Origin of the sequence: Celeribacter sp. PS-C1, from assembly GCF_019429625.1 — a bacterium.
In the GTDB taxonomy this organism is placed as follows: domain Bacteria; phylum Pseudomonadota; class Alphaproteobacteria; order Rhodobacterales; family Rhodobacteraceae; genus Celeribacter.
Map to the genome: position 1 here is coordinate 1 of NZ_JAHXRW010000015.1, position 54656 is coordinate 54656.

Annotated in this window: 61 protein-coding genes (1 of these 61 running past the window's edge); 35 read left to right on the forward strand and 26 right to left on the reverse strand. The window is 59.9% G+C overall.

What is annotated here, in order from left to right:
• The first annotated feature begins 361 nt into the window (after window positions 1-361).
• Window positions 362-1417, forward strand: a complete 1056-nt coding sequence (gene mnmH, locus J5Y17_RS16885; RefSeq protein WP_219786857.1) for a tRNA 2-selenouridine(34) synthase MnmH — start codon at window positions 362-364, stop codon at window positions 1415-1417.
• Here the strand turns inward: mnmH and selD are convergent.
• Window positions 1414-3594, reverse strand: coding sequence for a selenide, water dikinase SelD (gene selD, locus J5Y17_RS16890; RefSeq protein WP_219786858.1), 2181 nt, complete (start codon window positions 3592-3594; stop codon window positions 1414-1416). The two genes, mnmH and selD, sit on opposite strands and share 4 nt — an antisense overlap.
• 114 nt (window positions 3595-3708) lie before the next feature.
• Between selD and J5Y17_RS16895 the strand changes: the two genes are divergently transcribed.
• Window positions 3709-4944, forward strand: a complete 1236-nt coding sequence (locus J5Y17_RS16895; RefSeq protein ID WP_219786860.1) for a glycerate kinase — start codon at window positions 3709-3711, stop codon at window positions 4942-4944.
• Window positions 4945-4978: 34 nt separating this feature from the next.
• On the opposite strand, the gene J5Y17_RS16900 is transcribed toward J5Y17_RS16895, so the two are convergent.
• From J5Y17_RS16900 to J5Y17_RS16915, 4 genes are all read right to left on the reverse strand, one after another.
• A complete protein-coding gene (locus J5Y17_RS16900; RefSeq protein WP_219786862.1) occupies window positions 4979-6034 on the reverse strand; it encodes a YeeE/YedE family protein in 1056 nt (351 codons plus the stop codon).
• Between the two features lie 42 nt (window positions 6035-6076).
• Window positions 6077-6403, reverse strand: a complete 327-nt coding sequence (locus J5Y17_RS16905; RefSeq protein ID WP_219787021.1) for a helix-turn-helix transcriptional regulator — start codon at window positions 6401-6403, stop codon at window positions 6077-6079.
• 73 nt (window positions 6404-6476) lie between these two features.
• Window positions 6477-6989 carry a heme-binding protein gene (locus J5Y17_RS16910; RefSeq protein ID WP_219786864.1) on the reverse strand — a complete coding sequence of 171 codons (513 nt, stop codon included), beginning with the start codon at window positions 6987-6989 and terminating at the stop codon, window positions 6477-6479.
• Window positions 6990-7032: 43 nt separating this feature from the next.
• Complete coding sequence (locus J5Y17_RS16915) at window positions 7033-7446, reverse strand: hypothetical protein (protein ID WP_219786866.1); 414 nt, start codon at window positions 7444-7446, stop codon at window positions 7033-7035.
• 169 nt (window positions 7447-7615) lie between these two features.
• Between J5Y17_RS16915 and J5Y17_RS16920 the strand changes: the two genes are divergently transcribed.
• The 11 genes from J5Y17_RS16920 (at window position 7616) to J5Y17_RS16970 (ending at window position 16850) form a co-directional block, all read left to right on the forward strand.
• The gene (locus tag J5Y17_RS16920) at window positions 7616-8371 is read left to right on the forward strand and encodes a cytochrome c biogenesis CcdA family protein (RefSeq protein ID WP_219786868.1); all 756 of its coding nucleotides are present in this window, start codon (window positions 7616-7618) and stop codon (window positions 8369-8371) included.
• A 2-nt stretch (window positions 8372-8373) separates the two neighbouring features.
• On the forward strand, window positions 8374-8970 hold the full coding sequence (locus J5Y17_RS16925) for a thioredoxin family protein (protein WP_219786869.1): 597 nt from the start codon (window positions 8374-8376) through the stop codon (window positions 8968-8970).
• Window positions 8971-9119: 149 nt separating this feature from the next.
• Window positions 9120-9596, forward strand: a complete 477-nt coding sequence (gene soxX, locus J5Y17_RS16930; RefSeq protein WP_219786871.1) for a sulfur oxidation c-type cytochrome SoxX — start codon at window positions 9120-9122, stop codon at window positions 9594-9596.
• A gap of 41 nt (window positions 9597-9637) precedes the next feature.
• Complete coding sequence (gene soxY / locus J5Y17_RS16935) at window positions 9638-10054, forward strand: thiosulfate oxidation carrier protein SoxY (RefSeq protein WP_219786873.1); 417 nt, start codon at window positions 9638-9640, stop codon at window positions 10052-10054.
• 25 nt (window positions 10055-10079) lie between these two features.
• Window positions 10080-10409, forward strand: coding sequence for a thiosulfate oxidation carrier complex protein SoxZ (gene soxZ, locus J5Y17_RS16940; RefSeq protein WP_219786875.1), 330 nt, complete (start codon window positions 10080-10082; stop codon window positions 10407-10409).
• Between the two features lie 86 nt (window positions 10410-10495).
• Complete coding sequence (gene soxA / locus J5Y17_RS16945; RefSeq protein WP_219786876.1) at window positions 10496-11344, forward strand: sulfur oxidation c-type cytochrome SoxA; 849 nt, start codon at window positions 10496-10498, stop codon at window positions 11342-11344.
• A 118-nt stretch (window positions 11345-11462) separates the two neighbouring features.
• Entirely contained in the window at window positions 11463-13160 is a 1698-nt protein-coding gene (gene soxB, locus J5Y17_RS16950; RefSeq protein ID WP_219786878.1) for a thiosulfohydrolase SoxB, read from the forward strand.
• 124 nt (window positions 13161-13284) lie between these two features.
• Entirely contained in the window at window positions 13285-14583 is a 1299-nt protein-coding gene (gene soxC, locus J5Y17_RS16955) for a sulfite dehydrogenase (protein WP_219786880.1), read from the forward strand.
• Complete coding sequence (locus tag J5Y17_RS16960) at window positions 14564-15634, forward strand: c-type cytochrome (protein ID WP_219786882.1); 1071 nt, start codon at window positions 14564-14566, stop codon at window positions 15632-15634. Before soxC ends, J5Y17_RS16960 begins: the two co-directional genes overlap by 20 nt.
• 78 nt (window positions 15635-15712) lie before the next feature.
• Window positions 15713-16162, forward strand: a complete 450-nt coding sequence (locus J5Y17_RS16965) for a DUF302 domain-containing protein (RefSeq protein ID WP_219786884.1) — start codon at window positions 15713-15715, stop codon at window positions 16160-16162.
• A 31-nt stretch (window positions 16163-16193) separates the two neighbouring features.
• Window positions 16194-16850, forward strand: a complete 657-nt coding sequence (locus J5Y17_RS16970) for a Crp/Fnr family transcriptional regulator (RefSeq protein ID WP_219786886.1) — start codon at window positions 16194-16196, stop codon at window positions 16848-16850.
• Here J5Y17_RS16970 and J5Y17_RS16975 read toward each other — a convergent pair whose 3' ends face one another.
• On the reverse strand, window positions 16851-17051 hold the full coding sequence (locus J5Y17_RS16975) for a DUF2892 domain-containing protein (RefSeq protein WP_219786888.1): 201 nt from the start codon (window positions 17049-17051) through the stop codon (window positions 16851-16853).
• Between the two features lie 191 nt (window positions 17052-17242).
• On the reverse strand, window positions 17243-18742 hold the full coding sequence (locus J5Y17_RS16980; RefSeq protein WP_219786890.1) for a CoA-acylating methylmalonate-semialdehyde dehydrogenase: 1500 nt from the start codon (window positions 18740-18742) through the stop codon (window positions 17243-17245).
• Between the two features lie 166 nt (window positions 18743-18908).
• On the opposite strand from J5Y17_RS16980, the gene J5Y17_RS16985 reads away from it, so the two are divergent.
• From J5Y17_RS16985 to coaD, 3 genes are all read left to right on the forward strand, one after another.
• Entirely contained in the window at window positions 18909-19802 is an 894-nt protein-coding gene (locus J5Y17_RS16985) for a LysR family transcriptional regulator (protein ID WP_219786892.1), read from the forward strand.
• A gap of 86 nt (window positions 19803-19888) precedes the next feature.
• Window positions 19889-20323, forward strand: a complete 435-nt coding sequence (locus J5Y17_RS16990) for a CBS domain-containing protein (protein ID WP_219786894.1) — start codon at window positions 19889-19891, stop codon at window positions 20321-20323.
• A 165-nt stretch (window positions 20324-20488) separates the two neighbouring features.
• Entirely contained in the window at window positions 20489-20983 is a 495-nt protein-coding gene (coaD, locus tag J5Y17_RS16995) for a pantetheine-phosphate adenylyltransferase (RefSeq protein ID WP_219786896.1), read from the forward strand.
• A 76-nt stretch (window positions 20984-21059) separates the two neighbouring features.
• Here the strand turns inward: coaD and J5Y17_RS17000 are convergent, their stop codons facing one another.
• The 6 genes from J5Y17_RS17000 to tkt all read right to left on the reverse strand — a co-directional run bounded on the left by J5Y17_RS17000 (window position 21060) and on the right by tkt (window position 26883).
• Entirely contained in the window at window positions 21060-21218 is a 159-nt protein-coding gene (locus J5Y17_RS17000) for a hypothetical protein (protein WP_219786898.1), read from the reverse strand.
• A gap of 147 nt (window positions 21219-21365) precedes the next feature.
• Window positions 21366-22016 carry a MarC family protein gene (locus J5Y17_RS17005; RefSeq protein WP_219786900.1) on the reverse strand — a complete coding sequence of 217 codons (651 nt, stop codon included), beginning with the start codon at window positions 22014-22016 and terminating at the stop codon, window positions 21366-21368.
• 119 nt (window positions 22017-22135) lie between these two features.
• Window positions 22136-23137, reverse strand: a complete 1002-nt coding sequence (gene gap, locus J5Y17_RS17010) for a type I glyceraldehyde-3-phosphate dehydrogenase (protein WP_219786903.1) — start codon at window positions 23135-23137, stop codon at window positions 22136-22138.
• 151 nt (window positions 23138-23288) lie between these two features.
• The gene (locus J5Y17_RS17015) at window positions 23289-23432 is read right to left on the reverse strand and encodes a hypothetical protein (RefSeq protein WP_219786904.1); all 144 of its coding nucleotides are present in this window, start codon (window positions 23430-23432) and stop codon (window positions 23289-23291) included.
• A 177-nt stretch (window positions 23433-23609) separates the two neighbouring features.
• Window positions 23610-24608: a type I glyceraldehyde-3-phosphate dehydrogenase gene (gap, locus tag J5Y17_RS17020; protein WP_167602171.1), complete on the reverse strand. Its 999-nt coding sequence runs from the start codon at window positions 24606-24608 to the stop codon at window positions 23610-23612.
• 253 nt (window positions 24609-24861) lie between these two features.
• Window positions 24862-26883, reverse strand: a complete 2022-nt coding sequence (gene tkt, locus J5Y17_RS17025) for a transketolase (protein WP_219786906.1) — start codon at window positions 26881-26883, stop codon at window positions 24862-24864.
• 383 nt (window positions 26884-27266) lie between these two features.
• Between tkt and J5Y17_RS17030 the strand changes: the two genes are divergently transcribed.
• Both J5Y17_RS17030 and J5Y17_RS17035 read left to right on the forward strand, forming a co-directional pair.
• On the forward strand, window positions 27267-27842 hold the full coding sequence (locus J5Y17_RS17030) for a hypothetical protein (RefSeq protein ID WP_219786909.1): 576 nt from the start codon (window positions 27267-27269) through the stop codon (window positions 27840-27842).
• 3 nt (window positions 27843-27845) lie between these two features.
• Entirely contained in the window at window positions 27846-28259 is a 414-nt protein-coding gene (locus tag J5Y17_RS17035) for a cell division protein ZapA (RefSeq protein ID WP_219786918.1), read from the forward strand.
• 84 nt (window positions 28260-28343) lie between these two features.
• On the opposite strand, the gene grxD is transcribed toward J5Y17_RS17035, so the two are convergent.
• From grxD to J5Y17_RS17060, 5 genes are all read right to left on the reverse strand, one after another.
• Entirely contained in the window at window positions 28344-28703 is a 360-nt protein-coding gene (gene grxD, locus J5Y17_RS17040; RefSeq protein WP_219786919.1) for a Grx4 family monothiol glutaredoxin, read from the reverse strand.
• 83 nt (window positions 28704-28786) lie between these two features.
• Entirely contained in the window at window positions 28787-29017 is a 231-nt protein-coding gene (locus tag J5Y17_RS17045) for a BolA family protein (protein WP_219786921.1), read from the reverse strand.
• A gap of 65 nt (window positions 29018-29082) precedes the next feature.
• Window positions 29083-29568: a hypothetical protein gene (locus J5Y17_RS17050; RefSeq protein ID WP_219786923.1), complete on the reverse strand. Its 486-nt coding sequence runs from the start codon at window positions 29566-29568 to the stop codon at window positions 29083-29085.
• A 69-nt stretch (window positions 29569-29637) separates the two neighbouring features.
• Window positions 29638-31797, reverse strand: coding sequence for a phosphoribosylformylglycinamidine synthase subunit PurL (gene purL / locus J5Y17_RS17055; protein ID WP_219786925.1), 2160 nt, complete (start codon window positions 31795-31797; stop codon window positions 29638-29640).
• A 421-nt stretch (window positions 31798-32218) separates the two neighbouring features.
• The gene (locus J5Y17_RS17060) at window positions 32219-33127 is read right to left on the reverse strand and encodes a LysR family transcriptional regulator (RefSeq protein ID WP_219786926.1); all 909 of its coding nucleotides are present in this window, start codon (window positions 33125-33127) and stop codon (window positions 32219-32221) included.
• A 239-nt stretch (window positions 33128-33366) separates the two neighbouring features.
• Here J5Y17_RS17060 and J5Y17_RS17065 point away from each other — a divergent pair, with 239 nt between their 5' ends.
• The 13 genes from J5Y17_RS17065 (at window position 33367) to J5Y17_RS17125 (ending at window position 43082) form a co-directional block, all read left to right on the forward strand.
• Window positions 33367-34335, forward strand: coding sequence for a lysophospholipid acyltransferase family protein (locus tag J5Y17_RS17065; RefSeq protein ID WP_219786929.1), 969 nt, complete (start codon window positions 33367-33369; stop codon window positions 34333-34335).
• Between the two features lies 1 nt (window position 34336).
• Window positions 34337-35149 (forward strand): glutamate racemase, encoded by an 813-nt coding sequence (locus J5Y17_RS17070; RefSeq protein ID WP_219786931.1) that lies wholly within the window; start codon window positions 34337-34339, stop codon window positions 35147-35149.
• A gap of 113 nt (window positions 35150-35262) precedes the next feature.
• Window positions 35263-36291 (forward strand): N-acetyl-gamma-glutamyl-phosphate reductase, encoded by a 1029-nt coding sequence (gene argC, locus J5Y17_RS17075; protein ID WP_219786933.1) that lies wholly within the window; start codon window positions 35263-35265, stop codon window positions 36289-36291.
• Between the two features lie 36 nt (window positions 36292-36327).
• Window positions 36328-36780 (forward strand): cytochrome c maturation protein CcmE, encoded by a 453-nt coding sequence (gene ccmE / locus J5Y17_RS17080; protein WP_219786939.1) that lies wholly within the window; start codon window positions 36328-36330, stop codon window positions 36778-36780.
• Window positions 36781-36883: 103 nt separating this feature from the next.
• Window positions 36884-37495, forward strand: coding sequence for a holin-associated N-acetylmuramidase (locus J5Y17_RS17085; protein WP_219786941.1), 612 nt, complete (start codon window positions 36884-36886; stop codon window positions 37493-37495).
• On the forward strand, window positions 37486-38082 hold the full coding sequence (locus tag J5Y17_RS17090; RefSeq protein ID WP_219786943.1) for a holin family protein: 597 nt from the start codon (window positions 37486-37488) through the stop codon (window positions 38080-38082). Before J5Y17_RS17085 ends, J5Y17_RS17090 begins: the two co-directional genes overlap by 10 nt.
• On the forward strand, window positions 38075-38251 hold the full coding sequence (locus tag J5Y17_RS17095; RefSeq protein WP_255572186.1) for a hypothetical protein: 177 nt from the start codon (window positions 38075-38077) through the stop codon (window positions 38249-38251). Before J5Y17_RS17090 ends, J5Y17_RS17095 begins: the two co-directional genes overlap by 8 nt.
• Before the next feature lie 4 nt (window positions 38252-38255).
• Window positions 38256-38402 (forward strand): hypothetical protein, encoded by a 147-nt coding sequence (locus tag J5Y17_RS17100; protein WP_219786946.1) that lies wholly within the window; start codon window positions 38256-38258, stop codon window positions 38400-38402.
• A complete protein-coding gene (locus J5Y17_RS17105; protein WP_219786948.1) occupies window positions 38399-38821 on the forward strand; it encodes a hypothetical protein in 423 nt (140 codons plus the stop codon). Before J5Y17_RS17100 ends, J5Y17_RS17105 begins: the two co-directional genes overlap by 4 nt.
• A 176-nt stretch (window positions 38822-38997) precedes the next feature.
• Window positions 38998-40968 carry a heme lyase CcmF/NrfE family subunit gene (locus tag J5Y17_RS17110; protein WP_219786949.1) on the forward strand — a complete coding sequence of 657 codons (1971 nt, stop codon included), beginning with the start codon at window positions 38998-39000 and terminating at the stop codon, window positions 40966-40968.
• On the forward strand, window positions 40965-41414 hold the full coding sequence (locus J5Y17_RS17115; RefSeq protein WP_219786951.1) for a cytochrome c-type biogenesis protein: 450 nt from the start codon (window positions 40965-40967) through the stop codon (window positions 41412-41414). Before J5Y17_RS17110 ends, J5Y17_RS17115 begins: the two co-directional genes overlap by 4 nt.
• A 229-nt stretch (window positions 41415-41643) precedes the next feature.
• Window positions 41644-42213 (forward strand): DUF2087 domain-containing protein, encoded by a 570-nt coding sequence (locus J5Y17_RS17120; RefSeq protein WP_219786954.1) that lies wholly within the window; start codon window positions 41644-41646, stop codon window positions 42211-42213.
• A 92-nt stretch (window positions 42214-42305) separates the two neighbouring features.
• Window positions 42306-43082, forward strand: a complete 777-nt coding sequence (locus J5Y17_RS17125; protein WP_219786956.1) for an enoyl-CoA hydratase-related protein — start codon at window positions 42306-42308, stop codon at window positions 43080-43082.
• On the opposite strand, the gene J5Y17_RS17130 is transcribed toward J5Y17_RS17125, so the two are convergent.
• Window positions 43079-43465: a MarR family winged helix-turn-helix transcriptional regulator gene (locus J5Y17_RS17130; RefSeq protein WP_255572190.1), complete on the reverse strand. Its 387-nt coding sequence runs from the start codon at window positions 43463-43465 to the stop codon at window positions 43079-43081. The two genes, J5Y17_RS17125 and J5Y17_RS17130, sit on opposite strands and share 4 nt — an antisense overlap.
• A 136-nt stretch (window positions 43466-43601) precedes the next feature.
• Between J5Y17_RS17130 and J5Y17_RS17135 the strand changes: the two genes are divergently transcribed.
• Window positions 43602-44045: a hypothetical protein gene (locus tag J5Y17_RS17135; RefSeq protein WP_219786960.1), complete on the forward strand. Its 444-nt coding sequence runs from the start codon at window positions 43602-43604 to the stop codon at window positions 44043-44045.
• A gap of 86 nt (window positions 44046-44131) precedes the next feature.
• On the opposite strand, the gene gltA is transcribed toward J5Y17_RS17135, so the two are convergent.
• A complete protein-coding gene (gltA, locus tag J5Y17_RS17140) occupies window positions 44132-45427 on the reverse strand; it encodes a citrate synthase (protein WP_219786961.1) in 1296 nt (431 codons plus the stop codon).
• Between the two features lie 326 nt (window positions 45428-45753).
• Window positions 45754-47196 (reverse strand): glutamate--tRNA ligase, encoded by a 1443-nt coding sequence (gene gltX / locus J5Y17_RS17145; RefSeq protein WP_219786963.1) that lies wholly within the window; start codon window positions 47194-47196, stop codon window positions 45754-45756.
• A gap of 81 nt (window positions 47197-47277) precedes the next feature.
• On the opposite strand from gltX, the gene J5Y17_RS17150 reads away from it, so the two are divergent.
• Together J5Y17_RS17150 and J5Y17_RS19345 are read left to right on the forward strand one after the other, a co-directional pair.
• On the forward strand, window positions 47278-48753 hold the full coding sequence (locus tag J5Y17_RS17150; RefSeq protein ID WP_370628993.1) for a ComEC/Rec2 family competence protein: 1476 nt from the start codon (window positions 47278-47280) through the stop codon (window positions 48751-48753).
• Window positions 48750-49439 (forward strand): hypothetical protein, encoded by a 690-nt coding sequence (locus tag J5Y17_RS19345; RefSeq protein WP_370628994.1) that lies wholly within the window; start codon window positions 48750-48752, stop codon window positions 49437-49439. Before J5Y17_RS17150 ends, J5Y17_RS19345 begins: the two co-directional genes overlap by 4 nt.
• Window positions 49440-49496: 57 nt before the next feature.
• Here the strand turns inward: J5Y17_RS19345 and lexA are convergent, their stop codons facing one another.
• The 4 genes from lexA to trpC all read right to left on the reverse strand — a co-directional run bounded on the left by lexA (window position 49497) and on the right by trpC (window position 53125).
• Complete coding sequence (gene lexA / locus J5Y17_RS17155; protein WP_219786965.1) at window positions 49497-50210, reverse strand: transcriptional repressor LexA; 714 nt, start codon at window positions 50208-50210, stop codon at window positions 49497-49499.
• A 464-nt stretch (window positions 50211-50674) separates the two neighbouring features.
• Complete coding sequence (gene glp / locus J5Y17_RS17160) at window positions 50675-51847, reverse strand: gephyrin-like molybdotransferase Glp (RefSeq protein WP_219786967.1); 1173 nt, start codon at window positions 51845-51847, stop codon at window positions 50675-50677.
• Window position 51848: 1 nt separating this feature from the next.
• Complete coding sequence (gene moaC / locus J5Y17_RS17165; RefSeq protein WP_219786968.1) at window positions 51849-52325, reverse strand: cyclic pyranopterin monophosphate synthase MoaC; 477 nt, start codon at window positions 52323-52325, stop codon at window positions 51849-51851.
• Window positions 52325-53125: an indole-3-glycerol phosphate synthase TrpC gene (trpC, locus tag J5Y17_RS17170; RefSeq protein ID WP_219786970.1), complete on the reverse strand. Its 801-nt coding sequence runs from the start codon at window positions 53123-53125 to the stop codon at window positions 52325-52327. Before trpC ends, moaC begins: the two co-directional genes overlap by 1 nt.
• 216 nt (window positions 53126-53341) lie before the next feature.
• Between trpC and J5Y17_RS17175 the strand changes: the two genes are divergently transcribed.
• On the forward strand, window positions 53342-54379 hold the full coding sequence (locus J5Y17_RS17175) for an MBL fold metallo-hydrolase (protein WP_219786972.1): 1038 nt from the start codon (window positions 53342-53344) through the stop codon (window positions 54377-54379).
• Between the two features lie 119 nt (window positions 54380-54498).
• On the opposite strand, the gene J5Y17_RS17180 is transcribed toward J5Y17_RS17175, so the two are convergent.
• Window positions 54499-54656, reverse strand: the 3' portion of a protein-coding gene (locus J5Y17_RS17180) for a cytochrome P450 (protein WP_219786974.1). 1024 nt of this gene lie beyond the right edge of the window; the window shows 158 of its 1182 coding nt (coding positions 1025-1182); its start codon lies off the right edge, out of view; it ends in the stop codon at window positions 54499-54501.

The following is a 54656-nucleotide window of genomic DNA, read 5'->3' on the forward strand; positions in this document are numbered from 1 at the left end:
CACCTCGCTCACGCTTTCTGGCGGAGGTCGACATGAGCAAAGGCGCGAAGACCCTGCCAGACCCGACAAATTTTGAACGTTCCATGGCGGGCTGAACCGCCCCCAAGCCGCATCATCGCGCGGCTTTTTCGGCATATCACTCCACGGAAGCCCGTCCGCGCGGATGCCTGTTCAACCGTGTTTCCCACCCTATGCAACAGTGCAGCTTTGCTGGCTTCAATGAAAAGCAGATTGATTATCAAATCGTATCTGGCCGGTATCTCCGCAGCGACCGAGTGCTTCACTGATACATCAGCACGTCATTACCCGTGCGCGATGAAATGTCTCTGTTTTTAGAGAAAGGGCGGCGTTACAAAAGCCTATGAGCATTTTTTTCTCCTCTGTGTCTGATGTTTTGAATGCAGGTTTCGACACGATCATCGACGTGCGCGCGCCATCGGAATTTGCCGAGGATCACATCCCCGGCGCGATCAATCTTCCGGTGCTGGATGACGCGGAACGTGCCCGTGTCGGCACGATCTATACGCAGCAATCGCCTTTTCTGGCGCGCAAACTCGGCGCCGCTTTGGTGGCGCGCAATGCCGCGAGCCACATCGAAGGGCCTCTGGCGGAGAAAGAGGGCGGCTGGCGGCCCTTGGTCTATTGTTGGCGGGGTGGGCAGCGGTCGAATTCCTTCGCGATCATCTTGCGGCAGATCGGCTGGCGGGTGGAGGTTCTGGACGGCGGCTACAAGTCGTGGCGTAGATTGGTGATCGGCATGTTGCACGATCAGGCTTTGCCGCATCGTCTCGTGCTGATCGACGGGAACACCGGCACCGCCAAGACCGATCTTTTGCATCGGGTCCGCTTGTTGGGCGCGCAGGTGCTCGACCTTGAAGGGCTGGCTCAGCATCGTGGGTCGATTTTTGGCCCGATGGGAGAGCAGCCCGCGCAGAAAGGCTTTGAAAGCCGGTTGGCGGAGGTATTGAGCCGTCTCGATCCCGCGCGGCCCGTGTTGGTCGAGGCGGAAAGCTCACGCATCGGGGAGGTGACGATCCCGGCGCGACTTTGGCGGGCGATGTGTTCTGCGCCTCGGATCGACGTGACGGCCGGTTTGCCCTCGCGGGCACGTTATCTGGCAGAGGCCTATGCCGATCTGACCGAGGATGTCCCAACGATGCAGGCGCGTTTGGATCAACTGATCCCGCTTCAAGGCCATGCGCGGGTCAAAACCTGGCGTGAAATGGCGGAGCAGGGGGCCTTTGCTGCGCTGGCCGAGGCCCTGATGGGGCAGCATTACGATCCGCGCTATGAAAAGTCCCGCGCCCGCCATTCTCCGGATGTGATTGCAGATTTCGATCTTGGCGATCTGAGTGTCGGCGCCCGCGACGAGGTGGCGGGGCGGATCGTGAGCCTTTTGAACTCGTGCTCAAATTAAGGCTCGATAAACAAACGCGCCGGGCCTTCGGTGATCTCCCCGATGATTGCGGCCTCGTAGCCCGCCTCACGTAGTGCAGCCAGACATTTCTCCGCCCGCATCGGCGAGACACAGGCCAAAAGCCCGCCCGCTGTTTGCGGGTCGAACAGCAAATCCGTCTCTGGCGTCTCCGGTCCCTCGTAGTCCGCGGCATAGGCGCGGTTGGCCGGGAAAATCGTCGAGCGCAGGCCGGCTTCGGCCAAGATCAAAGCGCCGGGAAGGAGCGGCACGTCTTGCAGTCGGATCACGGCCCCAACCTCAGAGGCGCGGCAAATTCCCAAGAGATGTCCAGCCAGCCCGAAGCCTGTGACATCCGTCATCGCATGGGCATTGCACAAAATCCGCGACGCCTCGCCGGAGCTTTGCACCATGGAGGCATAGGCCCGTTCCAGATCGCGCCCATTGGCCTTCATCTCCATCTCCGCGGCCAGCATCACGCCGGTGCCGATGGGTTTGGTTAGCAGAATCTGATCTCCGGGGCGCGCGCCTTTGAGCGTGATCGGTTGTTCCAACAACCCGGTGACCGTGAAGCCGATCGCCAGCTCCGCCCCCATTGCGGTGTGTCCGCCGATGATCTCCGCACCCTCTGCGTCAAACACCTCGCGGGCCGTCTCCATGATTTCGGTGAGCCAGCTTTCTTGCATGGCTTCGCTCATTTTTGGCAAAGTCACGGTGGCGAGTGCAGCCTGAGGCGCGGCCCCCATGGCCCAGATGTCGCCGAGCGCATGGATGGCGGTGATCCGGGTCATCAAAACGGGGTCTTCGACAAAAGCGCGCAGGTGATCGACGGAGGCCACCTGCCACGTGTCGCCATGGGTCAGAAGCGCCGCGTCATCGCCCGCCAGATGCAGCACGTCGCGCCGTTCCGGCCCCGGATGCGTGCTCAGAACGCGGCTCAAGATGTCGCCGCCCACCTTGGCGCCACAGGCGCCGCACATGGGCTTTTTGCCCTCGACCTCCTCGCGCAGCCCCTCGGCGACGAGTTCGGGCAGGGGCGGCGGCATCATTGCGGGCAGATCCTTGAGTTTGCGCATGAAGGCCCGGTCGATGTGATCTTTCCACTGCCACATCAAGGGGCCTTTGAGGCGCAGGCCGGACTTGTCCGCGAGCGCCGCTTTGCCGCCCAGAGAGATCAGTTTGAGATAGTCCTTTTGCGGATGATAGGCTCGTAGCTTTGCTGCCGTGCCGACGCTCAAAATCCGGCGCAGGTTGTCGAACAAGACAGGCGCCTCGCGCACGGCATAAACCCCGGCTTTGGGACGTGGGTCATGGGACAGATGGGCGCAATCTCCGGCGGCGAAAATGCGCGGGTCTGAGCTTTGTAGGGTCTTGTTCACAGTGATGAAACCGTCGGTCAGGTCAAGTCCGGTGTCCTTGAGCCAACTATAGGGGCGTGCGCCCGCGGCCCCCAAAGTGAAGCGCGAGGACAGTGTGGTGCCATCCGCAAACAGGACCTCCTCCGAACGCACCTCTATGACCTGCGATTTCGGGCGCAGTTTGATGCCCGCATCCGTCAGGGCGCCCAGAACGGCGGTGCGCGTGGCGGGGTGCATCTCGGTGAGGATCTCGCCGTGATCCACCAGACAGACCTGCGTGTTCGGGATCGTTTTGAGGCTTTGCGCCATGGCCATCGCCAGCTCCGCGCCCGCGACACCGCCGCCGATCACGGTCACTTCGGGCGCGACCTCTCCGGCCAAGGCCTCTTTGCGAAACTGGTCCCATCGGCCAGCAAAGGCCTCAAGCGGTTTGGCGGGGATGCCATGCTCGGCAAAGCCGGTCAGGTCAGGCATTGCGGAGGTGATGCCGATGTCGATGGAGGCGATGTCATAGCGGATCGGTGGGCGGCCTTCGACATGGATGAGCCGCGCAGCGCGATCAATCCCTGTGGCGCGGCCCAACACTGCCCGCGCGCCCGCAAATCGCGCCAACTGCAAGAGGTCCAATTCTAAGTCTTCGCGCTCATAATGTCCCGCCACAAACCCCGGCAACATCCCGGAATAGGCCGCCACGGCGCCGGGATTGATCACGGTGACACGCACACCGGGCAGAGGGCGCATGCCCCAGCGTTTCAGGATGAGCGCATGGCTGTGCCCGCCACCGATCAGGACGAGGTCTCGGGTCAGAGGGAAATCGAGCATGGCGCATCCAGTTTTCGCAAGGGCAGGCAAGAGTGTTAGGCAAAAATCTGACCCGAAGTCCGCCGCTTGGCAAGGGTGCTGGACGCCGCATGCTGCGCGTGCCAACATTGCGCCATGTTACGCACATCCTCCCCGATTGAGTCGATACGTGCCAAGGCGCGTGAAATTTTCCTCGAAGGTGTCGAAGCCGCCGATCCCGCCCATGCGGTCGAGACGGCGCTCAAGGGCCGCGAATTTAATGATCCGCTGATCATCGCCGTCGGCAAGGCCGCGCGCACCATGGCAGAGGCGGCGATGAAACATGTGATCGCAGAACCCGTGATCGTGGTCACCAATTACGAAAACGCCCGGCCACTGGAAGGCGCCGAAGTGCGCGCTGCGGGCCATCCCGTACCCGATGCGGAAGGGGCGCGCGCAGCTCTGCGTGTCGAAGAGGCGCTGTCGCACGCCAAGGGCGATGTGATCGCGTTAATTTCGGGCGGTGGTTCGGCCTTGTTGCCCGCGCCGGTGGTCGGCGTGTCCTTAGAGGACAAGGCAGAGGTCAATCGGCTTTTGCTCGCCTCGGGCGCCGACATTGTGACGATGAATCTCGTGCGCCAGCAGCTCTCGCGCCTCAAAGGCGGCGGGCTGTTGCGGGCAGCCGCACCCGCGAAAGTCACGGCTTTGCTTCTCTCGGACGTGGTCTCTGATGATTTGCGGGCGATTGCCTCCGGGCCGACTGTCTCTCCCATCGGCACCCGCGCGGAGGCTGCCAAGGTGCTGCAAGACCTCGGACTTTGGGACAAGCTGCCGCATTCCGTCTCCGCTTACCTGGCGCGACCGCAGGCCGACCTTGGCGCGTTGCCTGACAGCGAGGTCGCTCTGATCGGCTCGAACAAAATCTCTGTGTCGGCTATGGCGCGCGCAGCAGGGCCGGAGGCGCATGTCGATGAAACGCCTTTAGAGGGCGATGTCGCGGAAGCCGCGCAGACCATCATTGATCGTGCGTTGGCGGGCGGTGCGGGAACGTATCTGTTCGGCGGCGAAACCACCGTCAAACTCACCGGCGATGGTATGGGTGGGCGTAATCAAGAGCTTGCCTTGCGCGTGGCTTTGCTGGCTGAAGAGGCCGGGCTCACGGATTTCGTGTTCCTCTCCGGCGGCACAGACGGCCGCGACGGGCCGACGGATGCAGCGGGCGGGTTGGTCGACCCCGGCACGTTGGACCGGATGCGCGCCGTGGGGCTTGATCCCGCCGAAGTGCTCAAACGCAACGACAGCTATCACGGACTTCAGGCCGCAGGGGATCTTCTGCAGATCGGCGCGACGGGCACGAATGTGGCGGACCTTCAGGTCCTGATCCGCACCTGAGCGCGTTTCCTTGGTTACGTAAAATACCCTTGGTTCAACGCGCGAAAGAGAAGCCGTAGATCAGTTGACGCAGACCCAAGGCCGCGCCGGCAATGATTGCGGCGATGGTCACGGGGGCTGAATATGCGAGGACGGAAAAGGCCGAAAGACCCTGTCCGACCGTGCAGCCAAAGGCCACCACAGCCCCTACACCCATGAAGGCCGCGCCCATGATCTGGCGCTTTAGTTCGCGCGGGTCTTCGCAGGCTTCCCAACGGAAATGTCCCTTGATCATTGATCCGATAGCGGCGCCGACGAGCACACCGATGACCGAACCAACGCCAAAGCCGGGGGAGGTGGCCGATGAGGTCATGAGGTAGAAAAGCGTGTCGCCGATGGGGGCCGCGAATGTGTGGGACACGACCTGTGTCGCCTCGAACGTCGCCTCGGACAGCCAAGCTGTGCCAGCCCAGCCGGACGTGACGGCAAGACCCACGGCCACGCCCCAGAGGATGAGTTTGCGCTCAGCGCGAAAAGCGCGGGACGACAGCGCGATGCCAAGCAGGATAAGCCCGATGCCGAGGCCGGTGGCCACGACGGGCAAGCCGAGGCTCTGGCCCAGCCCGTGCGCAAGACCGGGCAGGGGGCCTTCGGCGGGACGGGGCGGAAAGAGCGTGACGCGAAGCTCGGCCAATGGGCCGTTCAAGGTGATGTAAGAGGTGAGACCCAAGACCAGAACGATGACGAAGTTGCGCAGATCACCGCCGCCCAGACGCGCCAGCGCACCAAAACCGCAATTGCCCGCCAAAGCCATGCCGTAGCCGAACAAAAGCCCGCCGAAGATCGAGGCCAGAGGCGACCAGGCGAGGGCAAGATATGGCGTTCGGGTTGGGTCGAAGAAGCCGAGGCCGATGAGGCTAAAGCTGCCGATCAGGGCCACGCCCAACGCGATGCCCCATTGCCGGGCCCGCAAGTCCGAACCCTGATACAGCGCATCTTCTATGGCGCCCATGGAACAAAACCGGCCAAGACGGGCCGCCAATCCAAGGACAAGCCCACCAACAAGACCAATCAGGGCCGCAAGCAGCCCTGGAGCAACAGTGTCGAGCATGTCTCCTCCCTATGCCCGCGCATGATGTCCTTTTGCCTGAGTTCAGGCTTTCTTCGGGCCACCATCCACGGAACAGAACATGTCGTAGATCACTTCGAGAATGCGTTTCGGGCGATCATCCGTCAAAGAATAATAAATCGCCTTGCCTTCACGACGAGGGGTCACGAGGCCTTCGAGGCGCAGCCGGGCGAGCTGTTGACTCACCGCGGCCTGACGCGCGGACAGAAGGTCTTCAAGCTCCGTGACGGATTTCTCGCCGGTCACGAGATGACACAGGATCATCAGCCGACCCTCGTGAGAGAGGGCTTTCAAAAGCTGCGATGCGTCGCAGGCGCTTGACATCATCACATCCAAATCCTTTTCGGACATGTTTTCAGTGACGATAGGTAAAGGCGAATTCACGTTGTCCACCCCATGTTCCTCAAAGATATGGCTTCTGTCTCTAGAAGGCGATGTCATCCATTATGGCATCGATGCCTGCTTGCGCGCAGTCGGCATCGAGGTCCGGTCCGGGTGCGCCTGAGACTCCGATCCCTGCTACTATAGAGCCTGACGCTTCAATCACAAGACCACCTCCGAGCGCCAGAGGCTCGCTCAGTTCGCGAATGCCTGCCATCATTTCACCGGGCGCGGTCAATTCGCCCAAGGACAGCGTGTCGGTTCGGAAGGAGACGGCGGTCCAGGCCTTGCGCCGGGCGGTCTCGAAGACGTGAAGACCGGCGAAGCGGTCGCGCACATAGACCTGCGGAATGCCGAAGCGGTCCACCACCATGACGCCGACCTGATAGCCCGCCTCGCGACAGCTTTCCATTGCGGCGATGGCGGCGGTTTGGGCCACTTCGGGTTTCAGCACCTGAAAGGTGACGAAGGCGTCATCGTCCTGCGCCACGGCGCGCGCCGCGAAAAGTGTGGCGCTAACTGCAGCGCTTACCGCCATGAATTTAAATAGTTTCATTCTTTCCTCCCTTGAATGTCACAAGTGTCTTGTCACGCGTCCCTCACCCGCCCGGCGTCCCCTCCTGAACCTGTTCGGTGGTGCTAACCGCCTCGAAATCCGAATGATCGCGGAGCAACATCGTCAGCATGGTCCAGAACAATTCATCGCCCCCGTAGCCCTCGATCCGGCCCTGTTCCACCCCGTCCTCCACGAGAATGAATGTGGGCGTAAAGATCACCGGGCCCTTGAAGGTCAGGTCGTCGGGCAACGGCGCGCGCAGGCCCATACGGCGCAGCGGTGCATAGGCGCCTTCCGGTGTTTTCGGATAAATTTCCGCGATCTCCGCATCCCAACGGGCGCAATATGCACAGCCGTGCTGCTCCACCATCACCAATTCCATGGTCGGTTCCATGGCGGTGGCGGGAAGAATCAGGGCGATTAGGGTGGCGATCGTGGTTAGAATTCTTGTCAACATATGTATACCAATTGACGGGTGCGGCATAATCTACATAATTTGAATATGTGAATGACACAAGTCGCGACGCGAAAGACCCGAGGTCTCCTACGCATGTGGCTTGCAGGGAAGAGGAGCCCTGCTCGGTGGATCGAAACTGGATCGCTGAGGGTCGCTTTGGGAGGGCTATATGCTGGATGTGACTTTTGTTTCCGCCCTTTTGGGCGGGTTGGTGGTGTTTTTCTCCCCCTGTATTTTGCCGATCGTGCCGTTTTACCTGTCCTACATGGCGGGCACGTCGATGGCCGATATCAACGCCGAGGGCGAATTGGCGCCGGGGGCGCGCAAACGCGCGATTCTGTCGTCGGTGATGTTTTCTTTGGGGATCATCACGGTCTTTGTGCTGCTGGGCGCGGCGGCGTTTTCGCTCAGCCAAGCGTTTCGCAGTCATCAGGACATCTTTCGCATCGCCTCCGCCGCTATCGTCTTTGTCATGGGACTGCATTTTCTGGGCGTCATCCGCATCGGATTTCTCAACCGCCAGTTCCAGATGCAGGCGGGTGACACCCGCAATATGACGATCTGGTCGTCCTATATCGTTGGCCTCGCCTTTGCCGCCGGATGGACGCCCTGTGTCGGGGGGGTCTTGGTCGGCGTGGTGATGATGGCCTCCAACGAGGCGACTGCGATGCGCGGGCTGATTATGATGGTGGTCTTCGGCATCGGCATGACCGCGCCCTTCGTGGTGGCCGCCGTCTTTATTAAACCCTTCCTCAAATTTGCGGCCAAATTCCGCCGTCATTTGCCGAAGGTCGAAAAGGTGATGGGGCTTTTCCTCATCCTCTTCGCTATATTGATCGTCACCAATTCGGTGAACGTGATTGCGGCGTGGATGTTGGAGACCTTCCCCTCTTTCGCGAAAATCGGATCAAACGGGAGCCTTTAACCATGTTTAACCTCGCACGACGTACTCTTCTGTCTCTGAGCCTCGCTGCCTTTGCCTTTCCCGCGCTGGCGGTGGAAATGGGCGATGACGGGCTGCACAAGACCGCGTGGCAGCGCGACACCTTCAAGGACCTGCGCGAAGATCTGGCCGAGGCCAATGCGGAGGGCAAACGCCTCTTGGTGATGGTCGAGCAGCGCGGCTGTATCTACTGCAAAAAAATGCATGAAGAGGTCTTCCCGGACCCTGAGATCACCCAGATGATCGAGGAGAATTTCTTCGTCCTTCAGATCAACATGTTTGGCGATGTCGAGGTGACGGATTTCGATGGCGAGAGCCTGCCGGAAAAAGACATGGTTCAGAAGTGGGGCACGCTGTTCACGCCGACGATTCTCTTCTTCCCCGAAGAGGTGGCCGAAGATGTCTCCGCCAAGGACGCCGCAGTGTCGACCGTGCCGGGGGCCTTCGGAAAACTGACGACCTACAATATGATGCAATGGGTTTTGGATCATGGCTACGACGGAGATGAGCCGTTTCAAAAATACCATGCGCGCCAAGTGTTTAAGCAGCAGGAACAAGGCGTGTTAAACGTCGGCGAATGATATATGTTAGCGCAAAATCAACGCTGCGGCGCAGAAAAATTCAAGTATTTGAATTTGTCTCTTGCTCTGCGACAGATTGGCACGCTACGGTATGCAAAACAAACAACGCAGATATGCGGGAATGTAAGTACAGTCTTTAGGGAGGAGACATGAAACGTATCGCAACCTGTCTTGTTGCACTCGGTCTGAGCACCGGTGTGGCAATGGCCGAAACGGCCCCCGGCGACGTTCAGTTCGACGACTACGGCGCGATTGAGGCCTCTCTGACCGGCACGCCGGGCAACCCCGAGGAAGGGCGCAAGATCCTGACCACGAAATCCATGGGCAACTGCGTCTCTTGCCATGCCGCCGATGCCTATGCTGATGTGCCGTTCCACGGCGAGGTCGGTCCTTGGCTCGATGGCGCGGGGTCGCGCTGGTCTGCGGCCGAGTTGCGTGGTCTCGTTGTCAACGCCAAGATGACGTTCGAGGGCACTGTGATGCCGGCCTTCTACAAGGTCGATGGTTTCACCCGTCCGGGTGATGCCTACACGGGCAAGGCCGCGCCGGCCGATCTGCCGCCGATCCTGTCGGCTCAGCAGGTTGAGGATGTGGTCGCCTATCTGATGACGCTGACGGACGAGTGATCTTCCGTCGGACCCTGACACTTAGAACTTAGGAGCAAACCATGAATCTCACACGACGTGACGCTCTGGCTCTGGGCCTCGGTGCGACCGCGGCGGCGCTTTTGCCGCTGAGTGCGACCGCCGCCGCCGAAGACGCCATTGCCGCATTCACCGGGGGTGCCGAGGCGGGCGCGGGCGATCTGACCCTGACCGCACCGGAGATCGCCGAAAACGGCAACACTGTGCCGATCACAGTTAACGCCCCTGGCGCCACGGCCATCGCCGTGTTCGCCACCGGCAACCCGACGCCCGAAGTGGTCGTGTTCAACTTCGGACCGCTGGCAGGCAGCCAGGCGGCCTCGACCCGCATCCGTCTCGCAGGCACGCAAGACGTTGTGGCGGTCGCGAAAATGGCCGACGGCTCTTTCGTGCAGACCTCCGCGACGGTCAAGGTGACCATCGGCGGCTGCGGCGGCTAACCCGATTTTTTAGGAGACAAAGACAATGGCATCTGGTGTCAAACCCCGCGTGAAAGTCCCCAAGTCGGCGTCTGCCGGTGAGGTGATCACGATCAAGACCCTCATTTCGCATCCGATGGAATCCGGGCAGCGCAAGGACAGCGACGGCAACGTCATTCCGCGTTCGATCATCAACCGTTTTACCTGTGAGTTTAACGGCGAAAGCGTGATCGACGTGACGCTCGAACCGTCGATCTCGACCAACCCTTACATTGAATTTGACGCGACTGTGCCCGAGGCCGGGACGTTCAAATTCACCTGGTATGACGATGACGGCTCCGTCTACGAGGATTCCAAAGAGATCGCGATTGCCTGATACGGTTGATCGGGTCGGCTTTGCCGCACCAAGGTCGTGTGCGCCCGGGGAGGGGCGCACACAATTCCCAGGGAGGAGAGATACGCATGAAAATCAATAAAATGCTCAGCACAGCCGCGGCTTTGACGGCACTCGCACTGCCTGCCTTCGCCGATGAGGATGCAGAGCTTGTCATCAATGGCGAGATCGAGATCGTGACCAAGACGGCAGCCCCCGCGCATCTCGACGGGCATCTGAGTGAAATCATGTCCGGCTGGCGTTTCCGCTCGGATGACACGCAGGCTATGGAGATGGATGATTTCGACAACCCGGGGATGCTGGGTGCCGAAGCCGGGTTCGAGCAGTTCGAAACCGTGATGGGGTCAGAGGGCAAATCCTGTATGGATTGCCACGACGGCGCCGAAAGCCTCGCCAATGTGCGCCCGACCTATCCGAAATGGAACGAAGACAAGGAACAAGTCTACACCATCCAGATGCAGATCAACGACTGCCTGACGGAACAGATGGGCGCTGAGCCGGAAAAATATGACAGCAACGCCATGCTGAACTTCGAAGCGGCGCTGGCCTCCGTCTCGCGCGGCATGCCGGTGAATGTCGCCATCGACGGCCCGGCCCAGTCCATCTGGGAGCAGGGCAAGGAGATGTATTACACGCGCTACGGTCAGCTGGATTTGTCCTGCGCCAACTGCCACGAGCAGAACTACGGCAACATGATCCGCGCCGACCATCTGTCGCAGGGTCAGATCAATGCCTTCCCGGCCTACCGTCTGAAAAACGCCAAACTCAACGGCGCGCATGGGCGGTTCAAGGGCTGTATCCGCGATACCCGTGCGGAGACCTTCGCCGCCGGTTCGCCGGAATTCGTGGCGCTTGAGCTTTATGTGGCGTCCCGTGGCAATGGCCTGTCGGTCGAAGGCCCGTCCGTTCGCAACTGATCTTTGACGGGGCCCCGCTTGGCGACGAGCGGGGCTTTGTCTTCCACAATATATTCAATTTTACGCATGAAACTTTGGGAAACGCTCAGGTTTCTGCGTACGACAACGGAGTTTCCGCATGATTTCACGTCGTGATTTCCTTCAGGTGTCCATGGCTGCGTCCGCCATGGTGGGCGCGTCCGGCTTTGGCAACTGGGCCCGACTGGCGGCGCAACAGGCGCTGACGCAGGACCAGCTTCTGGAATTCGACACCTTCGGGAACGTGTCCCTGATCCACGTCACCGACATTCATGCACAACTCAAACCGATCTATTTCCGCGAGCCGGAGATCAACATCGGCGTTGGTGGAAACAAGGGCGCGGTGCCGCATGTCACGGGCGCGGAGTTCCGCAAACTTTACGGCATAGAGGACAATTCCCCCTCGGCTTATGCGTTGAGCTACAATGATTTTTCCGCCTTGGGCAAAGCTTACGGCAAGGTCGGCGGCCTCGACCGCGTCGCCACCGTGATCAACTCGATCCGTGCGGCACGTCCCGACGCGCTGTTGCTCGATGGCGGCGACACCTGGCACGGCTCCTACACCTGCTACCACACGGCAGGACAGGACATGGTCAATGTGATGAACGCGCTCAAACCCGATGCGATGACCTTCCACTGGGAGTTCACGCTTGGCTCCGAGCGCGTCCGCGAAGTGGTGGCCGATCTGCCCTTCGCCGCACTGGGGGCCAATATCTATGACGCCGAATGGGATGAACCGGCGGAGGATTTTGCACCCTATAAGTTCTTTGAGCGTGGAGGTGTGAAAATCGCCGTGATCGGCCAGGCCTTCCCCTATATGCCCATCGCCAACCCTGGCTGGATGTTCCCGGAATACTCCTTTGGCATTCGCACCGAGCGGATGCAGGAGGTCGTGGACGAGGTGCGGGGGATGGGCGCGGAGCTGGTCGTTCTGCTGTCCCACAACGGCTTTGACGTGGACAAAAAGATGGCGAGCCTCGTGAGCGGCATCGACGTTGTGCTGTCGGGTCACACCCATGACGCGCTGCCGGAACCGGTTCTGGTGGGCGAGACGATCATCATTGCCTCGGGGTCCAACGGCAAATTTGTTTCGCGTGTGGATTTGGACGTGCGCGACGGGCGGATGATGGGTTTCCGCCACAAGTTGATCCCAATCTTCTCCGATGTGATAGAGCCGGACAAAGAGGTCTCGGCGCTGATCAACGAACAACGCGCGCCCTACGAGGAGGCGATGGGCGAGGTGATCGGCCAGACCGACAGCCTCTTGTACCGTCGCGGCAATTTCAACGGCACTTGGGACGATCTGATCTGTGACGCGCTGTTGAGCGAGCGCGAGGCGGACATCGCCATGTCTCCGGGTGTGCGTTGGGGGCCGAGCCTCCTGCCGGGGGACAACATCACCCGCGAGGACATCTGGAACGCCACCTCAATGACCTATGGCAAGGCGTATCGGAGCGAGATGACCGGCGAGTTCATCCATACGATTATGGAAGACGTGGCCGACAACATCTTTAACCCCGATCCCTATTACCAGCAGGGCGGCGATATGGTGCGGATGGGTGGCCTTGGCTACCGGATCGACATCACCAAGCCTCAGGGTGAGCGGATTTCTGAGCTGACGCTACTCAAGACCGGCGAGAAACTTGATCCGGCGAAGAACTACGTCGTTGCGGGCTGGGCCTCGGTCAATGAGGGCACCGAAGGGCCGCAGATCTGGGATGTGGTGGAGGATCACATCCGCAAACAGGGCACCGTCACAGTCGCGCCGAACACTTCGGTCGAGGTCATCGGCGCCTGAAATCTGCCGCTCTGACACCAGTGTTGGAGCGGTTTTTATAGAATGAATTCATTCACATCAGAGAATGAGAGAATTCATGCACAGCATGAAAGCACAGGATTCAAATCGGAGGGAGACACGAGAGATGAGTGAGACCCAAAACGACAAACCGGGCACCGGCCAGGGGACGAGCCGTCGCGCGTTTCTGCGTGGGGCTGCGGCCACCGGGGTGGGGCTGGCGGCGAGCCATGCCTCTGCCGAAGGCCCCGATCCGCTGATCACCGAGAAACAGGACTGGGCAATGGGCCTTGGCGATGGTGTTGATGCAACGCCCTATGGTCTGCCGATCAAATACGAGGGCGATGTCATTCGCCGCAACGTGCCGTGGCTGACGGCCGATCCGATCTCTTCGATCAACTTCACGCCGATCCATGCGCTTGACGGCACGATCACGCCGCAGGGCTGTGCCTTTGAGCGGCATCACTCCGGGGCGATTGAACTGAAAAAAGAAGACTATCGCCTGATGATCAACGGGTTGGTCGATACGCCGCTGGTCTTTACCTATGAGGATCTCGAACGCTTCCCGCGGGTGAACAAGACCTTCTTCCTCGAATGTGCGGCCAACACCGGCATGGAATGGGCTGGCGCGCAATTGAACGGCTCGCAATTCACCCATGGCATGATCCACAACATGGAATACACCGGCGTCACTTTGCGCACTCTGTTGGAAGAGGCGGGGCTGGATGCGGCCGGTGATCTGGCGGACAAATGGGTCTATGTCGAGGGCGCGGATGCCTCCTCGAACGGGCGCTCAATCCCGATGGAAAAGGCGCTGGATGACTGCATGATCGCGTTCAAGGCCAATGGCGAAGCGCTGCGCATGGAGCATGGCTATCCGGTGCGTCTGGTCGTGCCCGGCTGGGAAGGCAACATGTGGGTGAAATGGCTGCGCCGCATCGAAGTGACCGCACAAGCCATTGAATCGCGTGAAGAGACCTCGAAATACACCGACACTCTGGCAGATGGCACCTCGCGCAAATGGACCTGGGTCATGGATGCGAAATCTGTGGTGACCTCTCCCAGCCCGCAGATGCCGATCAAGCATGGCAAGGGGCCTTTGGTGATCACAGGTCTGGCGTGGTCGGGCCGTGGCGCCATCACCGGCGTCGATGTGTCGAAGGACGGCGGCAAGACCTGGGAAAAGGCCCGTCTGGCCAATCCCGGCGAACCGATGGCGCTGACGCGGTTCTATCTTGATACCACTTGGGACGGTGAGGAAATGCTCCTGCAAAGCCGTGCTCATGACGACACGGGTTATGTTCAGCCGACCAAGGCGCAGCTTAGAGAAGTGCGCGGCGAGAACTCCGTCTATCACAACAACTGTATCCAAACCTGGCATGTCAAATCGAACGGGGAGGCGGAAAATGTCGAAGTTTCTTCCTAAACTGATCCTCACCACAGCTCTCTCCGCGACATTGGCGATGCCTGCTTTCGCGGAAAAATTCGGCCTCGGTCGTGCGGCTTTGCCCGAAGAAATCGCCGCGTGGAACCACGATATTTCGCCCAATGGTGACGGGCTGCCCATTGGCTCCGGCTCTGTTGAAGATGGCGAGATGATTTTCTCGGAAAACTGCGCCGTGTGTCATGGCGAATTCGCCGAAGGGGTCGGGAATTGGCCGAAACTGGCTGGTGGTGATGGCACTTTGGCCGACAAAGATCCGCTGAAAACCGTGGGCTCCTACTGGCCGTATCTCTCGACGGTCTATGACTATGTCCGTCGCTCGATGCCCTTTGGCGCGGCGCAGACCATGTCGGACGACGATGTCTACGCGATCACGGCCTATATCCTTTATTCGAACTACATCGTTGAAGATGATTTCGTGCTCTCGAATGAGAACTTCCTCGAAGTCGAGATGCCGAATGCCGAGGGCTTTATCACCGATGATCGCGCCGAGACGGAATACACGATCTTCACCGAAGACAACGCTTGCTACGAGAACTGCAAGGAGACGGTCGAGATCACCAAACGTGCGACCGTTCTCGATGTGACGCCGGAGGAGGAGACGACGGAAACCGCCGCAGAGCCTGCAACCGATGAGACGGTTCAGGTCGCGATGGCCGAAGAGGCCCCCGCAGAGGAGGCGCCTGTCGAGGTTGCCGCCGCCGCGTTTGACGAGGCTTTGGCTGCCGAGGGCGAGAATGTCTTCAAAAAGTGCAAAGCCTGTCACCAAGTGGGCGAGGGTGCCAAGAACCGCACCGGACCTGTCCTCAACGGCGTGCTTGGTGCGACCATCGGTCATGTGGAAGATTTCAAATATTCCAACGATTTCACGGATGCTCGCGAGGAAGGTTTCACCTGGACCGAAGAGAACCTGACCGCCTATCTGCACAAACCAAAAGCGATGTTCCCGCGGACCAAAATGTCCTTCGCCGGTTTGAAAAGCGACGAGGATATTGCAGCGGTGATCGAATATCTTAAGGCCACGACGCAATAAGCGTAGATATGACTTCGAAAGGGCGGCTATCTGGCCGCCCTTTTTTCGTGGTAGGATAAATACAGGGAGGATTTTTCAATGAAACCAATCTTCAATGCGATTGCGCTTTGCGCTTTTCTCTCATCGCCCGCCTTGGCCAGCGATCTGGAAAATGATCAGGCGATCACTTTTGACTTTGACGGCACATTCGAGGACGCGACCTTTGCGATTGAGAATGCGATCGTCTCCAAAGGTCTCGTGATCGACTATCGCTCACATACGGGCGATATGTTGGAACGCACGAAGGAGGATGTCGGCTCCGAGGTGACGATTTTCGATGCGGCGGATATCTTCCTCTTTTGCTCGGCGCTTGTGTCGCGGCAAGTGATGGAGGCCGATCCCAGCAATATCGTCCATTGCCCCTATGCGATCTATGTCGCGGATCGAGAGGGCAAGGTCACCATCGGCTTCCGAGACTATCCCGATGGCCCGATGCAAGCGGTCGAAGATTTGCTGACAGAGATTGTCGAAGAGGCCACAAGCTTTTAAATATCCCTTCTGACGATGGAAGGGATAAAAGATGGATTGGATCGACCGGTTTGCGGGGCTCTCGACACTTGAGCCCAAGGTGCGCGAGCGTCTCGTGACGCAGTCGCAGATCGTTCACCTTCCTGCCGGGACCATTTTGTTCGGCCCCGGCAAGAGCCCGGAAAACCTACTGATGCTGATTGAGGGCACGGTGCGGGTGCAACAGACCACTGAATCCGGCCGCGAGATCGTGCTTTATCGGGTGCATGCGGGGGAGAGCTGTGTGATGACCACGGCCTGCCTTCTGGCCTATGAGGATTACAGCGCCGAGGGCATCGCCGAGACGGAGGTCGATGCCGTCGCCATTCCGCGCCGTGTGTTCGACGATCTGGTGGCCACCTCGCAGAGCTTTCGCAATTTCGTGTTCTCCGCCTATTCGCGCCGGATCACCGATCTCTTTCATGTGATTGAGGAAATCGCCTTTCAAAAGATCGATATCCGGCTGGCGCAAAAGCTATTGGAGCTGACGAACGGTGGGCCGGTGCTCAAGGCAACGCATGCGCAACTGGCCGCAGAACTGGGGTCCGCTCGTGAGGTGATTTCACGCCAGCTACAGGAATTCCAGCGCCGCGGATGGGTCCAAACCGCCCGCGGCGAGGTCAAATTGACGGACCGCGAGGCGCTGGACGCACTCGCGCATTCCGGCTGATTATTTCATCTTGCAGGTGTTGATCCCGAAAATCGAATAGAGCGGGCAAGAGGACATCAGCCCGGTCACAAGCGGGATGATCCCGATCAGATAGAGCCAGCGCAGGGACGCATCGGCGTTCATGAAAAAGCCGAGGATGAGGGCAAGGCCAACTACGATACGCAGGACGCGGTCAATGCCGCCGACATTCTTTTTAAGCATGGAACTCTCCATTGGTGAACCAGCTGTAGGCTACCGCTCCACGTGCCCGCCTGTCTGTAACAAACTCACATCCAGCACAAAGAGGGGCAATTTTTCCGACGCCGGTGTGAAACGGGCAGAATGTTCGATTTGTACAAAAGAAAAGCGGGGCCTCGCATGAGACCCCGCCAATTGGTTCGAAAAGTGATGGTTTAGTCCATCGCTTTGAAGTTCAGAGCAACACCGTCTTTGATGCCGGAGAACCAGCGGGCAGTGACTTTTTTCGTCTTGGTGTAGAATTTGAACGCGTCCGGCCCGTATTGGTCGAGATCGCCAAAGGCGGATTTTTTCCAGCCGCCGAAGGAGAAGTAGGACAGCGGCACAGGGATCGGGAAGTTGATGCCGACCATGCCCACATCGACGCGGGCGGCAAAGTCACGTGCAGTGTCGCCATCGGCGGTGTAGATCGCGGTGCCGTTACCATATTGGTTGTCGAGGATCAGGTTGAGCGCGTCCTCATAGCTGTCCATCCGCACAGTGGAGAGCACTGGGCCGAAGACCTCTTCCTTATAGATGTCCATCTCCGGGGTGACGTTGTCAAAGAGCGTCGGGCCAACGAAATAGCCGTTCTCATAGCCTTGGATCTTCATGCCGCGGCCATCGGTCAAAAGCGTCGCGCCCTGGTCTACACCGGAGGTGATAAGGCCTTCGATGCGCTCTTTGGCCTGCGCGGTGATCACCGGGCCGTAATCCGTGTCTTCACCGGCGGTGTAAGGGGCCACTTTGAGCTTTTCGATCTTCGGCACCAGCTTTTCGATCAGGCGATCTGCGGTTTCTTTGCCCACAGGCACTGCGACGGACACGGCCATGCAGCGTTCGCCAGCGGCGCCGAAACCGGCACCCACCAGCGCATCGGCGGCCTTGTCGAGATCGGCGTCGGGCATGATGATCATGTGGTTTTTCGCGCCACCGAAACACTGTGCGCGTTTGCCGTTGGTGGCGGCGCGACCGTAGATATATTGCGCGATGGGCGTGGAGCCGACAAAGCCCACAGCTTGGATGGTCTCGTTGTCGAGGATCGCATCGACCGCCTCTTTGTCACCATGCACGACCTGCAAGACGCCATCGGGCAAACCGGCTTGTTGGATCAGCTCGGCGAGCATCAGGGACGTCATCGGCGTGCGCTCGGACGGCTTCAGGATCATTGCGTTGCCGGAGGCAATCGCGGGCGCCATTTTCCAGAGCGGGATCATCGCAGGGAAGTTGAATGGCGTGATGCCGGCCACGACGCCAAGCGGTTGGCGGATGGAGTAGAGATCGATACCCGGCCCCGCGTCACCGACGAATTCGCCTTTTAGCAAAGCGGGCGCGCCCATACAGACCTCGACCACTTCGAGGCCACGCTGCACATCGCCTTTGGCGTCGGGGAGCGTCTTGCCGTGCTCGCGCGACAGGCATTCGGCCAGAGCGTCCATGTTCTCGTTGATCAGTTGACCGAACTTCATGAAAACGCGGGCGCGGCGCTGCGGGTTCACCTTGGCCCATTCTTTTTGGGCGACAGCTGCTTTTTCGACTGCATCGGCCATTTCGGCAGGCGTGGCGAGCGGCACTTTGGCGATGACTTCGCCGGTGGCCGGGTTGCGCACCTCTGAGAATCGGCCGGATGTGCCAGCGACATAGGCGCCGTTGATGAAGTGTTTGAGTTCTTGCATGGAAACCTCCTGATCTTTGAGACGATCTTAACTTTGCGTTTTTGTCTTAAAAAGATAGAAGATTTCAAAAACATTTTGCATTCTTGCAATGGTCTATGTTTGCTTGAGGCCATACGGTGGCGACTTTCGCGCGCGCCTGTCGAAAGAGAATGCGAGGCAAAAGGCGATGAATTGGGATGATTTACGGGTGTTTCTGGCGGTGGCACGCACGGAAAGCCTGTCGGGGGCCGGGAGGCAGTTGAAGATTGATCCGGCCACGGTAGGGCGGCGTATTGCTCGGCTCGAGGAAGGGCTGGGCGCGCCTCTGTTTGCGAAATCACCGCAGGGCTATGAGCTGACGCGGGACGGCGGTCGGCTTTTGGCCCATGCGGAGGCGGCGGAGCAGGCGGTGTCTTTGGGGCTCGATGACCTGACTGGAGATGGCGATGAGCAGCTCAAAGGTGTGATCCGCATCGGCGCGCCGGATGGCTGTGCGAACTATGTGCTTCCGCGCGTTGTGGCGCGAATCGCCGAGGAACATCCCGACCTTGAGGTGCAGATCATTGCGCAACCGCGGCTCTTCAGCCTGTCGAAACGCGAGGTCGACCTCTATGTCAGCGTCTCACCGCCAACCTCCGGGCGTTTGCTGGTGCAGAAGATTACGGACTATCATCTCTCGCTCGCGGGGATGCGGTGGTATCTGCGCCAGAACGAGGACATTGTGACGCGAGAGGATTTGAAGCGTCACAAATTGGTCGGCTATGTGCCCGATCTGATTTTCGACAAAGAACTCGACTATCTTGAGGAAATTGGCGCCAGCGAGGCCGATTATACGTCGAATTCGGTCTCCGTGCAGCTCAACATGATCCGGGCGGGGCTTGGGATCGGGGTCGTGCATGACTTTTGCCTGCCTTATGTGAATCGCATGGTGCGGGTGCTGCCGGACGAAGTGCGGCTCAAGCGGGCCTTTTATTTGGTGCGCCATGCGGATGACCGCAAAGTCGAACGCCTTTCGCGGTTTTCCGAGGTTTTGTGCCAAAGCATGCGCGAGGTGGTCGAACGTCTTGAACGCGAAGCTTGACAGATTGTCGTGGGCGGTGAACGCTAACATCAGGGAGACACAGGAAAAACGCGCGGCAGCGCATCAGATATTTTTAGGGAGGACACATGATCGTAGGACAGATTCTGAAAGCCAAGGCCATTGACGAGACCATCACCATTGGGCCGGACGTGACCGTGGGCGAGGCAGCGAAAATCTTGTCGAGTCGAAAGATCGGCGCGGTGATCGTTGCAACTGATCCGAAGCACCCCGAGGGCATCCTGTCGGAACGTGACATCGTGCGCGAATTGGGTAAGACCGGCAGCGAGGTTCTGGCGCACAAAGTGTCGGATTTCATGACGCGCAAGCTGGTGTCCTGCCGGCCCGACGATACGGCCTTGGCCGTTCTGGAGCGGATGAGCACCGGTCGCTTCCGCCACATGCCAGTGATGAGCGACGACGAGATGATCGGTCTTGTTTCTATCGGTGACGTGGTCAAAGCGCGGCTGGAACAGCTTGCGATGGAGAACAAATCGCTCGAAGGCATGATCATGGGGCACTGACACATGAGGCCCGCGATCTAAGTCTCGGGTTTCACGAGTTTTGCCGAGAATACAAAGAAATTATGACATGTAACGGGGCGTTAGCGCCCCAATACGCCCCAAACCTCTTGATTTCGCACCTGCAATATTGTTGCGTGCGCAGAAGAAAGAGGAGGAGACCACCCCATGCGTATTGGTTTGTATCCCGGCACATTCGATCCGGTGACCCACGGCCATGGCGACATCATTCGCCGGGCCTGTGCTTTGGTGGATCGTCTGGTGATCGGCGTGGCGATCAACCGGGACAAGGGGCCATTGTTCACCCTCGAAGAGCGTGTCGAGATGCTGGCGGAGTATACGGCAAGGCTTGCCGCAGACACCGGTTGTGAGATCGTGGTGCATCCGTTCGAGAACCTGTTGATCCAATGCGCGCGCGATGTGAATGCCTCGATCATCATTCGCGGTCTGCGCGCTGTTGCCGATTTCGAATATGAATATCAGATGGTTGGCATGAACCGCGCGCTCGACAGCAAGATCGAGACGGTGTTCCTGATGGCCGATGCGCGGCATCAGGCGATTGCCTCGAAGCTGGTGAAAGAGATCGCGCGCCTCGATGGGGATATTTCCAAATTCGTGGCGCCAGAGGTGGAAAAGCGGCTTTTGGCCAAGTTCAAAGCCTGAGGTTTTCAAAGCCAGATATGAAAACGCCCCACAGGAGGAGGACTGTGGGGCGTTTTTCTTTTGTGGTGTCTAAGTCTTAGCCGTAGATCGCGTCATGCGCCATTTGGCGTGCGCGGATGTCGTCGATGTTAAGGTCAGCTTTGACCTTGGCCGAAAGGCCGTCGAGTTCGGCGAGAGTGCGGCGATAAGCGGCCCGTTTGCGGGCGGCGGTAGCGAGGGAGACGAGCGTTTTCATGATGCCGATCCTTTGGGTCCAGTCTGTGTTTTCTGGCCCCTATATGCGCCCGCATTAGCGCTAACACCAATGCCGGTTCGCCAAAATCGCTATGCGTTTTGCGCATGGGTTTTCTGAGGGTGCATGGCTTTTGCGGAGAAGGGTCGGTTAAAACGAGGGGATCACCCCGATCGCGACAAAGCCGTTAAGGACCGCATCCACGGCGACGGCGGCCAGAACCATGCCCATGACTCGGGATACGATGGCGGCACCCGTATCGCCGATGACGCGCAGGATCGGTTGCGCGGCCAGAAGGATCACTAGGGTGATCAAAAGCACGACGACCATGATCGCGGCGGTCATCGCCTGATGGGCGACGGAAAAGCGGTCGTTGTCTGTGAGCATGACCACGGCCAACATCGCGCCAGGCGACGCGATAGAGGGCATGGCAAGAGGAAAGACGGAGACGCGGCGGGCCTGAGCCTGTTGATCGCTGCGGGGCTTTTCGACTTGGGCGGTTTCATGAGACGGTTTGCCGTCGCCGAAGATCATCGTGAGCGCGAAGAGGAAAAGCACCAGCCCCCCCGCGATCTGGAAGGATGGGAGGCCGAGGCCGAGGGCATCCAGCACCACCTGACCCAACAAGATGAAGGTCAAGAGGATCACAAAGGCGATCACCACAGCGCGCGCCGCCGCCATACGTGCCAGACGCGGCGCAAGACCGGCGGTGGCGGCGATAAAGACGGGCAGGGTGCCGATCGGGTCGATGACAACCCAAAGCGTGATGAATTCGCTGATGATGGTCGAAAAGCTGGGCATGTGTGGCTCGCGGATGTTTGTACGTCACATAACATCGCTCAGACGTCGAGCAATAGAAAACGCCCCGGAAATTTCCGGGGCGTCTCCTTCTCCCGTTCGCGCGGGATAACTTATGCGTTTTAGAGGAACTTGCTCATGGCGACAGCCGTGTCTGCCATACGGTTCGAGAAGCCCCATTCGTTGTCATACCAGGTCAGGATACGGCACATGGTGCCTTCCATGACTTTGGTCTGATCGGTGTGGAAGATCGAGCTGTGCGGATCGTGGTTGAAATCCGAGGACACGAGCTTGCGGTCGGTATAGCCGAGAATGCCTTTGAGCGGGCCATCGGCGGCAGCTCGGATTTTCTCGTTGATCTCTTCGACCGTGGTCTCGCGGGCGGCCTCGAAGGTCAGGTCGACGACGGAAACATTCGGCGTCGGCACGCGGATCGCCACGCCGTCCAGCTTGCCGGCCAGTTCCGGAAGCACCAGACCCACGGCCTTGGCGGCACCGGTGGACGTCGGGATCATCGACAGGGCGGCGGCACGGGCGCGATACAGGTCTTTGTGCATCGTGTCCAAGGTCGGCTGGTCGCCGGTGTAGCTGTGGATCGTGGTCATGAAGCCTTTCACGATGCCGATTTCGTCGTTCAGCACTTTGACGACCGGTGAGAGGCAGTTCGTGGTGCAGGACGCGTTGGAGACCACGACGTCTTCGGCGGTGAGCACGTCATCGTTGACACCGTAGACGATGGTTTTGTCGGCACCGGCGGACGGCGCGGAGACCAGCACACGGGACGCGCCGTTTTCGAGGTGGATCGCGGCCTTGTCACGGGCGGTGAAGATACCGGTGCATTCCATCACCACGTCGATATGCGACCAAGGCAGTTCGGCAGGGTTGCGGATCGCGGTCACGGCAATCGGGCCACGGCCAACATCGATGGTGTCTTCGGTGTATTTCACCTCGACCGGGAAACGGCCGTGCACGCTATCGAACTGCAACAGATGGGCGTTGGTTTCCACCGGACCCAGATCGTTGATCGCGACCACTTCGACATCGGTCCGGCCCGATTCGATGATGGCGCGCAATACGTTACGCCCGATACGCCCAAATCCATTGATTGCAACTTTCACGGCCATGTCAGCACCTCCTTGACGCGATGGCTAGTGAGAGAACGGGGAGGGTGTTCTCTCGCTCATAAAATCTTGAGGCCGGTTTTCGGCCTTTGATTGTCGTTGGCCTCATACTGTTAGCGCTACCTTGCGGGAAACGCCATCGGAAACCTTAAATTCAGCGCCAGAATGCGATCCAATGGATCAGTCGTAGGATTTCGCGGGCCAAAAAAAGCGACCCCGCTCCTCCGTTGAGGCCAAAATCAAGGCCGAGCGTGATCGCGATCACGATGGCAAGCCCGACGGCGATTGAGTTGGTCATGTTCTGCGCTTTTGTCTGTCTTGCAGGCACAATGCGTCAGGGGTGTGAAGAAAAAAAGGGGGCAGATCAAAAAAAGCAGAAAAGAGCCCAAAGGTTTCCCTTTGGACTTCACGTTGGTGTGCAGAGATGAGACAGGGCGAAGGCTCCTCTTCCTCCGCCCTGTGACCGGGCCTGCGCTTATGACAGGCGGCCCATGGCGGCGGCGACATCGGCCATACGCGCCGAGAAGCCCCATTCGTTGTCGTACCAAGCGAGCACGCGCACGGTGCGGCCGACGACTTTGGTCTGGTCGGGGGCGAAGATCGACGACTCAGTGGTGTGGTTGAAGTCGATGGAGACCTTCGGCTCCGGATCATAACCCAGAACAGCGCCCATGTGCCCGGCGGCGGCTTCGCGCACGACCTCGTTCACGTCTTCGACGGTGACGTCTTTGGACGCTTGGAAGGTCAGATCGACACAGGACACGTTCGGGGTCGGCACGCGAATCGAGGTGCCGTCCAATTTGCCTTTGAGTTCCGGCAGAACGAGCCCCAGTGCCTTGGCGGCACCTGTCGAGGTCGGGATCATCGCCATGGAGGCGGCGCGGGCACGATACAGGTCTTTGTGGCGGCGGTCATGGGTGGACTGGTCGCCGGTGTAGGAGTGGATCGTGGTCATGATGCCGCTCTCGATGCCGATGCCATCGTTCAGCACTTTCGCCAGCGGCGCGAGGCAGTTGGTGGTGCAGGAGCCGTTGGAGATGATTTTATCTTCAGCCAGAATATCGCGGTGGTTCACGCCAAAGACCACGGTGCGGGCCACATTAGTCGCAGGCGCGGAAATCAGCACCTTTTTTGCGCCATTGCGCAGGTGAACGGCGGATTTTTCGCCATCGTTGAACTTGCCGGAGCATTCAAGCACCACATCGACACCTTCCCAATCCAGTTCTTCGGGATTGTAGGTGGACATCACTTCGATCGGGCCCTGGCCCAGATCCATGGTGTTGCCCGCCACCTTGACGGAGCCGTTGAAGCGGCCATGGACCGAGTCGTACTTTAGCAGGTGCGCGTTGGTCTCGATGGGGCCGGTGGCGTTGATCTTGACCACTTCCACTTCATTGAGACCGGCTTCAGAAATATGTGCCAGCGTGCAGCGGCCGATGCGGCCAAAGCCATTGATCCCGAGTTTGATGGTCATGAGTGAGTCTCCAAGCTTGATCTGAGTGGCGTGGGTCTTTGGGGGTCCGTATACAAAGGTGTGCTATTTCGGAAAAGTGTTTAACGCCAACATGTTGGCGCAAACATTTTTGTTATCGCAAACATTGGGCGCCTCATGTGCGATATACGCGGTGCAAGTCCCTCCTGCTCGGATATCTATCGACAAAAGAATGCGGCAAAAAAGAAAAGGCCCGCCGGAACAGCGGGCCTTTCTGATGTCGATGTGGATGGGTTTAGCCCAAGAGCGCTTTGACCTGAGCCACCACGTTCTCGGCGGTGATGCCGAATTTCTCGTAAAGCTCTTCGGCAGGTGCAGAAGCGCCAAAGCGGGTCATGCCGACAAAGGCCTGTTTCGCTTCGCGGCCACGCTCGCCCAAAAGCCAGCGGTCCCAGCCGCCGTCACGCACGGCGGCCTCGACGCCGACACGCACCGGACCTGCGGGCAGGACCTTGCGACGGTAGGCTTCGTCTTGCTCGGCGAAAAGCTCCATACAGGGCATGGAAACGACGCGGGTGCCGATGCCGTTCTCTTGCAGGAGTTTGCGGGCTTCCATGGCAATCGCCACTTCAGAGCCGGTGGCGATCAGGATCGCTTCGCGTTTGCCTTCGGCCTCGGCCAGCACATAGGCGCCTTTGGACACAAGGTTGGTGTTCTTGTGCTCAGTGCGCAGCGTCGGGACGCCCTGACGGGTCAGCACCAAAACGGAGGGGGTCTTTTGCGCGGTCAGCGCGATTTCCCAGGCCTCTGCGGTCTCGACCGTGTCACAGGGACGAATGGTCAGCGTGTTCGGCGTCGCACGGCAGATGGCGAGATGCTCGACCGGCTGGTGGGTCGGGCCGTCTTCGCCCAGACCGATGGAGTCGTGGGTCATCACGTAAGTCACCGGGATCTGCATCAGAGCCGAGAGACGCATCGCCGGGCGCGCGTAATCGGTGAAGCAGAAGAAGGTGCCGGAGTAGGGACGGATACCGCCATGAAGCGCCATGCCGTTCATCGTGGCGGCCATGCCGTGTTCGCGGATGCCGTAATAGACGTAGCGGCCCTTGCGGTTGGTCTCGTCAAACACACCCATGTCGCCGGTGAGCGTGTTGTTCGAGCCGGTGAGGTCGGCGGAGCCGCCGATGGTCTCGGGCATGATCGGGTTGATCACTTCGAGCACTTTTTGCGAGGACGAGCGCGTGGCCAGCTTCGGCTGCTCTTCGGAGATCTGTTTCTTGAACGCTTTGATGATGGCGGAGAGTTTCTTCGGCGCCTCACCTGCGAAAACGCGGTTGAACTCGGCCTGACGGCGCTCGGATTGCTCTTCGAAACGGGCTTCCCAGGCGACGCGCTCTTCGCGGCCTTTGGCGCCGATCTCTTCCCACTGGGATTTGACGTCTTCGGCAACCTGATAGGCGCCCCAGTTCACGCCATAGGCGGCTTTGGCGGCGGCCAGTTGGTCGGCATCGGTCAGTGCGCCGTGGCCTTTGGAGGTGTCCTGTGCCGCGTGACCCAGAGCGATGTGGGTTTTGCAGGCGATCATCGACGGTTTCTTGGATTTTTTCGCGGCCTCGATGGCGGCGTCGATCTGTTCCGGGTCATGGCCGTCGATGGATTGAACATGCCAGCCGGAGGCTTTGAAGCGCGCCACCTGATCGGTGCGGTCGGCGATGTCTACGGTGCCGTCGATGGTGATGTTGTTGTTGTCCCAGAAAACGATCAGCTTGCCGAGTTTCTGACGACCGGCGAGCGCGATGGCTTCTTGCGACACACCTTCCATGAGACAGCCGTCGCCGGCCATCACATAGGTGTGGTGGTTCTGAAGCTTGGAACCGAAACGGGCGCGGAGCGATTCCTCTGCCATGGCGAAGCCGACGGCGTTGGAGATGCCCTGTCCGAGCGGACCGGTGGTGGTTTCAACTCCATCCAGCAGGAAGTTCTCCGGGTGACCGGCGGTTTTCGCGCCCATCTGGCGGAAGTTCTTGATCTGCTCGAGCGGCATTGCTTTGTAGCCGGTCAAATAGAGCAGGGAGTAGATCAGCATGGAGCCGTGGCCCGCCGACAGGATGAAGCGGTCGCGGTCCGGCCAAAGCGGAGCCGAGGCATCGAATTTCAGGTGCTTTTCAAACAGCACGGTGGCCACATCGGCCATGCCCATCGGCATGCCGGAGTGACCGGAATTGGCACCGGCGACGGCATCGAGCGTCAGGGTGCGGATGGCGGCGGCACGCATCCAGTGATCGGGGTGCGCCTCGCGCAGGGTTGCGATGTCCACGGGCGGATCTCCTTTAGCTCCCATATGAGGCCAAAATCACGGTTGATCCCCGCGATGTCTGGCCTTTCGGGCCTTCTGATAACGATGTTGGGCCAAAGTGCAAGCCGCGAGGCGGCATGATCGGCCCCTGTGGCTCAATGAGGGCGCTGAGAAACGGGCCGGGCGGGCGGATTTCGCCGGTTTTGCCTTCGCATATTGGTAAATCCTGCCCTTTAGGCTAGGCTCACGAATCAAGAGAAAAGAGATGTTCCCGCGGATGAGCCTTGTGCGCTTCGCCCTTGAGGATAAAGGAAGTTTCGAGTTTCCTTTTCCAAAGACGGGGCGGCATGAAAACGCAGGCGGGGCGTTGAGACAAAGACTGAGCAGAGTGTGAGTAGACGGCAATGAGCGAGATTTCCGATTTCGAAGCCCGGATCACGGCGGCGCTGGAGCGGATCGGGCGCGCGGTGGCAGTGGCCGAAGAGCGCGCCGAGGCGGCCACAGAAGCGGCCAGTGAAGCCCCCGTTGGCGGAATCGCCAGCGAGGCGGCCGAGGCCGAGATCGCCCGTCTGCACGATGCCCTGGAGGAAGAGAAATCGGCCAACAGCCAGCTTGAAGAACGGGTGAAGGCGATTCACGATCGTCAGGAAAGCCATGTTGCCGCCCTTGAGGACGAGGTCGAGACGCTTCGCCGACAGCTGATGGATCATGACCGCGAGATGCAAAAGCTGCGCCATGTGAACACCCAGCTGCGCGACAACAACGCGGCGCTGCGGGCGGCCAATGCCGAAGGTGTCGGGGATGCCGGTCTGATTGACGCGGGGCTTCATGCGGAAGTTGAGGCGCTGCGCGTTGCGCGTGCATCCGATGTCACCGAGCTGGATGCAATCCTGACCGAACTGCGCGCTGTTGTGTCGCGCCACGGGACCGAAGCGCCCGCTGTGCCGGGGGCAGACCAACGCCCGCGCGAGGAGTATTAAGCGATGCCCGAAGTGAAAATCTCCATCGGTGGCCGTGAATTCGATGTGGCCTGTCAGGCTGGCGAAGAGCATTTCCTGAAATCCGCAGCCGAACTTTTGGACAATGAGGCCTCTGTGCTTTCGAGTCAGATTGGGCGCCTGCCGGCTGAGCGGATGCTTTTGATGGCAGGCTTGATGCTTGCGGATAAGACCGCGGGTATGGAAGAGCAGATGCGCAGCCTTGAAGCCAAGCTTGGTGCGCAGGAAGCCTTGATCGAGGAAATGCGCGCGCGTCCCGAGCCGGAGCCGCAAAAGGTCGAGGTGCCTGTGGTGCCCAACGAGGTTATGGACACACTGGCCGAAATGGCGGCACGGACCGAGGCGATGGCGGCGGCCTTCGAAGAGCGTCTGGGTGTGACGGATAGTTTCGAGGCCTAAGGGCCCAAGCATAAGACAGCAGAAAGGCGCACCGAAGTGCGCCTTTTGTATTTGAGGCCGTCGGACAGAAATGTTGGGCCGAAATCAGGCGTTCGCTGCGCGAATCTGGTCGGCTTTTTCGGTGTCGAAAGCAACACCTTTGTCCGCCAACATCTGGTCCAGCTCGCCAGAGAGCGTCATTTCGATCACGATGTCACAACCGCCGATGAATTCACCTTTAACGTAAAGCTGCGGGATGGTCGGCCAGTCGGAGAAGTCTTTGATGCCCTGGCGGATCTCCTGATCTGCCAGCACGTTCACGTCGAGATATTCGACGCCCATGAAGTTCAGGATGCCCGCCACTTTCGACGAGAACCCGCATTGCGGCATCTGCGAGGTGCCTTTCATGAAGAGCACGACATCATTGTCGTCGACGGTTTTCTGGATGGTTTCCTGAGCGGACATATGCGTTTTCCTTTGGTCGTCAGTGCATTCTGCGCCGACATGAGAATTAAGGCTCCGGCGCGAACGGCCAGTAAGCGGTGCGTTTAGTCGGGGGCGCGGGTGGTCAAAGCCAACGCGTGCAATTCGCCGCTGTCGAGCTTTTCCTTCAGCGTCGCATTCACGGCGCGTTGTTGCTGCACCCGGTTCATGCCTTTGAACGAAGCGTCGATCACTTCGGCGGCGAAATGCTGACCGTCATCTCCCTGAACGATGATCTGGGCGTCTGGAAAGCCTTCGCGGATCAGGTGTTCGATATCGGTGGCGGTGATGGCCATGTAGGGCGCTCCTTGGTTGGTCGTCGGAATGAAATGTAAGGGTTGCCGCGCGGGCCTGCAAGCGTTCAGGCGCGGCTGTGCTGTGCAAGCGCGCTCAGGAACTGCTCGTAGTCTGATGCAAGCGTGGGCGTGTCGTCCCAAAGACGCGCGCATTTGCGCAAGAGGCGCTGGCGCTCGGCCTCCAAGGTGTCATTCAGCGCGAGGCTTTCGGCCTCGATCAACTGTTTCATGCGCTCGTGAAGGGGTTTGAGCCGCTCGAAATCCCGGATCATGGCGGGCAAAAGTGTCGGATCATGGCGCCAGCTTTCGCCGTTGAACCGCATTTGCGTGACGCGTTGCCCGGCGCCTGCGCAGTCATAAAGCACACAGCCATGATTGCCGATCTCGTCGAGCTGATCGTGGCACGAACAGAGATGCCCATCAAGATTGGGGCAGGGCGTGCCCGCCGGTTTGTCGAAGGAAAACAGATCGCCCTTGTCGAGCGTCAGCCCAACGCAGCAGAGCGCTGCGCATTGGGAACAATCGGAGGTGAGGTCGGGCAGGTCGATCATAAAGCCTTCTTAACGTAAAAGGCCCGCCAGAGCAGCGGGCCTTTTTGAGTATTTTTTCCAAGAAGAAGTTTAGCCGAAAATCTCGCCGAAAGTGCCGCGATAGAGGGCGGAAAGCTCGGAGAGCGGCGCGCTAGAGCTGCCGAAGCTGACCGTGTCACCGGCGAATTTGCCGACGGTGGCCAGCGGCACACCGGCTTGGGCCGCGGCGGCCATGAGAGCTTCGGCTTGGTCGAAGGAGCAGGCGACGAGGTAGCGGGCCTGATCTTCGCCAAAGAGCGTTGCTGTGTCGCCGCTGTCGAGATGGACGCCGACGCCAGCCTCTTCGGCCATTTCAAAGGCAGCAAGAGCCAGGCCGCCATCAGAAAGATCGGTCACGGCGTTGAACAGCGCACCGTTGGCGCGGATGAACTCGCCGTTGCGTTTTTCGGCGGCCAAATCCACATGCGGGGCATCGCCATCTTGGCGGTTGAACACCTCGTAGAGCAGGGCGGATTGACCCAGAAGACCTTCGGTTTCGCCGATCAGCACAGCGACGTCGCCGTCCTGCGCCAGACCGGAGATCAGATCGTCCTCAGAGGCGATGAGGCCCACGGCACCGATGGTCGGGGTCGGCAGGATGCCTTCGCCGTCGGTCTCGTTGTAGAGCGAGACGTTGCCCGACACGATCGGCATGTCGAGGAAGGCAACCGCTTGGCCGATGCCGTCCAGAGCGCCGACGAATTGGCCCATGATTTCAGGCTTTTCGGGATTTCCGAAGTTCAGGTTGTCGGTGGTCGCGAGAGGTTTCGCGCCGACAGCGGAAAGGTTGCGGTAGGCTTCGGCGACGGCTTGTTTGCCGCCCTCAATGGGGTTCGCCTTGACGTAGCGCGGGGTCACGTCGGAGGTGAAGGCCAGCATTTTGCCGGTGTCATGCACGCGGATCACCCCCGCGCCGAGGCCCGGTTTGCGCACCGTGTCGGCCATGACTTGGGTGTCGTATTGCTCGTAGACCCAGGCTTTGGAGGCGTAGTTCGGCGAAGAGATCAGGCCTTTGAGGCCGTCGATGCCGTCGATCTGGGGCACGTCGGCGACTTGCTCTGCGACAGGTGTCGGCACCCACGGACGGTCGTATTCCGGCGCGGAGGAGGCCAGCGTCGAGAGTGGGAGATCGGCCATACAGGTGCCGTTGTGCATGATGAGGAAGCGGTCCTCGGAGATGGTTTCGCCGACGATGGCGAAATCCAGATCCCACTTCTCGAAAACGGCGCGGGCCTCGGCCTCTTTCTCGGGCTTCAGAACCATGAGCATCCGTTCCTGAGACTCGGAGAGCATCATCTCATAGGCGGTCATGTTCTCTTCGCGCTGCGGCACGTTTTCGAGATCAAGGCGAATGCCGAGTTTGCCCTTGTCGCCCATTTCGACGGCGGAACATGTCAGGCCAGCGGCGCCCATGTCCTGGATCGAGATCACGGCGCCGGTGGCCATCAACTCAAGGGTGGCTTCCATCAGGCATTTCTCGGTGAACGGGTCACCAACCTGAACGGTGGGGCGTTTGTCCTCGATGGTGTCGTCGAATTCTGCAGACGCCATGGTCGCGCCACCGACGCCATCGCGGCCGGTTTTTGCGCCGAGGTAGACGACGGGCATGCCGACGCCAGAGGCCGCCGAGTAGAAGATTTTGTCGGTTTCGGCCAGACCCGCCGCAAAGGCGTTCACAAGGCAGTTGCCGTTATAGGCCTCATGGAACCGAACTTCGCCGCCCACGGTTGGCACGCCGAAACAGTTGCCGTAGCCGCCGACGCCTTCGACGACGCCATGGACGAGCTGTTTGGTTTTCTTGTGATCTTTGACGCCGAAGGACAGTGAGTTCATCGCCGCAATGGGGCGTGCACCCATTGTGAAGACGTCGCGCAGAATGCCGCCCACGCCGGTGGCAGCACCTTGATAGGGCTCGATGTAGGAGGGGTGGTTGTGGCTTTCCATTTTGAAGACCACGCATTGCCCATCGCCGATGTCGACGATGCCTGCGTTTTCGCCCGGGCCACAGATGACTTGCGGGCCAGAGGTCGGCAGGCCGCGCAGGTGTTTCTTGGAGGACTTATAAGAACAGTGCTCGTTCCACATCGCGGAAAAGATGCCAAGCTCCGTGAAGGTCGGCTCCCGGTTCAGAATACGCAGGATCTCGGCGTATTCGTCGGGTTTGAGGCCATGGGCGGCGATGATCTCTTCGGTGATGGCGGGCTCGGTCATGTGGGTCCCCTAAACGGCAGCTTCGCTTTGGCGTCCTCTTAGGCTGTTTGTGGCTTTGGGGAAAGAGGGAATGGCGCTGAAAGGCCTTGAAATCAGGGGCCGGGGGCGAAGCTGAAGGAAAAGAGGGAGGCTCTGAAAACCGCATTGGGGGCGTTTCGCGCGTTGCGACCGAAATTGGGGAGCGGATTTATAGCGCAGACGAAAAAAAAGGCCGAGCAAAGCTCGGCCTAAGTCCAACAGGGAGGTAAAACCGCCGCGAGTTTCCTCAATTGGCGGCCTCAGTGCTGCATTTAGGGGCAGTTTATGAATCGTTCAAGGGATTTTCTGCGATTGCAGTGCAATGCTGTCATGCAGAAATCGCATAGCCAGAAGGGCATACCCCAACTCGCGGTCAAGAGACGGTGGACATTGGTCCTTGGGTTTAGGCGTTCTCGTCCTCGTCGCGCATGTTGCGACGGTGGGCGTTGATTTCTTCGGTGATGAAATCGCGGAACACTTCGATCCGTTTCGAATGCCGCAGTTCTTCGGGGTAGGCGAGGAACACGGGCACTTCGCCACTCTCCAGATTGGGCAGCACCCGCACCAGATGCGGCGCGCTTTCGACAAGGTAATCGGGCAGAACACCGATGCCGAGATGGTTCAACACAGCCTGAAGCACGCCGAAGTAGTTGTTCACGAACAACTTGGATCGAATGTCATGTTCGTTGAGCTCTTCAACCAGACGCGCCCCGGCGGCGACCTGATGTGCATTCGGGTTCTGACAGATCAGACGATGGGTCGAGAGATCGTCGACACTCGCGGGGGTGCCGTGCTTATCGAGATATTCCTGAGTGGCGAACAGGCGCATGCGAATGTTCATCAGGCGCTTGCGAATGAGATCGGCCTGCGACGGCTCTTTCATCCGAATGGCAACGTCCGCCTCACGCATCGGCAGGTCGAGCACGCGCTCTTCGAGCATCAGGTCGATCTTGAGGTCAGGGTATTTGTCATAGAGCTTGGACAGGCGTGGCGCGAGCCAGAGCGTGCCAAAGCCGGTCGCCGAGGTGACGCGCAGCTCGCCATAAACCTCTTCTTCGCTGTCGCGAATGCGCGCGGCGGCGGCGTCGAGACGTTTCGCCATAGAGCGGGTGGCCTCAAAGAGCAATTCGCCCTGTTCGGTGAGAATCAACCCGCGGGCATGGCGGTGGAACAGGGTGGTGGAGAGCGATTCTTCCAGCGCGCGGATCTGGCGCGACACGGCGGATTGGCTCAAATGCAGGGTATCCCCGGCATGAGTCAGCGATCCAGCATCTGCAACCGCGTGGAAAATTCTCAGTTTGTCCCAGTCCATACCCGTCACCTGCTTCGATCTACCGTCACTTTACACAATATAGGGGCTGACGGCGCGTTTTGGCCGCTTCTTTCGTTTTTTTTGCTCAGACCGCAAGTGAAATGCTTTGCGCCAACACAAATTACCGTAGGAAAGTTGAGCATTTGCAAATTTTTCAGGCGATGTTTCCGTTTGGCTTTGGCTTGGCCTTGATGCGGATTTTTCATATCGTTTTCGTGACGATCGGGGAGGATCGGGAGATGTATCTCAAAGATCATGGCGTAGCCCGCTTGCCGGGAAAATTAGGGCTCCGTTCCGGTGCTTTTGACGCCGGACGGGCCGCGCGCGACATCTCCTATGCGAGTTCGGCCGCGACACGGTCAGGGCGCGTTCTGATCCGTTTGATGGAGAACGCCACCGGGCGTCTGGGCGTGATCCGCCGCGCCAAAGGCTATGACGCGGAGGTGGCCGCAGGGCGTGATTTCTGGGCGGTGATGGCCGAGCGTTATGGGCTAAGCCTAGAGGTGATCCGGGGCAGTCTTGCCGATATTCCAGCAGAAGGCCCGCTGATCGTGGTGGCCAACCATCCCTATGGCATCCTCGATGGGCTGATGCTGGGGCATATCCTGTCGCTGGCACGTGGGGATTTTCGCATTCTGGCGCATCGCGTGTTCAAGAAGGCGGAGGACATCGACCGGGTGATCCTGCCGATTTCTTTCGAGGAGACCAAAGAGGCGGTGGCGCTCAACCTAGAGACCCGCAAGGAGGCGCTGCGCTATCTGGCAGACGGCGGTTGTATCGGCATTTTTCCGGGGGGCACAGTATCGACCTCCGCCAAGCCTTTGGGACAACCTCTCGACCCCGGTTGGCGGGCGTTCACCGCGAAAATGGTGGCGAAATCCGGCGCCACGGTAGTGCCGATCTATTTCGACGGGGCCAATTCGCGCCTGTTTCAACTGGCGAGCCATGTGCATGCGACTTTGCGGATGGGGTTGTTGATCCGGGAATTCCGCCGCAACCTCGGCACGCCGGTGCGGGTGGCCATTGGCGATCCCATCGGGCCGGAGCGTCTGGCCGAATTCCGGGGGGATGCGAAAAAGTTGATGGATTTTCTGCGCGCCGAGACCTATTCACTATCGTCAAAGCCTTTGGTGAAGGCCGGGCTGGGCTTTGAATTCGAAGCGAAACATGGCGCAAAGGTCCGACAGGGCCTGAAGGATCGGTATTGAGATGGCAGTCGGTATTTTTGACAGTGGTTTGGGCGGGTTGACGGTCTATGACGCGGTGTCGAAACGTCTGCCCGACGTGCCGCTCGTCTATTTCGGTGACAATGCGCATGCGCCTTACGGGGTGCGGACGGCGGATGATATTTACGACCTGACCACGACGGCGGTGGAGCGGCTTTGGGAGGCGGGCTGCGATCTCGTTATTCTCGCCTGTAACACTGCCTCTGCGGCGGCGTTGCGGCGGATGCAGGAAAGCTGGATCCCGCGCGAGAAACGCGTCTTGGGAGTTTTTGTGCCGTTGATCGAGGCGCTGACGGAACGGCAATGGGGCGACAACTCGCCGCCACGCGAAGTCGATGTGAAACATGTGGCGCTGTTTGCGACGCCTGCGACCGTGGCGTCCCGGGCGTTTCAACGCGAGCTGGCGTTCCGCGCCATCGGTGTCGATGTCGAGGCGCAGGCCTGTGGCGGTGTGGTCGACGCGATTGAAGACGGCGATATGATCCTCGCTGACGCTCTAGTGCGCTCGCATGTTGACGCACTCAAACGCAAGATGCCGACGCCGGACGCGGCCATTCTGGGCTGCACCCACTATCCGATGATGGAAGAGGTGTTTCAGGATGCGCTCGGCTCGGACGTGAAAGTGTTCAGCCAAGCCAATCTGGTGGCCTCTTCTCTCGACGACTACCTGAAACGTCATCCGCAGATGGTAGGGCCGGGCACCGAGTCGATGTTTCTGACCACGGGCGATCCGGTCAAAGTGTCACGCGGGGCGACGCAGTTTTTGCGACGAAAAGTCGAGTTCATCAAAGCGTGATCGGCCCATTGCCCTGCGCCCACCCGTCGCAATTGCGATAAAATCAGAATTCTTCTAAATTGAGGGCCTTCGATGCGGATGGTGCAGCGGGGCCGATATGAAAGACGACCGACATGACCTATAAAATCGCCATTCTTGGAGCCTCCGGCTATACGGGCGCCGAACTTGTCCGCCTGATCGCGACCCATCCTATGATGGAGATCGTGGCGCTTTCGGGTGACCGCAAGGCGGGCATGGAAATGAGCGAGGTCTATCCGCACCTGCGCCACATGGACCTGCCGGCGCTCTGCAAGATTGAGGACATTGATTTCGCGAGCATCGATCTGGCGTTTTGCGCATTGCCGCATGCGACCTCGCAAGCGGTGATTAAGGATTTGCCATCGACGACGAAAGTGGTGGACCTGTCCGCCGACTTCCGTCTGCGCGATCCGGCGGAATATGAAAAATGGTACGGCAAGCCGCATTCGGCGGTCGAGATTCAGAAAGAGGCTGTCTATGGCCTGACTGAATTCTACCGCGAAGACATCAAAGCCGCGCGTCTGGTCGCTGGTACGGGTTGTAACGCAGCAACGGGGCAATTCGTCTTGCGGCCCCTGATTGCTGCGGGCGTGATTGACCTCGACCAGATCATTCTCGATCTCAAGGTGGCCGTGTCGGGCGCCGGACGGTCGTTGAAAGAACATCTCTTGTACGGCGAGCTGGAAGACAACGCCTTTGGCTATTCCGTGGGCGGCAAGCACCGGCATTTGGGGGAATTCGATCAGGAATTCTCTAAAGTTGCGGGCCGTGACGTCCGCATCCAGTTTACGCCGCATCTCGTGCCCGCAACTCGCGGTATCCTCGCCACCGCCTATGTGCAGGGTGAGGCCTCAGCCGTGCATTACGCGCTGGCCGACGCCTATATGAACGAGCCCTTCATCCAAGTGCTGCCCTATGGCCAAGTGCCCGCGATGAAGCAGGTGCGCGGCTCGAATTTCTGTCACATCGGCGTGGTGGAAGACCGCATTCCGGGCCGCACGATTGTGATCGCGGCTCTTGATAATCTGACCAAAGGCTCGTCCGGTCAGGCGATCCAGAACGCCAACCTGATGCTGGGGCTCGACGAGACCACGGGTCTCATGAACGTGCCTATGTATCCGTAACCTATCCGTAATTCAGGGACCTGAGGAGGAGACCCCATGGCCGGTTTAAAAAACCTTAAAAAGAAACGCCGCGTTCAGGTGTTCGCCATCGCCGCCGTGGCGCTGTTGGTCTCCGTCTCCCTCATTGGCTACGCGTTTCGTGATGGCATCAACCTTTACCGTGACCCGTCGAAAGTCGTTGCCGAACCGCCGCGCGAGGGTGAGATTTTCCGTCTTGGCGGTCTGGTCGCGGACGGCACTCTGGTGCGCGGCGAAGGCACCTATGTGACCTTCTCTGTGACCGACGGCGCGGAAACCATCCCGGTCACTTTCGAAGGCGTTCTGCCGGATTTGTTTGGCGAAAACCAAGGCATGATCGGAACCGGATCGATGGTCGGCGGCACATTTGTGGCGACCGAAATTCTGGCGAAACACGACGAGACCTATATGCCGAAAGAGGTGATGGACAGCCTTAAGGAAACCGGTGTTTATAAAGAACCGGAGAGCTAAGGTTCTCTGAATAAAACGTAAATCGGGACGCGCGCGGTGATTTCCACGCGCGTTAACCTTTTTGCGTCAGCTTCAACTCATCAATTTGGTGGGATTGAGGCAGATGAAAACAGTACAGCAAATCGCGATGGAGATCGTCGCCCGCGAGGGCGGCTACGTCAACGATCCGGATGATCCGGGTGGGGCCACGAAATATGGGGTCACGCTGGGGACGATGCAGCGTCTTGGGATTGATCTGGACGGCAATGGCCGCGTGAGCGAGGTCGACGTCAAACGGCTGACCCGGGCCAAAGCGCGCGACATCTTCATTGAGCATTACTTTCACAGACCCCGTATCGACGAGTTGCCGCCGGTGCTGCAGGCTTCCGTGTTCGACATGTATGTCAACGCGGGCGCCAATGCGGTGCGGATTTTGCAGCGGCTTTTGAACGAGATGGGGCAACGCATCGCCATCGACGGCAGCATCGGGCCGCAGACGATTGAGGCGTCCTTTATCGCGCAATCGCTGGCTCCGGCCTATCTGGCGGATGCTTACGGCATTGCGCGGCGCAACTACTATTACGCACTGGCGGATCGCCGTCCGAGTTCGCGCAAATATGCCCGGCGGCGGGATGGCGGCAAGGGCGGCTGGATCACCCGCGCCGAAGAGTTCATTTCCCCGCGCTATCACCTGACGGAGGCCGAGCATGCCGCCCGGGTGGCGACATGGGGTTGATCGGCAAAGTGTTCGAACTGCTCTTTGGCGACGGGCGCAATGTGATCCGGGACACGGCGGAGGTGTTTTTCGAGAACTCGGAGAATTCCGCCGACCGGGAGGCCAAGACACGCGCGGCGGCTTTGCAGCAATTCGCCTCCGAATTCGCGATGGAGCGCAAAGGCTATTTCGACCGCTTCATGGATGCGCTCAATCGCGTACCGCGTCCGCTGATGGCTTTTGGCACCATAGGTCTTTGCATTTCGGCCATGGTCGATCCGATCTGGTTCGCGTCTCGGATGCAGGGCGTCGCGCTTGTCCCGGAGCCTTTGTGGTGGCTGTTGGGCACCATCGTGTCGTTCTATTTCGGGGCGCGCTATCAGGTGAAGTCGCAGGAATTTCAACGCTCTGTCGCAGCGACCGTGGCGCAGGCGCCGAAGGTGACGGCCAATATCGCCGCGCTCAAGGCGCTGGAGGTCGGGGCCAGTGGCGCCGGTGTGCCGGGGGCGACAACCTGGGATGCAGCGCCGGTGGAGCCCAGCGAGGTGCCGGGCGCAGAGGCGCCAAACCCCGCGCTTTTGGCATGGAGAGAGGGCCGTGATGAGTGATGTGCTGGTGCGCGCCCTGTCTGAGCATGGGCCCTGGGTCTTGATGGTGTTCTTTCTGCTCTACCGCGATCTGCAAAAGGATCAGGCGACCCGCGCGGTGCTCGACAAGAACACGCAGATCCTCGTGGAAATGACCACAATGATCCGCGAACGGCTGCCACGAGGATGAGGAGATGACGGAGATGGCGCTTCTCATGAGGTGGATTTGGCAGAAATTACGGGAGCTTTGGCTCGGCGAGGCGCTGAGCAAGGCTTTGAAACGGAACCGGGAGGCGGCGGCCGCTTTGGACGCTGTCGTCAAGGAGATGTTGGAACAATGAAACAGGTGATGACACTTTACGGTCTCGTCTTGGCGGCGGCCGGGATGGCGGTGGCGGCCCTCGGGCCAGAGCAAGCGCTGTTGCTGGCCTATGGGGCGATCTCGCTCATGGCCTTGATGATCTCGGCCACATTCCTCTGGCTGTGGCAGGTGCGGGCGACACCTTTGGCCTTGGGCATGTCTTTGTCCTGGGCGGGATCGGGTCTGACGATCGGCTGGTGGTGGGCCATGCAGATCGCGCAGAGCCCCGTTTGGGGCATGGAGGCGGCGATGATTTTCGTGTTTCTGTCCTTGTTGATCGCGGGAGCGGTGCTTCACTTTTCGGTGATTCAGGGCAGCTTCGGCCTCTCGGGGCTGAGTTTCCTATGGCCGGTTATGGGCGCGTTGCTTGTCTCTTTTGGGGTCCTGTTGGTGCTGTAAAGCGCGCGGGGTGGTGGGAAGAGACGGGGAAGGGGGCCGCACTGGCCCCTTTTCCTTTACGTCCTGCCTTATGCTCCGGCCCTACGACCTTCGTTCATTTCCTTGCGACATCCGCGCGCAGCCCATTGGCGCAGCCTCTCCAACCGGCTAGAACTAAGCCCAACAGGGAGGCGCCTATGCTTGTAGAACTCGGACATTTCGCTCTGGTCATGGCCTTTATCGTGGCCATCGCCCAAACCGTTTTGCCGCTTTGGGGCGCGCAAGCCCGCAACCGGGCGCTGATGGCTGTGGGCGAACCTGCGGCGATGATCCAACTCGTGCTGATCGCCTTTTCCTTTGGCGCGCTGACCTATGCTTTCGTGACCTCGGATTTTTCGCTCAAAGTCGTGGTCGACAACTCTCATACGCTCAAACCGATGCTCTACAAGGTCTCCGGCGTTTGGGGCAATCATGAGGGCTCGATGCTATTGTGGGTGTTGATCCTCGCGTTGTTTGGTGGGGCTGCGGCGCTTTTCGGCCAGAATATTCCCGCCACGCTCCGCGCTCGTGTGATCGGCATTCAAGGCTCCATCGGCGTCGCGTTTCTGGCCTTTATCCTCTTCACGTCAAACCCGTTTTTGCGCCTGGCCATGCCGCCGATGGATGGGCAAGACCTCAACCCTCTGTTGCAAGACCCCGGTCTCGCCTTCCACCCGCCGTTCCTTTACCTTGGCTACGTCGGCCTCTCGATGACCTTCTCCTTCGCTGTCGCCGCCCTGCTTGAGGGGCGTGTCGACGCCGCTTGGGGACGATGGGTGCGGCCCTGGACTTTGGCGGCATGGGTGTTCCTGACTATCGGCATCGGGCTTGGTTCCTGGTGGGCCTATTACGAGCTGGGTTGGGGCGGCTTCTGGTTCTGGGATCCGGTCGAAAACGCTTCCTTCATGCCTTGGCTCTTCGCCGCCGCGCTTTTGCATTCCGCCATCGTGGTCGAGAAACGTGAGACGCTCAAAAGCTGGACCATCCTACTGGCCATCATGGCCTTCGGGTTTTCGCTCATTGGCACCTTCCTCGTGCGCTCGGGCGTGATCACTTCCGTCCACGCTTTCGCCAACGATCCGGAACGTGGCATTTTCATCCTTTTGATCCTCGCGATCTTCATGGGCGGCGCACTCACGCTGTTCTCTTTCCGCGCGGGCGTCATGCAGGCCAAGGGCGTCTTTTCCGTCGTCTCGCGTGAAAGCGCCTTGGTGATCAACAACATCCTTCTGGCCGTGTCGTCGCTTGTGGTCTTCATCGGCACCATCTGGCCGCTGGTGGCCGAAGCCTTTTGGGACCGCAAACTCTCCGTCGGCCCACCGTTTTTCGATGCCGCCTTCACGCCCTTCTTCGTGGTGCTGGCAGTGCTCTTGCCGATCGGGGCGATCCTGCCGTGGAAGCGCGCGCGTCTCGGCGTGACCGTCAAGAAACTCACCCCGTCGATTATCCTAGCCGTCGCGGTCATGGGGCTCGTCTGGTCGATGCAGACCGAGAAATCTCTGCTGGGTCCCATTGGCCTCGCGCTTGGCACATGGCTCGTGGCGGGGGCAATCCAGGACATTCTCCTGCGTACCGGCAAGACCATGAACCTTGGCCGTCTTACCCGTCTGCCGCGCGCCGACTGGGGCCGCCTTCTGGCCCATGGCGGCCTTGGCATCACTATGGCGGGCATCGCGGGCCTCACCGCTTGGACGGTCGAAGACATCCGCGTTGTGCAGGTCGGCGAGACCTTTGACGTGGCGGGCTACACCATCGCGCTCGAAGATGTCGAACGCGCCCAAGGCCCGAACTACATCACCACAATGGCCTCTTTGGCGGTGTTCCAAGGCGTCCGGAAAATCGCCACGCTGCATCCTGAAAAACGCTCCTATCCGGTGGCGCAAATGCCGACCACCGAGGCAGGGATCGACAACGGGTTCCTGCGCGACGTCTACCTTGTGATCGGCGATGTGCAATCCAACGGCGGATGGGCCGTGCGCACCTATATCAAGCCGTTGGCGAACTGGATTTGGGGCGGCACGATCATTATGGCCATTGGCGGTTTCCTGTCGCTCTCTGACCGCCGCTACCGCGTTGCTGCGGGCGCGCGCAAAGCCGAAACCGCGCCCAAGGGAGTGCCCGCAGAATGAAATACCTGCTCCTCGTCCTTGCCCTTCTAACCGCTACGCCAACGTTTGCGGTGCAACCCGACGAAGTCCTCCCGGACGCCGCGCTTGAAACGCGCGCGCGTGACATTTCGCAAGGCTTGCGCTGCCTCGTCTGTCGCAATGAAAATATCGACGAATCCAACGCAGAGCTTGCCAAAGACCTGCGCCTTCTGGTGCGCGAACGTCTTGTGGCGGGGGACACGAACGACGAAGTGGTAGACTATGTGGTAGATCGCTACGGCGAATTCGTCTTGTTGAAACCGACGCTCACGGGCGCCAACAAACTCCTGTGGATCGCCGGGCCTGTCATGCTGATCCTTGCGCTGATCATCGGCCTCACCTTCATCCAACGCCGTGGGAAGGAACCCGAGGTCGCCGATCTGACCGAGGACGAAGAGGCCCGCCTCGCGCGGCTGATGAACGACTAAGGTCTTCATTGCAGCTCAAATACTCACGAAACCCCGCCGCTGGACAGACCACGGCGGGTTTTCTATATCTGTCCCCACGGTCCACAGTTCACCGAGTCGCTGCCAGCCTATTCATAGGCCATGCTGAACCTGCTTTGACATCTCACCATCTGGTATTTCCGCGCGTCACACCCCGCGTGGCAAGGGCAGCTCCCCGCAAGACAAGAGACGCGATCAACGGAGAAAACCGATGACTCGTGAGTGTATTTCCCTCACCCTTCCCGATGTGTCCGCCTTTGCGCGCGCATTGAAATCTGAATTTGGCGATGCCAATTCCGAGGCCCCCGGCCATCAAAGCCTGCTGAATGCCATTGCGCGGGCAGGCGGTTATCGCAATTTTCAGCACCTCAAAGCCACCCAGACCGGCGCCGATCCTGTGACGCCCGCCGAAGGCCGCGCTGTCACGCGGGCCATGGCACGGTTCGATGAGGCGGGGCTTATGACTTCATGGTCGACGAAGCGCAAAGTGCGGCAACATTGCCTCTGGGCGCTTTGGGCGCAGGTGCCCGCGCGCAAAGAGTTCACTGAGCGTGAAATCTCGACGCTCTTCGACAGTATGACGGCATTTCGAGACCCCGCCCAAATCCGGCGCTCTCTGATCGAGGACGGGTTGTTGGAGCGCAATCTTGATGGGTCGATCTATCGCCGCCTCGAGGCTGAGCCGGACGAGACCGCCAAAGCCGTGATCCGCGCCGTCAAACGTCGTCGCGACGTGAACCCGGATGTGCCAGAGCGCGCCTCTGCAGTTTTGGGCCTGTAAACGTCACTGCAAACAGTCAAGTGACGGGGCGTCTCTCTTCCTTTCCGCGTGGGTCTCACTATCTTGAGGACACCGTAGAGGGAGAGAGACGCATGCAGTATGAGACCATCCGCTTTGAGCAAGCCCATGACGTCGCCGTTGTGACGCTCAACCGTCCGGAGGTGATGAATGCGCTCAACACGCAGATGCGCGCCGAAATCACCCATGCGGTGCGCGATGCCTCGAAATCTGCCCGCGTGATCGTGTTGACCGGCGAAGGCCGCGCTTTTTGTTCGGGGCAGGATCTCGGCGATGGCGTTGATGCCGCCACCGCCGATCTCGAACGCACTCTCCGCGATGAATACGAACCCATGGTGCATGCAATCCACGACAGCCCGGTGCCGACGATTGCCGCCGTCAATGGCACGGCCGCGGGGGCGGGGGCCTCTTTGGCGCTGTCTTGCGATGTGGTGATCGCCGCACAATCCGCCGTCTTCCTTCAGGCCTTCTCCCGCATCGGTCTCATCCCTGACGCGGGCGGCACCTATATGTTGCCGCGTCTCGTCGGGCTGGCCCGCGCCATGGGCGCCTCGCTCTTCGCCGATGAAATCACCGCCGCGCAGGCCGCGCAGTGGGGCATGATCTATGAGGCCGTCGAGGATGCCGATTTCGAGGCCCATTGGCGCGCGCGGGCGGGGTATCTCGCCAAAGGTCCGACGGTCTCCTATCGCCATCTCAAAGACGCCATGCACGCCTCCTATGACAACACGCTCAAGGATCAGCTGGCGCTTGAGGCCAAGCTGCAGAATCGCTGCGGTCAGACCCGTGATTTCAAAGAGGGCGTCATGGCTTTCCTCGAGAAACGCAAGCCGCACTACGAGGGTCGCTAAACCTCTGAGAGGTTCGCGATCACCTGTGACATCAGCGTGGTGAACTCCGTGCGCTGCTGTTCGCTCATGCCTCGGGTCGCCAGATTATTGACCTCTGTTGCGGCCTCAATCGCGGGTTCTCTCAGCCCCCACGCGCGCTCCGTCAGCCAGACGGTCTGCACCCGCGCATCAGCCTCATGTGAGCGCCGGATCACCAAGCCGTCGCGCTCCATCCGGGACAGTGTATTGGCCATCGTCGCCTGCTCGACACCCAGTTCCTGAACCAGCTCGCGCTGCGTCTGTCCTTCTTTCTCCCATAGCGCCAGCATCACCGGAAAGGTCCCCGTGGAGAGGCCTAGAGGTTTGATTCGCTCCTGAATGGCGCGGATAAAGAGTCGGGCCATGTGGTTTACCTGATAGCCTTCGGACTGGGCCCGGGAAAATTTCGCTGAGAAGTTTGGGTCTGTCATGCGACTTGTTTTTCATAATATAGCTTGCTATGCAAATATATATAGCAAGCTATCTAAGTGGAGACTCACCATGCTGCCCAAAATTCACGCCGCGTTCGGAGCGGCAGCTCTTCTAATCATCGCGACCTTCTGGACCGCCACCGTCACCACCATTGTGATCGGCGATAAATACCTGATTGCCATGGCGAAACTCGGCATCGCCTGGGGCCTCTTGGCGCTTATTCCGGTGCTGATCCTCACCGGTGTCTCGGGTTCCCGCCTCCGTCAAACCATGCGCGGGGCTCTGGTTGGCGCTAAACAAAAGCGGATGAAGATCATCGCCTTCAACGGCATCGTCTTCCTCGTGCCCTCCGCGCTGATCCTCCTGCCGCTCGCGATGCAGGGGCAGGGCGGTCAGCTCTATTGGGCCATCCAGACCGTCGAGCTTTTGGCCGGTGCCACCAATTTGACGCTTCTGGGCCTCAACATGCGCGAAGGTCTGCGCCTCTCGCGCCGCCGCATGGTTGCGGCGTAACTCGTGTCCTTCGCTGTCGAAAGCACGCAAAGAAAAACCCGCCTCAAAAGAGGCGGGTTTCGCAGTTTCAAAATGCCGAGAGCGTCTTAGCGGTCTTCGACATTTACATAGGGACGTTCGGTCGCGCCGGTGTAGAGCTGACGCGGACGGCCGATTTTCATTGCCGGATCCTCGATCTGCTCTTTCCACTGGGAAATCCAGCCGACGGTGCGCGACAGCGCGAAGATCGGGGTGAACATCGCAGTCGGGAAGCCCATGGCCTCCAGGATGATACCGGAATAGAAGTCGACGTTCGGGAAGAGTTTCTTCTCCGCGAAATACGGATCGGCCAGAGCGGCTTTCTCAAGCTCTTTGGCGACCTGCAGCGTCGGGTTGTTTTCCACGCCCAGAAGCTCAAGCACCTCGTCGGCGGACTGTTTCATCACGGTCGCGCGCGGGTCGAAGTTTTTGTAGACGCGGTGACCGAAGCCCATCAGACGGAACGGATCGTTCTTGTCTTTCGCGCGGGCGATGAATTCCGGGATACGATCCACGGAGCCGATTTCACGCAGCATCTCGAGACATGCTTGGTTCGCACCACCGTGTGCCGGCCCCCAGAGACAGGCGATACCAGCGGCGATACAGGCAAACGGGTTCGCACCAGAAGAGGACGCCAAACGCACGGTCGAGGTCGAGGCGTTCTGCTCGTGGTCGGCGTGGAGCGTAAAGATACGGTCCATAGCGCGCGACAGGATCGGGTTGACCTCATAGTCTTCCGCCGGGACGGAGAAACACATGTTGAGGAAGTTCGACGCGTAGTCAAGGTTGTTGCGCGGATACACAAACGGCTGACCGATGGTGTATTTATAGGCCATCGCAGCGATCGTCGGCATTTTCGCGATCAAACGGATAGTCGCTACTTCGCGCTGATGCGCGTCAGAGATGTCGATGGAATCGTGGTAGAAGGCGGACATGGCGCCAACCACACCAACCATGATCGCCATCGGGTGGGCGTCACGACGGAAACCGGTGAAGAATTTGAGCATCTGCTCGTGCACCATGGTGTGATGCGTCACGAGGCTCTCGAATTTCTCCATCTCGGCGGCCGTCGGCAGTTCCCCGTACAGCAGCAGGAAGCAGACTTCGAGGAAATGCGATTTTTCGGCCAGATCGCCGATCGTGTAACCGCGGTGCAGAAGAATGCCTGCGTCGCCATCAATATAGGTGATCGCGCTTTCGCAAGACGCCGTGGAGGTGAAGCCCGGGTCATAAGTGAACACGCCAGCCTGGCCATAAAGCTTACGGATATCGAGAACATCCGGGCCCGCGGTGGGGGAGTAAACGGGAAGATCGTAGGTCTGTCCGTCAAGCGAAAGGGTCGCGGTTTTCTGAGTGTCTGCCATCGTCGTTCCTTCGGTTGTCAGCGGTGCCTCCATCGCGGTGAATGCGCGATGCAGTCGCTGGTGGTCTGGCGGGCGCCCGGGCGTATCCCGGACATCCTTTGGGCTTTGGACCCGCATCTGGGTCCTTTGTCTGGCCTATGGTCCGGAAGGCACGAGCGCCCCCGGACCTTTCTTGGCCCGAACCGAAGCGCAGTCGCCCCGGTCGCAAATTTCTAACCCCGCGCCTTAAACCGCCCTCTAGGAACGTCCCGGTCGCATGCGCCCTCACTGGGCGCTATTGAGACTGGGTTGGCACAGTCAGGCAAGGTCAGAAACGACCTCACCCCTTAATCTTGCGTCGCTTGCTCCGAAATCAAAGCCCGGAAATCTTCGATCCGCGCGAGAGTTTCCTCTCGGCCGAGGACCAACATCATGTCGAGGACACTGGGTGTGACAGCGCGACCTGCGAGGGCGGATCTCAAAGGCCCGGCGACTTTCCCGAACCCAAGCTCCAGCGTCTCCATCACGCGGCCAACCGCCTCCTCCAATGCGTTGCGCTCCCAGCTAGCATTTTGCAGGTGCGGCGTCAATTCTTCCAGTATACCGTTGGATACAGAAACCACTTGTTTTTGCGCTTTCTCATCCATGGCCACCGGACGGGACACCAATGCAAATTGTGCTTTTTCAATGAGTTGCGGGTAGGTTTTGGCCGATCCTTTCAGGAAGGAGAGGGACTCTGAAAGACGCGATTTTTGCTCTGGAAGCAGCGCGTCGGAGCCCGAAGCCTCAAGGTATCCATCGATTTCGCTCAAGATTTCATCGTCCACCAGAATTGCGATATGCTGGCCACAGATATTCTCAAGTTTCTTGGTGTCAAATCGGGCAGGGGCCTTGTTGATTCCATCGAGATCGAACCACTCCATCGCCTGCGCGTCGGTGAAGAATTCGTCATCGCCGTGGGACCAGCCCAGACGCGCCAGATAGTTGCGCATGCCAGACGCCGGATAGCCCATGGCCTGATATTCCTTAACGCCGACCGCGCCGTGACGTTTCGACATTTTCTTACCATCAGGGCCGAAAATCAGCGGAATATGCGCGTAAACCGGCAGCGGCCAGCCCATCGCCTCATAGATCGTCATTTGGCGCGCGGCATTGGCCAGGTGGTCATCGCCCCGGATCACATGGGTTACGCCCATATCATGGTCATCGACAACAACAGCCAGCATGTAGGTCGGTGTGCCATCCGAGCGTAACAGGATCATGTCGTCGAGCTGATCGTTCTGAAACGTCACGTCGCCTTGCACCTTATCCGCCACCACGGTCGAACCTTCGCGCGGCGCCTTGACGCGGATCACATAGGGCGCATCCGGGTAGGTCGACGGGTCCGCATCGCGCCAGGGCGAGCGATAGAGCGTGCTTTCCTTCTTGGCGCGGGCCTCTTCGCGAAAGGCTTCAATCTCTTCTTGCGTGGCAAAACATTTGTAGGCCTTGCCGTTCGCCAACATCTCGCGGGCCACTTCGGCGTGACGCTCTGCGCGCTCGAACTGGCTCACCGCCTCGCCATCGTAATCGAGCCCAAGCCAGGCCATGCCGTCGAGAATCCCCTGCGTCGCCTCGGGCGTCGAGCGCGCGCGATCGGTGTCTTCGATCCGAAGCAGGAACTTTCCACCGCGACCGCGGGCATAGAGCCATGAGAACAGCGCCGTGCGGGCGGTGCCGATGTGCATGTCGCCGGTGGGCGATGGGGCGATGCGGGTGACGACGGGCGTTTGGGAAGCGGCTTCGGACATGGGGAAATTAACCCTTTAGTAACCATGTTGGCAGATGATTTTCGTCACCGGGCATAAGCGAAGGCGGAAGGGGAAACAAGGGTGCGCGCCCTCACGAGACTTGTACAGATCCCCCTCGACATCGTCGATGGACAACACGGGCGTTTGTTCCTGTGGCTGCCCGTGTGCTTTGGCACGGGCGCGGGGCTGTTCTTCGCCCAGTCGCTTGAACCCTCTCGCGTGCTTCTCTTGACATTGGCAGTGCTGAGTCTTCTGACCGCGCTGCTCCTGATCAAAACACCGCCCCGCGTGGCGCCTCTTTTGGTCGCGGCGCTGGCCGTCACTTTGGGCTTTCTATCCGCGGGTCTGCGCACCCAACTGGTGGCCGAACCCGTTCTGACATTCCGCTACTACGGCCCCGTTGAGGGACGGGTGATCAAGATCGACCGCTCCGCCTCCGACGCCCTGCGCCTGACCCTTGATCAAGTCACCCTGCGCGATTTTGCGTCCTCTCGCACTCCCGCGCGGGTCCGCATCTCGCTTCATGGCTCGCAAGATTTTGTGACACCCGAGCCCGGGCTCCGCCTTGCCATGACCGCGCATCTCTCGCCGCCGCCCGGTCCCACGGAACCCGGTGGGTTCGATTTCCAGCGCATGGCCTGGTTCGATCGTTTGGGCGCGGTGGGCTACACCCGCACGCCCGTCTTGCGCGCCGCAGAGGTCGATCCCTCGCCGCTCTTGTGGGTGCATCGCCTGCGCCAGACGCTCTCGACATCGTTGCAAAACCAACTCCCCGGCGAGATCGGCGCCTTTGCTGCGGCGATCCTTACGGGTGACCGCTCCGGCATTTCGCAAGAGACCGCCGAGCACCTGAGAGGCGCGAACCTTTCGCATCTTTTGGCCATTTCAGGCCTGCACATGGGGCTTCTGACCGGCGCGGTGTTCTTTGCGCTGCGGCTCATGTTGGCGATGATCCCCGGTGCTGCGCTCAAATGGCCGTTGAAGAAACTCGCCGCCGGGGGTGCCTTGGCGGCAGGGGCCTTCTACCTCGCCCTGTCCGGCTTTAATGTGGCGACAGAGCGCGCCTTTGTCATGGTCTCCGTCATGCTCGTGGCGGTGCTTTTGGATCGTCAGGCCATTTCCTTGCGGGCCGTCGCCATCGCCGCCCTCATCCTTTTGGTCTTGCAACCCGAAGTGCTTCCCGAACCGGGCTTCCAGATGTCTTTCGCCGCCACCACGGCCCTCGTCGCGGTCTTCAGCCTCGTGCGGCGGATGAATCTCATGGTGCGTTGGCCGAACTGGCTCAGAGCGGTGGCAACTGTCATTCTGTCCTCTGCCGTTGCGGGCATCGCCACTGCCCCAGTCGCCGCCGCGCATTTCAACCGGATCGCGGATTTCGGCTTGATCGCCAATGTCGCCGCCGTCCCGATCATGGGCGCGCTCGTGATGCCTGCTGCCATTGTGGCCGTGCTGCTCACGCCTTTCGGGCTCCAGGGCTTCGCTTTGTTCGTCATGGGTCTGGGCTTCGCTGGATTCTCTTTGTCGCCGAAACTGTGTCCTCTTGGGAGGGCGCCGTGAGCCGCATCGTCTCGCCGCCGCCCGCGACCTTGCCTTTGATCGCGCTGGGTGCCTTGTTCGTCATTCTTTGGCGCGGGCGCTGGCAAAATCTTGGCGTTCTGCCGGTCTGCGCCGGGCTTTTACTATGGGCGACACATGAGCGGCCTGCGCTTTTGATTTCTGACGATGGCGGTTTGGTGGGCCGGATGGCATCTGAGGGCCGCGCGCTGTCAAAGCCTAAAGGAGCGGGCTTTGCGGCCACTGTTTGGCTCGAAAACGATGGCGATGTTCCTGATCAGGCCATGGCCGCCCAACGTTCCATGCCCGCTTTGGATGTTGGGCCGGTTCGGGTGGTGCAAGTCACCGGGCGTGGTTGGCAAGAGGTGGCGCGGGAGGCTTGTGGGATTGCGGATCTGGTGATCCTCAACAAACTTTGGGAAGAGGAGAGGCCTGACGACTGTCTCTTGATTGATCTCGGGTTTCTGCGAGAAAGCGGAGCTTTGGCATTGAGTGAGATGGACGGCGAGGTGCGGTTGCGCACCGCTTATGCCGTCTCCGGTGTGCGCTATTGGAATACGCCCGCTTTGCGAGGAGAGAGGGGCGTGACGGCACGAGTGGCCCGTGCAGAGCGTTTGCCCGCTGCCATGGGGCTGTGGTTCGGTCAGACTGACGCGCAAGCGACGCGTTTCGCATTTGCCAAGCGCTAAAAGCAAAGCGCCGCACGGGAATGTGCGGCGCTTTCCGAGCGAACTCATTGAGTTGTGTCAGTAGCTTCGGATCAGACCGACCAGTTTGCCCTGCACCTCGACCATATCGGAGGGCAGCACACGGGTCTCAAACGCCGGGTTGGCGGCTTCGAGCGCAATCATGTCGCCTTGGCGTTTGTAGCGTTTCAACGTGGTTTCGTAGCCTTCGACCATGGCAACGACGATGTCGCCGTCTTTGGCTTGGCTGGTTTCACGAATGACCACGATGTCGCCATGGTTGATCCCGGCCTCGATCATGGATTCGCCTTTGACCTCAAGCGCATAGTGATTGCCGCGCCCCGAGAGCATAGACCCCGGCACTGCGACATTCACAGCACCGTCGGACACCGCCTCGATCGGAACACCAGCTGCGATTTTGCCCATGATCGGCAGGTTGATTGCGGTGACGGTCTCGATATCGAGCGCGGCTGCGGGCGGCGGGGTGTCCGGGCGGTCGCCATCGATCACACGCGGGCTGAACCCGCCAGAGGTCGGCGCCGAGGGCGCACCGCCGAGGCTCTCGGGCAGTTTCACGATCTCGATGGCACGCGCGCGATGCGCCAGACGACGAATAAACCCGCGTTCTTCGAGCGCGGTGATCAGCCGGTGAATGCCCGACTTGGAGCGCAGATCGAGCGCCTCTTTCATTTCGTCGAAAGACGGCGGCACCCCGTCACGCTGCATTCGTGTGTTGATGAACTCCAAAAGCTGGAGTTGCTTTTTCGTCAGCATCGGCTCGTTCCTCTCGTCGCCCCGGTTTTGTCTCCCGGGGGTGTTTTCCGCTTCAATAGGCGCCTGACCCTTAGCCTCATGGTGGTCCGAAGACACCCAATGCACAGGGACCGGGGGAATCGCCCCCGATATACGCATTTTCGGCGGTCGGCCCGTCACCACATGCCCGTTTGGTCGCTCCTGCACCGCAACGCTGCTGCGATGAAACCGTACAGGGCCGCCAGAATGGGTCAAACCCCAGATGGGTTTAGCTCTATGTTCTGATAATGTTCTACCGCTGTTCTCGAAATGTGTCAATTGTCCTGTCCCTAATCCAACACGCGCGTCAAACGCTGCCTTTGCGCATGTGCCGCTATGATGCGGCGTTGCGCTGAGCTTGGCGGGAAGTTGGTTAAGGCGAGGTTAAAACGGAAATGTTGGGCGCAGGAATATGCACTGCGCTGCCCGTCAGGGTGGTTCGGGGCTTAGAGGGAGATCACATCCACCGTCTCGCCTACCTCACGCGCCGGATCATGCGGTGGGCGCACCAAAAGCGCGTTGGCGTTGGAAAGGATCGACAAAAGCGAGCTGTCCTGACGGGCGAAGGGCTGAACACCCTCTGCTGTCAAAATGGCGCGCATGTAATGTTCACGCGGGCCATTGTCAGACACGGGTTGCAACAGCACGGCTTTCTGGCGCGGCGCGGGTTGCGGGGGCAGCCCCTGAAGCGCGCCAATCACCGGCACCATGAACAGCTTAGCCGTGATCATCGCGGAGACCGGATTGCCGGGCAGGCCCAGCATCACGGTGTCTCCCAGACGCCCGGCCATCAGAGGTTTGCCGGGGCGCATGGCGACTTTGTAAAAGGCGCGTTCCATGCCCAGTTCTTCGACCACCTTGCCAACCAGATCGTGATCGCCCACCGAGGCACCGCCGATCGAGACGATCACATCCGCCTCCATCGCCATCTCGAAGGTCGCGCGCAGCAGGGTCATGTCATCGGGCGCAATCGGCAGCATGCGTGCGATGCCGCCCGCCTGTTCGACCATGGCGGCCAATCCAAAGGCGTTGGACGCAATGATTTGCGAGGGGCGGGGTGTTTCGCCCGGCAACACCAATTCATCGCCCGTCGAAATGATCGCCACGACAGGACGACGCCCGACGGAAACCTCGGCATGGTTCATCGCGGCCAGAAGTGCGACGTCCTGCGGGGACAGGCGGCGGGGTGCAGACAGGCCATCTGTGGGGCCGAAATCATTGCCGGCGGGACGGATATTGCGATTGTCAGAGGGCGTGCAGGTGAGCGTGATGCGGTTGCCTTCGCGGGTGACGTCCTCTTGGATGATCACGCGGTCGGCGCCTGCGGGCAGGGGGGCACCGGTGAAAATCCGCACGGCGCTGCCTTGGCTCACAGTGCCGGAAAACCCATGTCCGGCGGCACTTTCTCCAATCACCTCAAAACCCGCGCCCTCGGTAGTGTCGGCATCGCGCACCGCATAGCCGTCCATGGCGGAGGCATCAAAAGGCGGCTGCACCATACGCGCCATTGCGGTTTCGGCCAGAACCCGACCCGAGGCCGCGCGCAAAGGCACGGTCTCATTGTCCAATGGCGTGCAAAGCGCAAACAAATGCGCGAGGGCGTCCTGAACGGAAATCATGTCAGTCTCTCTCGTAGATGCCGGATTTGCCGCCTTCTTTGCGCAAGAGCCGTGTCTGGACGATCTCCATGCCCTTCTCGGCGGCTTTGAGCATGTCGTAGACGGTCAGCGCCGCGACGCTGGCGGCGGTCAGGGCTTCCATCTCGACACCCGTTTGACCAGAGGTCTTGACGGTGGCGCGAATGCGAATGCCCGGCAAGGTGGCGTCCGGTTCCAGATCGAGCGTCACCTTGGTGATCGGCAGCGGGTGGCACAGCGGGATCAGATCAGAAGTGCGTTTCGCCCCCATGATGCCCGCCAGTCTCGCGACTCCCAGAACATCGCCCTTTTTCGCCGTGCCTTCGGTGACGAGCGCCAGCGTTTCCGGCGTCATCTTCACGGCGCTTTCGGCGGTGGCGAGGCGGTCAGTCACCGCCTTGTCCGACACATCGACCATATGGGCGTTGCCCTCCCCGTCGAAATGCGTGAGCTCCGCCATCAGGCTGGCACCGGATTGGCAAGCAACGCGCGGGTCGCGGCCTCAACATCGTCCTGACGCATCAGGCTTTCGCCGATGAGGAAACAGCGCGCGCCGTAGTCGGCCATATCGGCGAGGTCTTGGGGCGTGAACAGCCCGCTTTCGCAGACCAGCGTCCGATCCGCAGGCGACAGTTTCGACAGCTCACGCGTGGTGTCGAGTGTCGTCTCAAAGGTCTTCAGGTTGCGGTTGTTGACCCCCAGCAGCGGGGATTTGAGTTTCAACGCCCGCTCCAGCTCCTTGGCATCATGCACCTCGATCAGCACATCCATGCCGTAGCCAAAGGCCGCGTCTTCCAATTCGGCGGCCAGCCCGTCTTCGACGGAGGCCATGATGATAAGGATTGCGTCGGCGCCCCAAGCGCGGGCCTCGGCCACCTGATAGGTGTCATACATGAAGTCTTTGCGCAGCACCGGGAGCGAGACCTCGGCGCGGGCCTGTTTCAAAAACTCCGGCGAGCCTTGGAACGACGGCGTGTCGGTCAGGACGGACAAGCACGTCGCACCGCCGGCCTCATAGGCGCGGGCGATGGCGGGCGGGTTGAAATCCGGGCGGATGAGGCCCTTGGACGGGGAGGCCTTTTTGACCTCCGCGATCAGGCCGTAGCCTGTGCGCGCGGCGGATTGCAATGCGGTGGCAAAGCCTCGCGTGGGGCTTTGCTCGGCGGCCTGCGCCTCAAGATCGTAAAGCGCCACGGCGGCTTTCGCGCTGGCGACTTCTTCGAGCTTATAGGCTTTGATTTTATCGAGAACATTGGACATGCGCACTTGATACAGGGCGGCGCGAAGTAAGGGAAGATGGCAATGGTGTAGAGACACAGAGGGATTATTGAGAACATATTGAGGATAGTCATTCAACAATAAGACCATTTTGTTGTTAGTTTGGATTTCGTAATCTCTATTCATCGAAGGGGCGCAACACCGCAAACCTTTCGCAACCAAATGAAAACGTTACAAAATACAGCTTGGAGATCACCCATGTTCCGCATCAAAACGCTCACCTCCGCTCTGGCGCTCGGTCTTGCTCTGGCAACGCCCTCCTTCGCACAAGGTATTCAGGAAGCCCCCTCGACGGTCGGTGCCACCTATGTCGCCGAATCCGCCACCGATGCCCTCGCACCGGGCGAGAAAATCGAAAACCTCTACACCAAGAACGTTTCTCAGGACTACATCCTGCAAAAGCTGACGGACCGCGTGTATTTCTACCAGCGTCAGTTCTACGGCACGATCTTTTACGTCGGTGACGAAGGCGTCCTGATGATCGACGCGCTCGAAGGCCGCGCTGACACGCTCAAAGCCGCCGTTGCCGAGGTGACCGACCTGCCGATCACCGCGATCCTCTACTCCCACGACCACGCCGACCACATCGCCGATGCTGGCAAGCTTCTGGAGAGCTTCCCCGATGCCCGTGTCATTGCGACCGACGCCACCGTGGAAGTGATGGGTGAGACCGGCTCCAACATTCCGAGCCCGACAGAGATCATCCCCTCGGACGTCAACAGCTTTGCGTTTGAGGACATGACCGTTCGCGTTGTGCCCTTCGCCGAGACCGCCCATGCTCATGACCACGCCATGTATGTGCTCGAAGGCACCGGCGTTGTGCATGTGCCGGACGTGATCAACCCGGATCAGCCGCCGTTCTGGTCCTTTGCAGGCGCCGAAGGCTACATGGGATATTCCGACATGATCGACCACATCGGCGATCTGGAATGGGACTACCTGTCGGGTGGCCACGGCAACGTCGGTTCGCGCGCTGATGTGGAGTTCTATCAGACCTTCCTCGACGATCTCGAAGCCGCCGTTGGTGAAGCACTTGGCAACGTGCCGTGGGGTGCCGGTATCGAGGCTCCCGAAGAGCTGAACGCCCACACCGCGTATCTGTCGAACTGGATCGCAGAGGTCGGCAAATACGCCACCAACGTGCTGCGTCCGAAATACGGTGAGTACTACGGGTTCGAATACGCCACGCCGAAGAACGCCGAACTCGTGGGCATGTACATGTTCTCCTACCGCTAAGGCGGGCCACTTATCAGGCACCTCTTTGGTCACGGACCAGGGCCAGAGGGGTTAAAACAAAGACGCACCGGGAGACGATCCCGGTGCGTTTTTTGTTTGGTCTTAAATGTTTGCGTGGATTAGGTCGTGACCCTCAGTTCTGCGAGCCCGTGGAAGTGCCATGTGTCGGCATAGCGTGGCGGTTTGGTGAGGCGCAGATTTGGACAGCGTTCGAACAACCGGGGCAGGGCGACGCGCATTTCCAACCGAGCAAGCGGCGCACCAACGCAGAAATGGA

Bases quoted from the DNA above. Each gene is read 5' to 3' on its own strand.
- mnmH (WP_219786857.1), top strand. From the start codon at position 362: ATGAGCATTTTTTTCTCCTCTGTGTCTGATGTTTTGAATGCAGGTTTC.
- selD (WP_219786858.1), bottom strand. From the start codon at position 3,594: ATGCTCGATTTCCCTCTGACCCGAGACCTCGTCCTGATCGGTGGCGGG.
- J5Y17_RS16895 (WP_219786860.1), top strand. From the start codon at position 3,709: ATGTTACGCACATCCTCCCCGATTGAGTCGATACGTGCCAAGGCGCGT.
- J5Y17_RS16900 (WP_219786862.1), bottom strand. From the start codon at position 6,034: ATGCTCGACACTGTTGCTCCAGGGCTGCTTGCGGCCCTGATTGGTCTT.
- J5Y17_RS16905 (WP_219787021.1), bottom strand. From the start codon at position 6,403: ATGTCCGAAAAGGATTTGGATGTGATGATGTCAAGCGCCTGCGACGCA.
- J5Y17_RS16910 (WP_219786864.1), bottom strand. From the start codon at position 6,989: ATGAAACTATTTAAATTCATGGCGGTAAGCGCTGCAGTTAGCGCCACA.
- J5Y17_RS16915 (WP_219786866.1), bottom strand. From the start codon at position 7,446: ATGTTGACAAGAATTCTAACCACGATCGCCACCCTAATCGCCCTGATT.
- J5Y17_RS16920 (WP_219786868.1), top strand. From the start codon at position 7,616: ATGCTGGATGTGACTTTTGTTTCCGCCCTTTTGGGCGGGTTGGTGGTG.
- J5Y17_RS16925 (WP_219786869.1), top strand. From the start codon at position 8,374: ATGTTTAACCTCGCACGACGTACTCTTCTGTCTCTGAGCCTCGCTGCC.
- soxX (WP_219786871.1), top strand. From the start codon at position 9,120: ATGAAACGTATCGCAACCTGTCTTGTTGCACTCGGTCTGAGCACCGGT.
- soxY (WP_219786873.1), top strand. From the start codon at position 9,638: ATGAATCTCACACGACGTGACGCTCTGGCTCTGGGCCTCGGTGCGACC.
- soxZ (WP_219786875.1), top strand. From the start codon at position 10,080: ATGGCATCTGGTGTCAAACCCCGCGTGAAAGTCCCCAAGTCGGCGTCT.
- soxA (WP_219786876.1), top strand. From the start codon at position 10,496: ATGAAAATCAATAAAATGCTCAGCACAGCCGCGGCTTTGACGGCACTC.
- soxB (WP_219786878.1), top strand. From the start codon at position 11,463: ATGATTTCACGTCGTGATTTCCTTCAGGTGTCCATGGCTGCGTCCGCC.
- soxC (WP_219786880.1), top strand. From the start codon at position 13,285: ATGAGTGAGACCCAAAACGACAAACCGGGCACCGGCCAGGGGACGAGC.
- J5Y17_RS16960 (WP_219786882.1), top strand. From the start codon at position 14,564: ATGTCGAAGTTTCTTCCTAAACTGATCCTCACCACAGCTCTCTCCGCG.
- J5Y17_RS16965 (WP_219786884.1), top strand. From the start codon at position 15,713: ATGAAACCAATCTTCAATGCGATTGCGCTTTGCGCTTTTCTCTCATCG.
- J5Y17_RS16970 (WP_219786886.1), top strand. From the start codon at position 16,194: ATGGATTGGATCGACCGGTTTGCGGGGCTCTCGACACTTGAGCCCAAG.
- J5Y17_RS16975 (WP_219786888.1), bottom strand. From the start codon at position 17,051: ATGCTTAAAAAGAATGTCGGCGGCATTGACCGCGTCCTGCGTATCGTA.
- J5Y17_RS16980 (WP_219786890.1), bottom strand. From the start codon at position 18,742: ATGCAAGAACTCAAACACTTCATCAACGGCGCCTATGTCGCTGGCACA.
- J5Y17_RS16985 (WP_219786892.1), top strand. From the start codon at position 18,909: ATGAATTGGGATGATTTACGGGTGTTTCTGGCGGTGGCACGCACGGAA.
- J5Y17_RS16990 (WP_219786894.1), top strand. From the start codon at position 19,889: ATGATCGTAGGACAGATTCTGAAAGCCAAGGCCATTGACGAGACCATC.
- coaD (WP_219786896.1), top strand. From the start codon at position 20,489: ATGCGTATTGGTTTGTATCCCGGCACATTCGATCCGGTGACCCACGGC.
- J5Y17_RS17000 (WP_219786898.1), bottom strand. From the start codon at position 21,218: ATGAAAACGCTCGTCTCCCTCGCTACCGCCGCCCGCAAACGGGCCGCT.
- J5Y17_RS17005 (WP_219786900.1), bottom strand. From the start codon at position 22,016: ATGCCCAGCTTTTCGACCATCATCAGCGAATTCATCACGCTTTGGGTT.
- gap (WP_219786903.1), bottom strand. From the start codon at position 23,137: ATGGCCGTGAAAGTTGCAATCAATGGATTTGGGCGTATCGGGCGTAAC.
- J5Y17_RS17015 (WP_219786904.1), bottom strand. From the start codon at position 23,432: ATGACCAACTCAATCGCCGTCGGGCTTGCCATCGTGATCGCGATCACG.
- gap (WP_167602171.1), bottom strand. From the start codon at position 24,608: ATGACCATCAAACTCGGGATCAATGGCTTTGGCCGCATCGGCCGCTGC.
- J5Y17_RS17030 (WP_219786909.1), top strand. From the start codon at position 27,267: ATGAGCGAGATTTCCGATTTCGAAGCCCGGATCACGGCGGCGCTGGAG.
- J5Y17_RS17035 (WP_219786918.1), top strand. From the start codon at position 27,846: ATGCCCGAAGTGAAAATCTCCATCGGTGGCCGTGAATTCGATGTGGCC.
- grxD (WP_219786919.1), bottom strand. From the start codon at position 28,703: ATGTCCGCTCAGGAAACCATCCAGAAAACCGTCGACGACAATGATGTC.
- J5Y17_RS17045 (WP_219786921.1), bottom strand. From the start codon at position 29,017: ATGGCCATCACCGCCACCGATATCGAACACCTGATCCGCGAAGGCTTT.
- J5Y17_RS17050 (WP_219786923.1), bottom strand. From the start codon at position 29,568: ATGATCGACCTGCCCGACCTCACCTCCGATTGTTCCCAATGCGCAGCG.
- purL (WP_219786925.1), bottom strand. From the start codon at position 31,797: ATGACCGAGCCCGCCATCACCGAAGAGATCATCGCCGCCCATGGCCTC.
- J5Y17_RS17060 (WP_219786926.1), bottom strand. From the start codon at position 33,127: ATGGACTGGGACAAACTGAGAATTTTCCACGCGGTTGCAGATGCTGGA.
- J5Y17_RS17065 (WP_219786929.1), top strand. From the start codon at position 33,367: ATGTATCTCAAAGATCATGGCGTAGCCCGCTTGCCGGGAAAATTAGGG.
- J5Y17_RS17070 (WP_219786931.1), top strand. From the start codon at position 34,337: ATGGCAGTCGGTATTTTTGACAGTGGTTTGGGCGGGTTGACGGTCTAT.
- argC (WP_219786933.1), top strand. From the start codon at position 35,263: ATGACCTATAAAATCGCCATTCTTGGAGCCTCCGGCTATACGGGCGCC.
- ccmE (WP_219786939.1), top strand. From the start codon at position 36,328: ATGGCCGGTTTAAAAAACCTTAAAAAGAAACGCCGCGTTCAGGTGTTC.
- J5Y17_RS17085 (WP_219786941.1), top strand. From the start codon at position 36,884: ATGAAAACAGTACAGCAAATCGCGATGGAGATCGTCGCCCGCGAGGGC.
- J5Y17_RS17090 (WP_219786943.1), top strand. From the start codon at position 37,486: ATGGGGTTGATCGGCAAAGTGTTCGAACTGCTCTTTGGCGACGGGCGC.
- J5Y17_RS17095 (WP_255572186.1), top strand. From the start codon at position 38,075: ATGAGTGATGTGCTGGTGCGCGCCCTGTCTGAGCATGGGCCCTGGGTC.
- J5Y17_RS17100 (WP_219786946.1), top strand. From the start codon at position 38,256: ATGACGGAGATGGCGCTTCTCATGAGGTGGATTTGGCAGAAATTACGG.
- J5Y17_RS17105 (WP_219786948.1), top strand. From the start codon at position 38,399: ATGAAACAGGTGATGACACTTTACGGTCTCGTCTTGGCGGCGGCCGGG.
- J5Y17_RS17110 (WP_219786949.1), top strand. From the start codon at position 38,998: ATGCTTGTAGAACTCGGACATTTCGCTCTGGTCATGGCCTTTATCGTG.
- J5Y17_RS17115 (WP_219786951.1), top strand. From the start codon at position 40,965: ATGAAATACCTGCTCCTCGTCCTTGCCCTTCTAACCGCTACGCCAACG.
- J5Y17_RS17120 (WP_219786954.1), top strand. From the start codon at position 41,644: ATGACTCGTGAGTGTATTTCCCTCACCCTTCCCGATGTGTCCGCCTTT.
- J5Y17_RS17125 (WP_219786956.1), top strand. From the start codon at position 42,306: ATGCAGTATGAGACCATCCGCTTTGAGCAAGCCCATGACGTCGCCGTT.
- J5Y17_RS17130 (WP_255572190.1), bottom strand. From the start codon at position 43,465: ATGGCCCGACTCTTTATCCGCGCCATTCAGGAGCGAATCAAACCTCTA.
- J5Y17_RS17135 (WP_219786960.1), top strand. From the start codon at position 43,602: ATGCTGCCCAAAATTCACGCCGCGTTCGGAGCGGCAGCTCTTCTAATC.
- gltA (WP_219786961.1), bottom strand. From the start codon at position 45,427: ATGGCAGACACTCAGAAAACCGCGACCCTTTCGCTTGACGGACAGACC.
- gltX (WP_219786963.1), bottom strand. From the start codon at position 47,196: ATGTCCGAAGCCGCTTCCCAAACGCCCGTCGTCACCCGCATCGCCCCA.
- lexA (WP_219786965.1), bottom strand. From the start codon at position 50,210: ATGCTGACGAAAAAGCAACTCCAGCTTTTGGAGTTCATCAACACACGA.
- glp (WP_219786967.1), bottom strand. From the start codon at position 51,847: ATGATTTCCGTTCAGGACGCCCTCGCGCATTTGTTTGCGCTTTGCACG.
- moaC (WP_219786968.1), bottom strand. From the start codon at position 52,325: ATGGCGGAGCTCACGCATTTCGACGGGGAGGGCAACGCCCATATGGTC.
- trpC (WP_219786970.1), bottom strand. From the start codon at position 53,125: ATGTCCAATGTTCTCGATAAAATCAAAGCCTATAAGCTCGAAGAAGTC.
- J5Y17_RS17175 (WP_219786972.1), top strand. From the start codon at position 53,342: ATGTTCCGCATCAAAACGCTCACCTCCGCTCTGGCGCTCGGTCTTGCT.